Below are 57,671 nucleotides of genomic sequence, written 5' to 3'. Positions count from 1 at the left end.
CCCAAGCTACTTCTTGAAAACATAACAAACTAAATTGCAAATACTTACCACATTTTTCGTATCTTAATTAACTAAAAAACTAAATATCATGGAAGAGCATATTTACAAAAAAATTGAAATTGTAGGAACTTCAGAAAAATCAAGTGATGATGCTGTTCAAAATGCATTGACAAAAGCTTCTCAATCGGTACACAATTTAAGGTGGTTTGAAGTTATTGATACCCGTGGAAGCATTAAAGACGGCAATGTAGATAGATGGCAAGTAACCATTAAAGTTGGTTTTACAATGCACAGCTAACCACATTTTACACTTAATAAAGTGATTTAAGGATTTCTAAAACCTTAAAACAAGAGCCTTATAAAAAACTAAAAGGCATCGCTTGTAATTTGGTTCCCAATTTTATATGCTCTTTTTTACCTTAAGCTAAATCATTTTAAAGCACAACATCATAAATTTATGTAGCTTTGTGCTCCATGCAAAAGACCATTAACATACAAAACAAAAAGGCCCGCTTTCTATACGAAATATTAGATAAGTACACTGCGGGTATTGTATTAACAGGAACCGAAATAAAATCCATTCGAAACAGTAAGGCTTCTATTGCCGAAAGCTTTTGTGAATTTAATGACAGGGGTGAACTTTTTGTTATTAATATGACCATAGAGGAATACCTTTATGGTAACTATTACAACCATAAACCTAAAGCTGAACGCAAACTTCTTTTAAATAAAAAAGAGCTTAAAAAATTACAGAAAGAAGTGCAAAATACTGGAATTACCATTATACCCCTACGCTTGTTTATAAATGAAAAAGGTTATGCCAAACTAGATATTGCCTTGGCAAAAGGAAAAAAACTTTACGATAAACGGGAAACTATAAAGGACAGGGATAACAAGCGTAACCTGGATAGGATCAAGAAAATATACAAATAATTTAAGAAACTCTTAACACGTAAATCCTAAGTAAATTTAGACCTTGGTGGCTTATTTTTTGATTAATCACGTATGGCTAACAGACACATGCTACATGTGATGATTATAAAAAACAACAAATACAAACACATGAGACAATTAGTGACTATTCTGGCTATTGCTTTAATTTCAACAACGGTAAAGGCACAAGACATTCCTAAAACTCCAAAAACAGATACTGTTAAGGTACAGGTTATAGACAGTTCTAAAGTACTCACGCTTAACGGCACAATAAAAGCCTTATACAAAACCATTTCGGGAGAAAAAGAAGAAGAGCGCAACTGGGAATTCTTTAAATACCTATTTCATCCAGATGCCAAACTTATAGCTTTTGGAAAAGATGTAGAGGGAACCCAAAAAGTGAGATATATGTCTCCCAACAACTATATTAATAATGCTGGTAAATGGATGGTTGAAAATGGCTTTATTGAAAAAGAGATTCACAAAAAAGTGGAAGTTTTTGGCAATATCGCGCATGTATTCAGTACTTATGAAGCCTACATGAGCAAAGCTGACACAGAACCTTTTATGCGAGGTATTAACAGCATTCAACTATTAAACGATGGCGAACGCTGGTGGATCGTAAACGTGTTTTGGGCTCAAGAAACTTGGCGTACTCCAATACCCAAAAGATACCTACCAAACTAACTACCCTTTTTAACTCTAATACGAATCCCATAATATGAATACAACATACAAAATAAAGACTCCAATAGTAATTGTAATTATAGTATTACTAATACAGGTTTCTAGTTATTTACAAGCACAAATAAAGACGACACCAATCTTTAAAGATGGGGAAGCACAAATTGTTGAAGCATTTAGTGATCCCGAAAAGTGGATACGTCACGACTTATGGGTCGAAACGACTTTCGATACCGACGGTGATGGTAAATTAGACCGTATGCATGTTGATGTAACTAGACCATACCAAACAGATACCGAAGGTCTAAAACTTCCTGTCGTTTATGAATCCAGCCCCTATTATGCTGGTGTAGCTCCTAATGTTGATGGCTTATTTTGGGATGTTAATCACGAATTGGGAGAAACAGCCAAACCACGAACCCAAGTAGAAGTAACCCGTAAAGGAGAACGTCCCATTATATCGAACTCCCAAATTAGAACCTGGGTTCCCAGAGGATATATAGTTGTACATTCATCTTCACCAGGCACAGGACTTTCGCAAGGCTCTCCTACCGTTGGTGGTGATAATGAGTCTTTAGCTCCAAAAGCTGTTATCGACTGGCTATGCGGACGTGCCAAAGGCTATACCACTCCCGATGGAAATGAAACAGTAGAAGCTTTTTGGTCTACAGGAAAAGTTGGTATGACAGGAACATCGTATAATGGCACCATACCTTTGGCTGCTGCGACAACTGGTGTCGAGGGATTAAAGGCTATCATTCCGGTTGCTCCCAACACATCGTATTACCATTATTATAGATCTAATGGTTTGGTAAGATCCCCTGGCGGTTATTTAGGTGAAGATATTGATGTTCTATATGATTTTATACATAGTGGCGATGAATCTAAACGTGCCTACAGTAACAAAGTGGTTAGAGATACCGAAATGAAAAATGGCATGGACAGGATTACTGGTGATTATAACGATTTCTGGGCTGGTCGGGATTATTTAAACGACATGAAACCCATGAAAGCCGCCCTATTAATGTCTCACGGTTTTAACGACTGGAACGTAATGCCAGAACACAGTTATAGGATATATAAAAAAGCAACCGAAATGGGACTCCCAACCCAAATATACTACCATCAAAATGGCCATGGTGGACCGCCACCAATCACCATGATGAACCGATGGTTTACACGGTATCTCCACGGTATTGACAACGGTGTTGAAAACGATCCCAAAGCATGGATTGTCCGTGAGCATGACCCAAAAGACAAACCAACTCCCTATAAAGCGTATCCCAATCCTGATGCAAAAGACGTTACACTACACCTTACAGCAGGCGCACCAAATATTGGAGGTTTAACCACTCTCAAAAGCAAGACTTCCGTAAAAGAGTCGCTAATTGATAATTACAATTTTTCTGGTGCATCATTGGCAAAATCACCAAGTTCTGAGCACCGTCTTTTATATGTAACTCCCAAGCTTACAGAAGCGCTTCATATTTCGGGAACAGCAAAAGTTACTGTAAAACTGGCAAGTAGTAAACCGGCAGCGAACTTATCAGTTTGGTTAGTGTCGCTACCTTGGAACGAAGAAAAGAAAGCTAAAATAACCGATAATATTATTACGCGTGGCTGGGCCGATCCTCAAAACCATAAATCACTTACTAAAAGTAGCCCCTTAAAGCCTGGTAAATTTTATAAGTTAACTTTTGATCTAATGCCAGATGACCAGATCATTCCAAAAGAGCAACAAATTGGATTGATGATTTTTTCCAGCGATAAGGATTTTACCCTACACCCAAAACCAGGAACAGAACTAACTGTTGATCTAAACGGTACAACTTTAACCTTACCCGTGGTTGGTGGTAAAGAAAAATTTAATAACGCTTTAAAATAATATAGAAGTTAAAAACAAGTTACAATCTGCAAATCCGAAAGCATGGGAAAACAGTTTTCTGAAATAAACGACGATCTTCAGGACTTTGTAAAAAGGCAAAAAATCTTTTTTGTTGGTACGGCGGCAAAGGATGGACGTGTAAACATCTCACCTAAAGGGCATGACACGCTTCGGATTTTAAGTCCCAACAAACTCCTTTGGTTAAACCTTACTGGAAGCGGTAATGAAACGGCTGCCCATCTATTAAAAAATGACAGAATGACTATTATGTTCTGTGCTTTTGAAGGAAAACCATTAATACTAAGGCTTTACGGGAAAGCTAAAATATACCACGAAAGAGATACTGAGTTTCAAGAGTATATCAATATGTTTTCTAACAATGTGGGCTCCAGACAAATTATAGAAATGCACATAGATTTAGTACAGACTTCTTGTGGTTTTGCTGTTCCCTTTATGGATTTTAAAGAAGAGCGCGGCATGCTAAATGCATGGTCGGAAAAGCAAGGCAAAAAACGTATCAAAATGTATTGGCAAGAAAAAAACACGATGAGTATTGATGGATTTGAAACGCATATCCTACCAAAAAATAAATGACATTTTAATTTTTATCTTCTAACAAAGGCACAAAACGGAATTCACCAAACTCATGCTGCTCGAACTCCTTTGGACCTTTTCTAATAAAAAGTGTCATAACCTGAACATCATTACCAACAGGGATAACCAAACGTCCACCAATTGCCAACTGGGCCAACAAGGGCTTTGGCACAAAAGGCGCACCCGCTGTAACAATAACACCATCGAAAGGCGCTTCCTCTGGCAACCCCTTATAACCATCTCCAAAAATGAGCTTTTTAGCTCTATATCCCAACTTAGGTAAAAACTTACTGGTCTTTTTAAATAATTCTTGCTGACGTTCTATACTGTACACTTTGGCTCCCAACGCGCACAGTACCGCTGTTTGATAACCACTACCAGTACCAATTTCAAGGATTTTACTCCCTTTCTTCACTTGTAATAATTCGGTTTGAAACGCTACAGTATAGGGCTGTGAAATAGTTTGATCGGCAGCAATAGGAAATGCCTTGTCCTGATAGGCGTGATCCAAAAAGCCAGAATCCATAAACAAATGCCTGGGTATATCCCCTATAGCATTTAAAACAGCCGAATCGGCTATGCCTTTGTTTTTTAAAACATTAACCAATTGTTGTCGTAAGCCCTTATGTCTAAATGTATCGTTCAATTCTATTGTGGTTTTTCAAGGATAAAATTAGGTAATCCTTTCTAAGCTTGAAACATTTTTTTTAGAATTTTCACCATTGGTTTTTAACTAAAATTTAGTTGAAAATAGCGTATTCATATTTTAAATATCTTATTTTTGTTGAAAACGTAAAATTTATGCTAAAAGCTGGTGTACTTGGTGCCGGACACCTTGGAAAAATTCATTTAAGACTTCTTAATCAATCTGAAAAATATGAGCTTGTTGGTTTTTATGATGCCGATCAAGCAAATGGTAAAAAAGTAGAAGCAGAATTTGGTTATAAATTCTTCGACTCAATAGATGCACTTATTGATGCTGTAGACATGGTGGATATTGTTACGCCTACACTTTCACATTACGATTGTGCCAAACAGGCCATTGCAAAAGGGAAACATATTTTTATTGAAAAGCCTATTACCAATACGGTTGAAGAGGCCGAACATATAAGGGAACTCCTAGCTAAACATAGCTTACGTGGACAGGTAGGACATGTCGAGCGGTTTAACCCTGCTTTTATGGCTGTAAAAGACGACATTAAGTCGCCTATGTTTATCGAGTCGCATCGTTTAGCAGAATTCAATCCAAGAGGTACCGATGTTCCTGTGGTTTTAGACTTAATGATTCATGATATAGACATTGTTCTTAGCATTGTAAAATCTACAGTAAAAAACATTTCTGCCAGTGGCGTCTCCGTTATAAGTGACACACCAGATATTGCCAATGCCCGTATAGAATTTGAAAATGGTTGTGTAGCAAACTTAACAGCTAGTAGAATTTCATTAAAGAAAATGCGAAAAGCCCGTTTCTTTCAAAAAGACGCCTATATCTCGGTCGATTTCTTAGACAAAAAATGTGAAGTAGTAAAAATGAAAGACGCTCCAGAACATCCAGGAGATTTCGATATGGTACTTCAAAATGCCGAGGGGATTAAAAAACAAATTTATTTTGATAATCCACACATAGCCAATACCAACTCTATACTGGATGAATTAGAAACGTTTGCCGATGCTATTAATAATAACACAACACCAATTGTAACCTTACAAGACGGCACTGAAGCGCTCCGTGTTGCCAATCAAATAATAAACTGTTTTAACAAATAGGTATTAATCGTTGTACCTAATAAGTAAACTCATAAAACTAAACGAATGAAACATGTTGCAGTAATTGGAGCCGGTACAATGGGCAATGGTATCGCACATACCTTTGCTCAAAATGGTTTTAAAGTACAGCTTATCGATATAAGCGAAACTGCTTTAAAAAAAGGATTGGAAACCATTTCTAAAAACCTGGATCGAATGGTAACCAAAAATACGATTTCCGAACATACTAAAAGCGAAACCTTAACAAATATAAATACCTTTACATCCATTCCCGAAGGTGTTAAAAACGCCAACTTGGTTGTTGAAGCTGCCACAGAAAACATAAGTTTAAAACTGGATATTTTTAAACAACTTGACAAAGCTTGTGATAAAGATACCATTTTAGCAACCAATACATCTTCCATTTCAATAACTCAAATTGCAGCTGCTACCACCAGACCCGATAAGGTTATAGGCATGCATTTTATGAATCCGGTACCCATCATGCAATTGGTGGAGATCATTAGAGGTTACAATACCAGCGATGCCGTGACCCAAGCCATTATGGATGTATCGATAACCCTAGGTAAAACACCTGTGGAGGTAAATGATTATCCTGGCTTTGTTGCTAACCGTATTTTAATGCCCATGATTAACGAATCAATCGAAACATTATACAATGGTGTAGCTGGTGTTAAAGAAATTGACACCGTAATGAAATTGGGTATGGCACATCCCATGGGTCCACTACAACTAGCCGACTTTATTGGCTTAGACGTTTGCTTATCCATTTTGAATGTCATGTACGAAGGTTTTAAAAACCCAAAATACGCCCCATGTCCTTTGCTGGTAAACATGGTTAGAGCAGGTAAATTAGGCATTAAATCGGGAGAAGGCTTTTATGATTATACTGCGAATAGAAAAGCTGAAAATGTATCTAAGCAGTTTTCAAGGTGAGAAGTGATCAGTAAACAGTAACAGCGAGTAATGAATGGCAAGAACTGAAAACAAAATTTATAACTTAGCATGAAGCAAACACCAATTGATAATTACTAAATTTTAAGCCTGTGAAGTTTCAAGATTTATTAGCTTACAGTAAATCATTTGATTTAGCAATGAGAATTTTTTATCTCAGCAAAAAGTTTCCTAAAGAAGAAACATATTCCCTAACAGATCAAATAAGGAGATCTTCCAGAAGTGTTTCTACCAATATTTCTGAAGCGTACAGAAAAAGACTTTATCCTAAACATTTTATTAGCAAATTAACTGATAGCGATGCTGAAAATTCAGAGACACAAACTTGGTTGGAATTCGCTCTACATTGCGAGTACATTTCCAAAGAAACTTTTAATGAAATGATAACACAAAGCAATGAGGTAGGAAAACTTATTAATTACATGATTAAAAATCCAAGCAAGTTCGGATCAAACCCCACTGAATACTGAACACCGAATACTGAATACTGAATACTGAACAACATGGCAAAAGTTATCCCATTTAAAGCAGTTCGACCAACACGCGACAAAGTTAGTTTGGTAGCATCGCGATCCTATCAAAGTTACACACAAAAAGAACTGGAGTTTCGATTAACATACAATCCGTTTTCATTTTTACACATTGTAAATCCGGGCTACAAATACCATCAGGACATTACAGGACAAGAACGCTATCATCTAGTTAGAAACAGGTATTTGGAGTTTAAAGAGGATGGCATTTTTGAACAAGATGACACGCCTTGTTACTACGTATACAAAATCGTAAACCGAGAAGGCCGCTCTTTTTCCGGTATTATTGCTGCTGCAAGTGCCGAAGATTATAAGAATGATACCATTAAAAAACATGAAGACACCATTGAATACCGCGAAAATGTATTTAAGGATTATTTAAAAACTGTTGGATTTAATGCAGAACCTGTACTTCTCACCTACCCAGATAATAATACAATAGCAACCATTATATCGGAAACACAAAAAGAACGTGCCGAATTTGAGTTTACAACAACTTACAGGGATACGCATTACTTATGGAGACTAAATGATGAGAAAGTAATTGATCGCATACGGCGTGAATTTGAAACTATAACCCCTATTTACATAGCAGATGGCCACCATCGATCGGCATCTTCTTACCTGCTTTCGGAAGATCTAAAAGCTGCAAACAATGCGCATACAGGAAACGAGCCCTATAATTATTTTATGAGCTTCTTAATTCCAGAATCCAATTTGAAAATTTTTGAGTTCAATAGACTTGTTAAGGATCTAAATGGTCTTTCAAAAGAAGCGTTTCTAATTCAGCTAGACACCATGTTCCGTATTGAAAATAGAGGTAACGAATTATATACGCCTAACAAAAAACACCATTTTAGTATGTATTTGGATGGCAATTTTTACTCCTTATACCTTAGGAAAAACAACACTAAATTCTCTACGCCGTTAGATGCATTGGACACCCAAATTCTTTATAAAACCATATTACAGCCCATACTTGGAATTACCGACCTGCGTAATGACACACGTATTCAATATTCGCACGGTAAAAATGATCTGGTAACCATAAAAACAAAAGTTGACAATGGTGAGTTTGCAGTTGGTTTTGGACTGATGCCCATTTGTATTGACGAAATGAAAGCCATTGCCAATGCAGGTTTAACCATGCCACCGAAAAGCACCTTTATTGAGCCCAAATTACGAAGTGGTGTTACTATTTACGAATTTTAAAGGTACTTATTTGCTTAGTTGACATGTCGTTTGGATATTTGCAACTGAACCAATATTACAACGCAAAAACAATGTCTATAAAACAGAACCTTCAGGATATTAAAGCCTCATTACCAGAGCATGTTACCTTAGTCGCTGTCTCAAAAACCAAACCCATAAACGATTTAATGGAAGCTTATGAAGCAGGACAACGTGTTTTTGGTGAAAATAAAATTCAGGAGATGGCTCAAAAATACGACGTCATGCCAAAAGATGTTGAATGGCATATGATTGGACATGTGCAGCGTAATAAAGTAAAATACATAGCTTCATTTGTTAGCTTGATACACGGTGTTGATAACCTGAAACTGCTTCAAGAAATAAACAAACAGGCGCAAAAACACGATCGGGTAATAGATTGTTTACTTCAAATTAAGATAGCCTCTGAAGATTCTAAATTTGGGATGTCCCCTGAAGATGCCTCAACCCTCCTACAATCTGAACGTTTACAGGAACTAAAAAACATTAGGGTTACAGGGCTTATGGGTATGGCAACCTTTACAGATGATATGAACCAAATAGAAAATGAATTCTCGTATTTAAAAGAAACATTCGACACCTTGCAACAATTTTCAACATTCAACTGTCAGCTTTCAACTCTAAGCATGGGCATGAGTGGCGATTATCAATTGGCAATTGACTGTGGAAGTACCATGGTTCGCGTGGGAAGTAGTATCTTTGGGGCCAGAAACTACAATTAATCGAATAAACTCTAAACAACTAAACACATAAACACCATATTGTACGCAATATTAGACATAGAAACCACGGGAGGCAAGTATAACGAAGAAGGCATTACCGAAATTGCAATTTACAAATATGACGGGCATCAAGTTGTAGACCAGTTTATTAGTCTGATTAATCCAGAACGTGAAATACAACCTTTTGTTGTTAACCTTACGGGTATAAACAGTAACATGCTTCGCAATGCCCCTAAGTTTTATGAAGTAGCCAAACGTATTGTTGAAATAACCGATGACTGCATTATAGTTGCTCACAACGCCCAGTTTGACTACCGTATTTTAGGCACCGAATTTAAACGATTGGGGTACGATTATAAGCGTCAATCCCTTTGTACGGTCGAGTTATCCAAAAACCTTATCCCCAACCAACCGTCCTATAGCCTAGGCAAATTAGTACGCTCATTAGGGATTCCTGTAGCCGATAGACATCGTGCCGCTGGTGATGCCCAAGCAACGGTTAAGCTCTTTAAAATGTTACTGGAAAAGGATTCTTCCAAAAACATAATTCAGCAATCCATCCGATTAAACCCCAAGCACCAATTAGAGCCCCGACATTTGGACATTATTAACGAATTACCCGCAACAACAGGGGTTTACTATATTCATAAAGCCAATGGCGACATCATTTACATCGGTAAAAGCAATAATATAAAAAAACGCATCAATCAGCATTTTACAAGTACCAGTCAAAAGTCAAAAAAAATACAAGCGCAAGTTGCTGCCGTCACCTATGAAGCAACAGGTAGTGAATTAGTAGCGCTTTTAAAAGAAAGTGAAGAAATAAAGCGTACTAAGCCCGTATACAATAGAGCTTTGAGGCGTACATCCTTTACCCATGCGCTATATAGCTTTACAGATGAAAAAGGGTATATAAACCTTAAACTGGATATAGCGGACGGACGCAAAAAAGCCATAACCACATTTAGTAACAAACAAAGCGGCAAAAGCTTTATTACCAATGCTATAGAAGAGTATAAACTATGCCAAAAATTAACAGGTTTATACCCAACCAAAACAAGCTGTTTCAATTTCGACATTAAAGCATGTGCAGGTGCCTGTATTGAAAAAGAGCCTATAGAGCTATACAATAAACGTGTAGATACCCTTATTACTAAAAACAGTTATGCTAATAAAAACATGGTCATTATTGACAAAGGCCGCGAGGTGGACGAACGCAGTGCCGTTCTTATTAAAAATGGCGTATACCAAGGGTACGGTTTCTTCAATTTAAATTACCAGATAAATAATCTTGACATTTTGGAGTCTATTATTACCCACATGAAAAATAATAGAGACACCCAGCATATTATCCAAAATTATTTAAGAAAAAATAAGCGCTTAAAAATAATAGCTTTTAATTAAGCACTTGTCGTAATAAAATGCTATTTTGTGAGTTAAATAACACGTTAACTACATGCTTTAATGAAAAAAAACTACCTATTCTTATTCTTATTCTTATTATTCGCTTCATTATCTACATTCTCACAACCTAAAGCCAAAGAAGTAGTATCCTATAGAGTTAACCTTGACGAACTAAAAATGACGGTTTATGAAAAAGATTCTACCGCCAACGCCTTAGTTTTATATGAATATGGCAACAGTTATGTCGATCAACGTGATTATGACCTAACAACCGAAAAAAAATTCAAAGTAAAACTCTTGAACCGTGAGGGTTTTGATAATGCGACAATTACTATCCACTTATACAACAACGATAGAAGCTCGGAAAAAATAGAAGCTATAACAGCAACTACCTATTCTTTGGTTGATGGTAATGTTGAAACAACAAAACTTACCAAGGAAAACATCTTCAAAGAAAGGTATAATGAAAACTACACGCTAGTAAAATTCACTTTACCAAATATTAAAGAAGGCTCCGTTATAACATATAGCTATAAACTTATTTCCCCCTTTATGTATAAATACCATGGTTGGGAGTTCCAGGGCCAAATCCCCAAATTATATAGTGAATATAACACTAGTATTCCAGCCAACTGGACTTATAACATTAAGCTGGTAGGAGGCAAAAAACTGGCGACAAACACATCAGACATTAAAAAAAATTGCCTATCGGTATCTGGAGGAGGCCATGCCGATTGTGCCATTAGCAAATATGTTATGAAAGATATTCCAGCCTTTATTGAAGAGGACTATATGACAAGTGAATCTAACTATTTATCCAGAATTGATTATGAACTTATGACATTTAAAGGTTTTGACGGTAGCATACATAACTATACCAAAACATGGGAAACGGTTGATAAAGAATTAAGAACAGACCCCAATATTGGAAAACAGCTCAATAAATCGGTCCCTATTGAAGATCTATTAACTACCAACATTACCGACGAGCAAGATGAATTAAAAAAGGCCAATGCCATTTATAAATATGTTCAAGAAGAATACACATGGAATGAGGAGTACAAAATTTTTAAAGATGTTTCTGTAAAAAATCTTATTAAAAATAAATCAGGCAATATTTCTTCTATCAATATTCTACTCCATAACCTATTAAAATCCTGTAAAATAAACGTCAAACCTATTTTGCTATCTACACGTGAAAATGGGCTTCCAACCAAGATTTTTCCTGTTATTTCAGATTTCAACTATTTAATTGTTCAAGCAACCATCAATGACAAAACATACTTGCTGGATGCTACCGACAAGTTCCTAAGTTTTGGACAAATACCCTTTAAGTGCTTAAATCAATACGGACGTCTTTTAGACTTAAAAAATGGCAGTAAATGGATAGATATAAAACCAGAAAAATCATCGGCTGTACAATATAAAGCAACTTTAAACTTAAACGAAAATGGAAACATCACTGGAAAAGTGACATCCAAAAGAACAAACTATCACGCCTTAAAATGCAAAAAGGCTTATAAAAGTAAAGAAAATTACCTAAAAACCCTTGAGGACAACAACCCCAATATCGAAATAACCAATCACAATGTTACAAGAAATGAATCGCACCCGGATTTTCTAGAAAATTACGATATAAAATACCCCTATGATAACACAGGTGGAAACATATACTTAAGCCCTTTTTTTATTAAACTGTTTAAAGAAAACCCCTTTAAGCTTCAGGAAAGGACATATCCTATCGATTTTGGCTATATAAACACCTACTACTATATACTGCGATTAAATTTTGGTAAGGAGTACTCTATTTTAGAAAAACCCAAAGATTTAAATATTGCTTTGCCAAATAATACGGGCCAGTTTATTTTCTCCTGTGCAGTAAACAACAATTCTATGAACATTCTAATGAGGATAAACATAAAAGAAGCGTTGTACCCATCAGAGTACTATCCCTATTTAAAAGCGTTTTTTAATAAAATAATTGACTCACAAAACAATTCACTTATAGTTCTACAAAAGAATAAGTAATCTTTTCTTATTTTTACTTTATGAACACCCCTACTAAAAAGCACTGGAAAAAAGCCCTTCATGAAATTATTTATGAAGCAGACACACAAGCTGGAAAGCTGTTCGACATTATTTTATTTATTACCATTATAGCCAGTGTTGTTTTAGTAATGCTTGAAAGTGTTAAAAGCATAGACATGCGTTACCACCGTATTATCAATACGGCTGAATGGTTTATTACCATCTTGTTTAGTTTAGAGTATATAGCACGAATAATAGTTGTAAAAAAGCCCCTAAAATACATCACCAGTTTTTTTGGTATTGTAGACCTGCTTTCAACAGCCCCTAAATACATCTCACTTTTATTTGGCGGCGTGCATGCCCTTGCTGCCTTACGCGCACTGCGACTCCTCAGAATTTTTAGAATCCTGAAATTAGTACGCTACCTAGGAGCTTCGCATACAATAATAAGGGCATTAAGAGCTAGCCGTGTAAAGATTTCGGTATTCCTCTTTACGGTCATAATTATTTCTATTATTTTAGGTACCATTATGTATCTTGTTGAAGGGGATGATGCCGGATTTACCAGTATACCCGCAAGTGTGTATTGGTGTATTGTTACCTTAACTACTGTTGGTTATGGCGATATCTCTCCAACTACGCCTTTAGGCCAGTTTATTGCATCTATAGTCATGATATTAGGGTATGGTATTATTGCTGTGCCAACAGGTATCGTATCTGCGGAATACGCAACGCAACGTAAGGCTAATAAAAGTAAATCCCCTAACATCCCCTTAAATTCACAGTCTTGTGCTAATTGTATGGCCGAAAAGCATAAAGATGGTGCAGAATTTTGTTATAATTGCGGACACAAACTACACTAGTTTATTAGGTAGCTTTGCACATACATTAAATTGATTAATCATAGAAACAACATCTAAATACCTTATTTCAATAGTAGGCCCTACAGCCATAGGCAAAACATCCTTAAGCATTACATTGGCCCAGCATTATAATACCGAAATACTATCGGCCGACTCACGACAGTTCTTCAAAGAAATGCAAATAGGAACGGCTGCCCCTACCAAGGAAGAGTTAGCTGCTGCTAAGCACCACTGTATCCATCATAAATCAATACATGACGACTACAATGTTGGTGCTTTCGAGCTTGACGCCTTAAAATGCCTTGACACACTTTTTAAAACACATAATACCGTTATAATGGTTGGAGGGTCTGGCTTATATGTAGATGCAGTAACCAAAGGTTTGGATAATTTCCCTAAAATCGATCCGCAAGTAAGAGCTACTTTAAACAAAACCCTTGAAACAGAAGGACTTTTACAATTACAGGAACAGCTAAAGCAGTTGGACCCCGTTTCTTATAACACTATTGCAGTAGACAATCCGCACCGTGTTATTCGGGCCTTAGAGGTATGCATAGGTTCTGGGCAGCCCTATTCTTCATTTTTAAATAAAGATAAAACAACACGTAATTTTAAAACCATCACCATTGGGTTAACGGCCGACAGAGCGATCATTTACGAACGCATCAACCAACGTGTCGACATGATGGTACAGCAAGGGCAACTAGATGAAGTTAAAGGTTTAATGCACTACCAAAATTTAAATGCACTCAATACCGTTGGGTATAAAGAACTCTTCAATTATCTTAACGGAGCTTGGTCTTTGGAATTTGCCATTTCCGAAATGAAAAAGAACACACGCCGCTTTGCAAAACGACAACTCACTTGGTTTAAAAAGAATGAAGACACGATTTGGTTCGATTATTTATCCGACCCTAAAATCATTATAGAAAGCATAGAAAAATATAAAGCATCTATTGGATAAGGGTAAAAGCTGTTTTCCTTGACTTCTTGGAAATTGTCTTTAGGTTAAAGGCAATGGCTAAACAAACACATAACAAAAATTATAAAAAATATCATATCTTAACCATTCATAAATAACCTTTCAAATTCGTTTGCTTTGATTGATTTTCTATTTACAGCCGATGCATTAATGGCCTTGGTAACACTTACCTTCTTGGAAATTATTCTAGGTATCGACAACATTGTATTCATCTCGATAGCTGCCAATAAACTACCAGAGCACCAACAAACTAAAGCAACAAATATAGGCCTACTGTTGGCCATGGTACAACGCATTGTATTGTTATTTTTCGTTTCCTTTCTTATTGGTTTAAAAGAGCCGTTTTTCCATATCGAAACCAGTTGGCTACACCTGGAAATAAGTTGGCAAGCCCTTATATTATTTACAGGCGGTCTCTTCTTAATTTATAAAAGTACTTCGGAGATCCATGAAAAAGTGGAATTACCCAAACACGGTGAAAACGAATTAAAAGGCAAAAAAATTAAAAGTTTATCACAAGCCATTGTTCAAATACTACTTATCGATTTCATTTTTTCCGTAGATTCAATCTTAACAGCAGTAGGTATGACAAATGGCATTCATCCCAATCACAATTACACGCTTGTACTTATGATAATAGCTGTAGTTATATCCATTGTTGTGATGATTGGGTTTGCTAACCCTATAAGAAAGTTTATAAATACACATCCCAGCATGCAATTACTTGGATTGGCGTTCTTAATACTTATTGGCTTTATGCTCATTACAGAAGCAGCACATTTGTCGCACACCAAACTATTTGGCAATACGGTGGGCGCCATTCCCAAAGGCTATTTATACTTTGCCATTGCCTTTTCACTATTTGTTGAATTTTTAAATTTTAAAATGCAGAAAAAACAAAAATAGCAAACAACTAACTGAACCATTATGGATTTAAAAACCCAACAACCATTAACCAACAACCAATAACCAGCAACCAATAAACACTAAACCTACTTTAGTAAATGCTTTAGAGCAGGTCTTAAGTGATGGTATTTAAAATAAAATCCTTTATCCTCTATTTTTTTGGAGCTAACGCGCTGACTTAAAAACAGTAGCACATGCATCTCTCCTAAAATAAACTGCATAACCGACTTAGGAATGTTTGGCAATATTAACGGTTTACCCAATACCCTTGCCACTGTTCTTGTAAGCTCATGATTGTTAACAGGGTTCGGTGCAACGCCATTATACACCCCAAACAATTGATGTTCCAATATGTACAAAAACATACGGGCCAAATCTTTAATATGAATCCAAGATTGCCAATGATTACCAGAACCAAAAGACGCTCCCATCCAATATCGCATTGGCTTAACAATTTCTGGAAGAGCTCCCCCTTTATTCGATAACACCAAACCAATACGTATTTTAGAAACAGGAATATTTAAACTTGAAAAATTATCGACTGCTCGTTCCCATGTTTTTGTTACCTCACTTAAAAAAGTAGTATCAAACTCTGTAAATTTTTCGTCATAATAATTAATGCGAGAGTCTGGATAAATACCAATAGCACTCGCCGAAACAACTTGTTTTATAGTATGCGATTCACCTTTCAATGCATTAATTAACAATTGTGTGCTCTGGACTCTGCTAGATATTATTACTTTTTTATAAGCCCGGGTCCATCGTTTGGCAATTGCAGCTCCTGCCAAATGAATGATAGCATCAACCCCCTTAAAACATTTGGCATCTATATCCTGGGTCTTAACATTCCAATAAAACCCCTTATAGTTTTCCCTCTGCTCTAATTTAGACCGTTTCGTAGTTAAGTAATTAACCGCAACACCTTCTTTATGGCAACGTTTTACAATTGCCTGTCCAATTAGTCCTGTTGCCCCTGTAATTAAAACCCGCATAGTCAATTTTTACATAAAGTTACAAAATGAAAATACGATCTCCCTTACATTTATGCAAGCTTTAACACTATAAGGTAACAAGAAAACTAACCTAAAAGCTTAGTAGCCCGAAGCATTTCTCTTTTTCCAGGAGGTCCCGGTAAACGTTCTACTATAAAACCAACTGCTTCCATAGCACGGCGCACACTACCTTTTGCCGAATACGTAACCAAAATACCATTGGGCTTTAGTGCTTCATACATGCTTTTAAAGATGGTTTCCGTCCATAATTCGGGTTGTACCCTTGCCCCAAAAGCATCAAAATAAATAACGTCACAAATGTCTTTCTCCTGAATATCAGAAAAAAAACGTTGCTGTTTTGTTAATGAAAAATTAGCTGTGAGCTTATGAGACGTTTCCCAAGAAACTTCATGAAGTGTATTAAAAACAGTTTGCCCTCCCTGTTCTATAAGTTTTGGATAATTTAACTTATTAATTTCTTCAATAGAAACCGGATACCCTTCTACCCCACAATAATTCACGGACACCTGTAAACTATCGGCCTCCAATAACGTAATAAAAGCATTCAACCCCGTACCAAAGCCAATTTCCAAAATAGAAATTTCTGTGGACTGTCTAGAACTAAAAAAATATTCTAAGCCATGTTTTATAAATACATGATAGGCCTCTTGTATTGCGCCATGCTTAGAATGGTATTGCTCATTCCAATCTGGCAAGTGGATGGTTGACGAACCATCACCCGTAATAATTATCTCTCGCTCCATATATAAAAGGACTCTCCTAAATTATCTTCTTCTCTTAAAAGAAGCTTTATCTTTCCAAAGATTACTGCCAGATCATATCATTATCTATAAGACTAGTGATAGACAAAAACACAAAGAATGCACTGAACAAATCCATATAAAAATCAAAAAATTAAATTTTAATGATTTGTTGTAAAGATACCGCTTTTTTAAAAACGTTTTTACTTAAATTTGCACTACAAAACGACTAGACTTATGGATGCTTTAATCAATGATATAGAGATTATAAAAGCAAAGACTACAAAAATTAATGATGTAGATTTTGACAACTTAACATTTGGAAAAATACTAACAGACCACATGTTAGAGTGTGATTTTAAAGATGGTAAATGGCAAGCCCCAAAAGTGGTACCTTACCAACCCATTACTTTAGATCCGTCTGCTAAAATTTTTCATTATGGACAATCTGTCTTTGAAGGTATGAAAGCCTACAAAGATGCCGATGGCACTGTTTGGTTATTTCGTCCTCTAGACAATTTTAAACGCCTAAACATTTCTTCAAAACGGTTAGCTATTCCCGAACTTCCTGAAGATTATTTTATGAATGGCCTAAAAGCCCTATTAAAAGTTGATAGCGACTGGATTCCTAGAAATGAAGGTAGTTCTTTATACATTAGGCCGTTTATCTTTGCTTCGGGAAAAGGCTTTCATGCTTCACCTGCCGATGAATACAAGTTTATTATTGCTTGTGCGCCTTCAGGGTCTTATTTCTCTGGTGAAGTAAAAGTTTTAATCGAAGAAAAATATTCCCGGTCTGCTAATGGCGGTGTTGGTTTTGCTAAAGCTGGAGGTAACTATGCAGGGCAATTTTACCCTACACAATTAGCTGTTGATAAAGGATACCAACAGGTAATATGGACCGATGACAATACGCATGAGTATATTGAAGAAGCTGGCGCTATGAATATTTTTGTTCGAATTAATGATACACTTATAACGGGACCGACTAGTGATAGAATTTTGGACGGTATTACACGTAAGAGCATCATAGAATTAGCACAATCTAAAGGTATCCCTGTAGAAGTTAGAAAAATAACTGTAAGTGAAGTCGTTGAAGCAGCCAAAAACGGATCGCTTAAAGAAATGTTTGGTGCAGGTACAGCTGCTGTTATTTCTCCTATTTCTGGTTTTGGCTATAAAAATGAAGATTACGACATTCCAGAAATGGAAGACGCCTATGCCAGTTTCTTAAAAAAGCACATCACCGATATACAAACTAATAAATCTGAAGATCCATTTGGATGGCGCTATAAAGTAGAATAAGCTTTATTAGTTGTCAAGATTTTTTCCCCTTTAAAAAAAGACATCCCGTTTGTGGATGTCTTTATTTTTTGCAATATACTGTATATATTCAAAATACATTTAATCAACACTACCATTCCAATTCCCCTCTTTACCACATAGATATCATTTGCTATTTATTATTCAAAACAACACCATAAAGCAAACATAGAGGATGTTATAGCTAATACAAAGCAGTCAAACCCATTATTTTAGAGTTAATTTTGTGTTACTCATGCAAGTATTATTCTATTATTGATGTAATCAATGCATTAAACTCATCTTGACTTTTTGTTTTTAACCGAAAATGAGACAAAATTTATTCAGATTAGGCACTTTTAGAAAGGCATAGCATTGCTACGGATGAAAAAAGTAACGAAATATGAAGGAATTTAGACCATTTTTTAGGAAATAGAAAAAGTCAAGATGAGTTCATTAAAAGAAATACTTAAACCATACACAAAATGAACAAATTTTGGAATACAGATGATCAACTTTTTACTGCTGCTAGAAAAGAACTCTTTACAGCTGTTATAGGAGACGCTATGGACAAAATGAACTTATTACATCAGTTCTTACCACCAAAAATACACCCCCTAAAAGCAGATATGTTTTTAATTGGTAGAGCCATGCCAGTTTTAGAAGCTGACACTTTCGAAGAATTAAGTATTGGTAGTAACAACAAACTTATGGCCAAACCCTTCGGACTAATGTTAGAAGCTTTAGATGATTTAAAAAAGAATGAAGTCTATATCTGTTCTGGAGCCTCTCCAAACTATGCGTTGGTAGGAGAATTAATGATGACTAGAGCCAAACACCTGGGTGCTGCTGGTGCTGTTGCAAATGGATACTCTAGAGATACTTTTGGTTTGTTAGACTTAGATTTTCCCGTCTTCTCCTATGGTAATTATGCACAAGACCAAGCTCCCCGTGGTAAAGTGATCGATTTTAGAGTACCTATTGAAATGGATGGCGTTCGTATTAATCCCGGCGATATTGTGGTTGGAGATATAGATGGTGTATGCATTGTTCCAAAAGTACACGAAGAAGAAGTGTTTTTACGTGCATTTGAAAAAGCTAGAGGTGAAAAAACCGTTTTAAAAGCAATTCAAAATGGTATGAGTGCTGTTGATGCCTGGAATAAATATCAAATAATGTAAACTATGAAAAATACAAACACCACGTTTTGTCGACTGACAATTTTCACCTATCTGCTTTTATTAGCAATTCCCATTTGGGCACAACAAAAAAGCAAAACCATCTTATCTGAAGCAAAGGTAACAATACCTAGAATTTCACCACTACCAATAAAAGTTAATAACGTTGCCTCTCCCGTTTTGTCACTCGATGGAGAATGGCAAGTTGCTATTGAAAAAGATAACAACGCACCAATACAAGTACCCGGTGAACTGGAAATGCAAGGATTTAACCTGAATATTGGAGAAACGGCCTATTACACAAAGCACATTGAAATTCCCGAAGATTGGAAAAACAAAAAAATATTTGTTCGCTTTGATGGTGTTAGTTCTCATGCTGTTGTAAAATTAAATGGCAAAAAAATTACCGAACATGAAGGAAGTTTTGTGCCTTTTGAAGCAAATATTACCAAGGCTGTAAACACAAGTGACAATATATTAGAGGTAGAGATCAAAGCAAACACAATCAGCGATATACTGGCATGCACCTCGCAATATGCTGCCCATACAGTAGCAGGCATTTTACGTAAAGTTACACTTTTTGTCCTTCCCGAATCAAACATTGAAGATATTACCACAAATACTACGTTCGATAAAAACTTTAAAAGTGCAAATCTGTCGATAGAAACTAAAATTGATCAACCATCACCAGGTTTACAACTTAGATATACTTTATACAATGCGGACAACAAAAAAGTATTTCAAAAAAATATAGACATAAATGATAATACATCTAAAGCGAACATTCTTGTAAAAAAACCAAATAAATGGAATTCTGAAAGCCCCTATTTGTATGTTTTAACTACCGAATTACTTCAAAACCAAAAAGTACTTCAAAAAAACGAACAAAAGGTAGGATTCAGACAAATTCAAGTTATTGGTAGTGAACTTTATGTCAATGGAAAACCTGTGAAATTACGCGGCGTAAACAGACATTCAGTGCACCCAATAACAGGTAGGTCCTTAAGCCCGGAAATGGAACGATTGGATGCTGAATTGTTCAAAAAAGCGAACTGTAATTACATAAGGACATCGCATTATCCCCCTTCCGAAGAATTCTTAAATGCAGCCGATGAACTGGGCCTTTTTGTTGAAAGCGAAGCTTCCTTAACTTGGATACAACATGGTGCTTCACCTATATGGGGGCATTGGGACTATCAAAACCAACGCTTTTTACCATACCTATTGAAAGCTAATATTGACAATGTGCTTGCAAATAAAAAGCACCCCTCCATAATTATGTGGTCTTTAGGTAACGAGTCTCGATGGAGTCCACTTTGGGAAAAAGTAAATCAAGTAGTAAAACAGTTGGATTTAACTCGCCCCACCAGTTTTCATGATCAATGTTGGGGTGGATTTAATAATGCCGGCAGTACAGCCGATATAGCAAATTACCATTATCCCGGTATTGATGGGCCAGCGGCAACAGACGCAATGACTCGTCCTACACTATTTGGTGAATATGCACATTTATCTACATACAATAGAAGGGAGCTTCTTACCGATCCGGGCGTAAGAGATGCCTATAATATACCCTTAGTAAGGTTTTATGATTCAATTTATGCTCACAAAAATAATTTAGGGGGTGCCATCTGGAGTGGAATTGATGATACCTTTCATTTGCCTGATGGAAGAATAGTTGGCTATGGACCTTGGGGACCTATAGACGGTTGGAGAAGACCCAAACCTGAATATTATGGTATGAAAAAGGCGTATTCTCCAGTACGGATTAATACTGTACAGAACCTAAAAAGTAAATTGCTTATAAACGTGGAAAACCGTTATGATTTCACACCCTTTTCAAAACTCAAAATATTAGTAGAGATAAACGGACATAATAGCACTATTAAAAGTAACATTCAACCAAGACACAAAGGAACAATAACAATTCCTGTTAAAGATAAAGTTGATAGTTTGAAACTAACCTTCTACAATGCCAATAACCATATAGTTGAAGAAGAATTTTATAGCTTTAATGAAGAGAACAATGTTAGCCCTAAACAAGATTTACAACTTTCTTGTTCAGAAAATAAGGATTCATACCTAATCAAACAAGGGACAACAAGTTATAGAATTGATAAATTAAAAGGAAAAATAGTGTCCATTTCTAAAGCAAATAAGCCCATAGTTTTACAAGGACCAGAATTTACAATTGTAGAGATGAATAGTGAAAATGGAGGTAAAAACAATATTGCAGGAGAAACCTATCAGCGTATTATACATCCGTTACAAAGTTTTCCTTGGTACATGAAATATGCATCCGATATTAAGGTGCAAGAAAAAGAAAATGCTATCGAAATGAAATTAACTGTGACCTACAAAGAAGGTAAAGGGAAATTATGGTACATTTTCAAATCGGATGGTAAGTTTACTACTAAGTATGAGATTGAACAGATCAATGGAGAAACCAAACCTTATCAATATGGCCTGCTACTACAAGTTCCTAAAACCTATCAAACATTAGAATGGAAACGTAAGGGGGATTTTAGTATATATCCCAGCGATCATATAGGCAGAAATAAAGGAAAAACGAAATTGAATACTAAAATCACCGATGGCGTAGAACCCTGGCGAATTAAACCAACCCATTCATGGAAAGATGACGCTAATGAGTTAGGCAGTAATGATTTCCGTTCAACAAAAAGGAACATAATAAAGGCATCATTATCTGACGGAAAAACAAAAATAAGTGTTTTATCGAATACCCATCAAGCCTCCAGATCTTGGTTACAGGAAGAAAATATTCACTGGTTAATAGCCGATTATTGGAATAACGGATCAGAACGGTTCTATGGAACCCCACATAATGAAGGAAGAATATCTACAAAAGATAGGGTCTTAAAAGGAGAATTAACATTACTTATCGAATAATTCAGCAATATTAAATATGGATCTTTCAATTTTCTATATAGAACAATAAAACATATAAATAAAAAGAGTAACTGAACAACTTCTATTAAAGGCAAAATATTTTAAATTTATAATTGGTACCTTTTAAACTTTAATACTTAACTAGACCTTACTATAGCTAACAAGATAACGACTAACAAATATAAACACATGAAAATAACAGACGTAAAAATATGGCTTGTTGAAGGCGTCAAATATAATTGGACATTCCTTAAGATTTATACAGACAAAGGCATTACAGGTGTAGGTGAAGCCACCAACTGGCCAGGTAGTCAAATTGTTGAAAGTGCCGTTAAAGAACTAGGCCAAAGAATAATTGGTTTAGACCCTATGAAAACTGATTTCATTTGGACTAAACTATATAGGGACCTTAACTGGGTAGGGCCTTATGGAGCCAGTATGTGTGCTATTTCTGGTATCGATATGGCACTTTTGGATTTAAAAGGAAAAGCATTGAATGTACCCGTTTACGATCTTTTAGGAGGTTCTTTCCGTACAAAAATCCCCTTATATGCCAACTATTGGTTTACTGGTGGTGGTCATAATGAAGAAGACTATGCTAAACAAGCAAAAGAAGTGAAGGCTGCTGGCTTTACAGGGTTAAAATTTGATCCTTTTGCACATACAAATTACTTTTATGGCGAAGATTTAGATACTACATTGTCGCTAACAAAATCGCAACAGAACAGGGCTTTTGGGGTTAGTAAAGCTGTTAGGGATGCTGTTGGTGAAGACATGGATATTATGATAGAAACCCATGCCATGCTTAATTTTAAAGTGGCTATTGCGATGGCAAAGCGCCTTGCAAAGCTCGATATTACCTGGTACGAAGAACCTGCTGGCCCTGAAAACCCAAATACGCTCAGAGCTTTCAGGGAACGCCTTCCTGCAGAAGTTTCCATTTGTGTAGGAGAAAGACACTATACAAGACATGGTATACGTCCTATTTTAGAACGCCATATATGCGATATCATTATGCCTGACATTACTAGATGTGGTGGGCCATCAGAAATGAAACGCATGGCTACCATGGCTGAAGCATACAATGTGCTAATAGCCCCTCATAACCCCAATGGTCCACTGTCTACACTAGCATCAGGACATGTTTGCGCATCTATTCCAAATTTCTTTAGACAAGAGTTTATTTTTAAAGACGTACCTTGGAGAGATACTGTTATCGATCATCCAATAGAAGTGGAAAACGGACAGCTAATATTAAGCGACAGACCTGGGTTAGGAGTTGATCTCATTGAAGACGAAATGGAAAAACATCCTGGCATAAGAAATCATAGAGACGGATATTACATATAATTTAAATAACAAATCAATGTTATCTATCAACCTTAAAGGAAAAACAGCTCTTGTTACTGGGGTTAGTAATGGTATAGGATTAGGCATTGCTAAAATGCTCGCTAAAGCGGGCTGTGACATTTCTGGATGTGGTCTCTCTGCAATAGACTCAGAAGCTGCACAAACTTACATAACCTCAATACAGGCTGAAAACCGCAAAGCTTTATATACAAGTTTAGATATAACTTCTAACAAAGATCGAGAGGCTTTGGTTAATAAAACCATAACCGCCTTTAAGAAGATAGACATTTTGATATCCAACGCAGGTGCTAATATTTTTGAAGGTGCTGAAAAATGCACAGATAAAAAATGGCAATTCAACATGGAATTGAATTTAAAATCACATTGGGCTTTAAGTAAACTGTGTAAACCTTATTTGGAATCAAGTAACAATGGTGTGATACTATTAATGACCTCAAATCATGCTTACCATACCATACCAGGCTGTTTTCCTTATAATGTAACTAAAACAGCACTTAAAGCACTCGTGCAGTCCTTGGCAATAGAATGGGGTCCAAAAATAAGGACCATTGGAATAGCTCCTGGGTTTATTGACACACCCGGTAATCAAAAATGGTTTGATAGTTTTCCTGATGCCAAAGCCGAAAGACATCGTACCATCAATATGCACCCCGTTAAAAAAATTGGAACTACAGAAGATGTCGGGATGCTTTGCGCTTTTTTAGCATCAGATATGGCCAGCTTTATTTCGGGAACGACCTACTTAATTGATGGAGGTCGCTCTGCATTAATGCAAGATTAATTGTTACAAATTATTAGTTATTATACGTGACAAATCAAAGAAGCATAACAAACATCTTTATAGACGCTAAAGCCATTCTGGGAGAAGGCCCCATATGGATAAATAGTTCCCAAGAACTTTTATGGGTAGACATTAGTAAAGGGGAAGTACATGCCACCAATATCACTACCAAAAAAGATAAAATAATATACCAAGGAGATAAAGCATCAGCCATTATACCTATTTCAGATAAAGAATTCCTGATTTCAGATACCAACAAATTAATTTTAGTGAATACTGCCACGGGAGCAGCAAACGAATATACCTCCATTCTATTTGAAACAAAAAATATTCGCTTTAATGATGGAAAAGCCGATCCAAATGGGAACTTGTGGATAGGAACAATGGAAATGGACATAAAACCCAATAAGGGAGCATTATATCGGGTAGATTCTAATAAAGAAATGAAAAAGTGTGTTTCCAAGGTTACCATATCTAATGGTATAACATGGTCCCTTGATAAAAAAACAATGTATTACATAGACACTGTAAAGCAGGGAGTTTATGCATTTAACTTTGACGAAAACAGCAATATCTCTAACCAACGAATGGTAATAACAATTCCTTTAGAACTAGGTGCTCCAGATGGCATGACTATCGACAATCAAGGTAATTTATGGATTGCCTTGTGGGGAGGAGCTTGCGTAACCTGTTGGAACCCTAAGTCTGGACAACTACTCAAAAAAATTAATGTAGATGCCCCACTTGTAACTTCATGTACTTTTGGAGGAAAAAACATGAACACACTTTTTATAACCACCGCTAAAGAAGGATTATCGGCATCAGACCTAGAAAAATACCCCAATAGCGGAAGCATCTTTACCATAAAAACAGAAGTAAACGGATTTAAACCTAATTATTACACGCCTTTGCATTAAACCAGTTCTTCTATATTCTCCTTTGTACTATTCGCAAACTCTGAAGGGGATACTTTTTTAATAAGTCGAAATTGCTTATTAAAATGAGAAGGACTATTATAACCGCTTAAATACGCTGCTTCAGATATACTATATTTCTCTTCATGAATGAGCTTACAGGCATAGCCTATTCTAATTTCATTTAAAAAAGACGTAAATGTTTTATTGGTCCTATTCTTAAAATACCTACAAAAGGCCGTTTTATTCATCGAAGCAACCTCTGCGACCTCATCTAAAGTAATGGGGTTGGAAAAATTATCCATCACAAACTCAAAAACACGATTAATCTTTATATCACTCTTAAAAATAGTTTCTTTAAAAAGAGGTGTAGCCAATAGCCTATAATCATTTGCTTGAGAGGCTAGATTCAATATGTTAAGGAACAGCAACAAGCGCTCCATCCCTTCTACTTTTAACAAGCGCTTTATTTTTTTTATCATTTTCTTTGCTGTTACCCTAGCAAAGGACATCCCCATTTCTGCTCTTGTAAAAAGCTCCTTTATTTTCTTAGATTCACCCAAACTTAAAAAACCATCCCCTAGAAAATTAGGAGAAAATTGTATAATAATAGATGCGCAGCTTTCCTTTGACTGATCAAGGTTTTCAGGAGGTTTGCTACGCCACACATGGGGCAATTTCTCTCCTACCAAAATAACATCACCTTCAGAAAACGTCTCAATGGAATCGCCTATAAAACGCTTTCCTTCCCCCTTAAGAATAACAACCAATTCAAGAATATCATGAAAATGCCAATGATCGTTAAAGTGGGTACGTGTATCCTTTCTAATATGAAAAGCCTGTTCTATAGGGCTCTTTAATTTTCTAAAATTCGCTTTCATTTGTCCTTAAACATATACAACTGCAAATATAGAGAACGTAATTGATAATCGAGTGCAAGACAAGCTTGAAATGCCTAAGTAATTTTGTGACATTCCAATTTTAAATCAACTTAAGTATGAAAACAAAATTATGTAATCTATTTACGTTACTAGTGATTTTCTGTGTTAATTTGGGTTTTTCCCAAAATCAAAAAATTACTGGTACAGTAACATCTGCAAGCGATGGCATGCCACTTACAGGTGTAAATGTTGTCGTTAAAGGCACTCAAGCTGGTGCCGTTACCGATTTTGACGGGAACTTCTCCTTAAACAATGTGGCTGCAAATAGCACTCTAACATTTAGTTATGTTGGCTTCAAAACACTAGAAGTAGCAATTAACAGCAAAACGTCCCTGTCCATTACCTTGGAAGAGGACACATCTCAACTTGAAGAGATAGTAATTGTAGGGTATGGCACCCAAAAGAAAGAAAACTTAACAGGTTCCATTTCCACGGTAAAACTGGATAATGAGCAAAATCGTCCAATTGCAAGTGCCTCTCAAGCCTTAGCAGGTCAAGCAGCTGGTGTAACTGTAACACAAAATTCTGGTAACCCTGGGGGCGATGGTGCGACAATACGAATTAGAGGTATAGGTACTTTAGGAAATAGTGCTCCATTAGTACTTATTGATGGGATTAGAGGAAACCTTAATAACGTTAATGTAGCCGACATCGAGACTATAACCGTTTTAAAAGATGCAGCCTCCGCTGCCATATATGGAGCCAGAGCTGCAAATGGTGTTATATTGGTTACCACAAAAACCGGAGAAAAAGGAAAATTAACCGTTAATTATGATGGTTATACTGGTATTCAAAAGCCAACAAGACTAACAGAATATGTTACTAATTCTGTTGAATTTATGGAATTACATAACCTAGCTAAATTTAATGAAGATCCAGCTTCAACACCTGAATTTTCAACCGATGTAATCAATGAATTTAGAAATGGTTCAGATCCATACTTATACCCTAACACAAACTGGCAGGATGTAATGTATAGAGATGCACAGATAACTGCACATAACTTGAGCGTAAGGGGAGGGAATGATAAGACCACCTATTCTTTTTCTTTAGGCTATTTAGACCAAGAAGGAATTATACTAGGAACAAATACTAAACAGTATACGGTACGTTTAAATTTAGACACACAAGTATCCGATAAATTTAACTATTCCGTAAAGTTATCAGGTAGACGTGACGACGTACGCCAACCTATTGCAGGAGCTGGAACGGTTATTGGCTGGATTGAGCGCGCTACACCTATGCAAAGTCCTCGCTTAGAGGATGGAAGCTATGCCTTTCCTTGGGTTGGTTTTCCAAATGCTACACATGCACTTGCAGGAGCTTTAGAAGGTAAAAACAATAATGCTTGGGACAACCTATTGGCTAACCTATCTGGAGAATATGAACTTTTTGATGGATTAAAAATAAAAGGAACAGTAGGTGTAAATACACTACATAATCTTCATAAAGTGTTTAGACCTCAAATTGATCTTGTTAATCCAAAAACAGGTGCTGTCACAGATTTAGGTGTCTCTGGAAACCCTTTATCTGCTTGGAATGGTTATAATACAGAAAGAACCATAACGTTCTTAACAACTTTAAACTATAATAAAACCATTGCTGAAAGTCACAATATTACTGCTTTAGCAGGTTTCAGTCAGGAAAAATTTAAAAGACATTATCTAGCTGCTTCTAAAGATGGTTTACCTAGTAATGCTTTACAAGAAATTAGTGCTGGAGCAGACGACCCTACAGCTTCAGGTTTTAGTGTTGATTATGGTCTTCAATCCTTTTTTGGGAGAATAAATTATGATTATAAAGGAAAATATCTTTTAGAAGCTAACGTGAGGTATGATGGATCTTCAAACTTTGGCCCAGGTAACAAATGGGGGGTTTTCCCATCATTTTCTGCTGGTTGGAATATTTCAAACGAAGCTTTTATGGACAATGTTGACTTTATCAATCGACTAAAATTAAGAGCATCGTATGGTGAATTAGGAAATCAAGATATTGCCCCTAACCAGTATAGTTCAATTTACAGTTTAGGGAGAACCTATTCGTATGGAGGTAGTCTTGTTGGAGGTGCTGCACAAACCAGCTTACCAAATCCAGATGTTACTTGGGAAACTTCTGCTCAAACCAACTTTGGATTGGATGCTACTCTATTAAATGGTAAACTAGATTTAGTAGTTGATTATTACTTAAAAGATACTGAAGACATTTTAAGACCTATAAATATATCGAGCGTTGTAGGAGGTCTAGCCCCCCCAACGGTAAACCTAGCTTCTGTTAGAAATAAAGGTTTTGAGTTTTTAGCTAATTATGATGACACTATCGGAGACGAGTTTGAATATGGTATAAGCTTTAACTTTACAACTATTGATAATGAAGTTACTAAATTACCAACCCCTCAGATTGGAGGTATTAGTAGAATAATTGAAGGGAGCCCGATAAATGAATTCTATACTATTAAAATGTTAGGCATTTTCCAAAACCAGGCAGAAATAGATGCACATGGCGCACAGCCTGATGCTAGACCAGGAGATATAAAATTTGAAGATTTAGACAACAGTGGAGATATTGGTGATGGTGACAGACAGGCAGCTGGAAGCTCTATACCTGATTTCACTTATGGATTTAGCCTTGGGGCATCTTATAAAGGATTTGATTTTTCAATGCTTTGGCAAGGTGTAGAAGGAGTGAAAGCAATAACAGAACACGAAAACAAACCTTTCTTTAATGGTGCTGGAATACCTAAATTCTGGGCTGAAAACTCTTGGACTCCAGAAAACCCTAGTACACAATACCCAAGATTGGTGAGGTCTAGCAATTATGTAAATAATATTTGGAGAAATTCTACATTTTTACTTCAAGATGCATCCTTTTTAAGATTAAAAAATGTGCAGTTAGGCTATTCTTTACCTAGCAAGGTGTTAGAAAAAATGAAAATATCACAATTACGAGTTTACGTTAATGCCAGCAACCCCATAACAATTACCAAATATAGAGGTTTGGATCCTGAAAAAGATCTTTTTGGCGGAAGAGGGTCTTATTCTAATGTTCAAGTATATTCATTAGGTTTAAACATTTCACTATAACAAAAAAATTGTTTAATTATGAAAACATATATAAAATTAATTTTAGGATTGTCCCTCATTTTAACGTCTTGTACAAAAGACGTCATTGAGGTAGCATCCACAACAAATATTTCTTCTGAAACATTTTGGAAGACAGAATCTGATGTCCGTTTAGCTCTTAACGGTATCTATAATTCGTTACAAAGCTTAGAACAAAGCTATATCTATTATGATGTTTTATCCGACAATGCTTATAACAACTATCCATGGGAAGGCTTTAAAGCCATCGCAGACGGTACCCACGACGCCCGTGGCCCTGGTGCTATTAGCTGGATATGGAGTGATTGCTTTAGGGGTATTGGTAGAGCAAATGTTGTTTTAGACAATATTGAAACAGTTGAAGGTCTTGACGAGAATTTCAAACAATCTACTAAAGGCGAAGCCCTGTTTTTAAGAGCCTACTTTTATTTCAGATTAACAGACTTTTATAGTGGCGTGCCTATCATTTTAGAAAGTCCAAAAATAGAGCACTCACAATTGCCTAGAGATAGTAAAGAAGCGGTAGTAAATCAAATCATATCCGATCTGGATCAAGCAGCAACACTATTACCTTCCAGTCAATCGGAAGTTGGTAAAGCAACAGAAGGTGCTGCCAAAGCATTAAAGGCCAGAGTCCTTTTATATAACGACCGTTGGGCTGAAGCCGCAAGCACGGCCCAAGAAGTAATGGGTATGGGATATGACCTATTCCCCAATTACAGAGATCTTTTCCGTGAAGCCAACGAAAATAATGAAGAGGTAATATTCGATGTTCAATATAAGTCCCCAGAACAAGGGAACTTTTTCGAACTATATTTAGGTAGTTATACCGTTGGTGGTTGGTCGTCTATTGTGCCTTTACAAAATATGGTAGATGAATATGAAATGACAGACGGAATGTCCATAGAGGATTCTCCCATGTACGATGAAAACAATCCATATGAAAATAGAGATCCCCGTTTAAAACAAACCATCTCCGTTCCCGGAGCTACCATAAATGGCATTGCAGACCATGTTGGAGAATTTGGTGGTTACTGCTTTAAGAAGTATACCGAGTATGATGAGGAAGGCGTCGTAGCACCAACACCTTACCCAACAAGAACAGGTCTAAATGCTATTATATTTAGATATGCCGAAATATTATTAACCTATGCCGAAGCTAAAAATGAAGCTTCGGGACCAGACAGCTCTGTATATGAAGCTATAAATACCATTAGGGCAAGACCTAGTGTAAATATGCCTCCTTTACCAGATGGTTTATCTAAAGAACAAATGCGCGAGGCCATAAGGCACGAACGCCGTGTGGAACTACTTCTTGAAGGAATCAGGTACTCCGATATTCGTAGATGGGGAATAGCTGAACAGGTTATGGATGGATTGGTCGACCCAGGAGGAACAAGACAATTTAATCCAAATAGAGATTACTTATGGCCAATACCTGCTAGTGAGTTTGACATAGAGGGAACAGCTCTAGAACAAAACCCAAATTACTAAAATTAGTAATTTAAGTTAAATTAAGTTATTTTAGAAGTGAGGCCGTATTATATATACAAGCCTCACTTTTGCTTTTTATTATTAAAAAATAATTCATTCAATATGCGTCCTTTTTGTTCTTATTTACAGTTTTACTGCCTTATAGTACTACTCTCATGTAATAAAAATGAAGAGGGTATAACCACTAATAATCAAGTGTCTGCTCCACCTCTATTTACCATAGTTAATTCAGAAATCACCAATATACATTTCAACAACCAACTAACAGAGTCCATGACCATGAATGGCTTGTTTTATGAATATTTCTACAACGGTGGTGGTGTTGCTACTGGAGACTTAAACGGAGATGGTCTATCGGATATTTATTTTGTTTCCAATTTAAAATCCAATAAACTCTACTTGAATCAAGGCAAAATGAAATTTTCAGATATAACTGATATTTCAAAAACCAAAGGAAAATATGGGTTTCCTACAGGAGTTACCCTAGTCGATATTAATGACGACAGTAAATTAGATATCTACATTTGTAAATCCGGAAAATTCAATGATCCGAACAAACGACGCAATGAACTTTACATAAATCAAGGGAATAATGCACAAGGCATTCCAACTTTTAAAGAAGAAGGCAAAAAATACGGACTGGATCTCCCTCATTTCTCTACACAATCTACTTTTTTTGATTATGATAACGATGGGGATTTGGATATGTTCCTTCTTAATCATGGTATTATGCAGTATCCCGATAACGCCATAGAAAAATTAATGGCTACCAAATCACAATTTCAAGGAGAACGTTTATTTAAAAACGACGACGGCTTTTATAAGGATGTTACAGAGCAAAGTGGTATAATCAATAATTTATTAGGCTATGGCTTAGGAGTTGCTATCGGTGATTTAAACAACGATGGATGGCCAGACATTCTAGTTGGCCATGACTATTCCGAAAAAGACCATTTGTACATCAATCAAAAAAATGGAACTTTTAAAGAGGTTAGTAAAGAAATAACAAACCATGGATCTAATTTTTCTATGGGTAACGACATAGCCGATTTCAACAATGACGGCCTTTTGGACTTTATTACCTTAGACATGATGTCTGAGCACAACTACGATATTAAGACCAGTATGAGCGGTATGAATCCCGAAAGGTTTTATAAACATGTTAATTTAGGGTTGCACCATCAATACATGTATAATACACTACAAATTAATAACGGTAATCATGATGGCTTACCCAGATTTTCGGATATCGCACAATTATCAGGTGTATCCAGTACCGATTGGAGTTGGGGCCCGTTGTTCTTAGATATGGATAATGACGGACTAAAAGACTTATTTGTTTCAAATGGTATAAAAGGTGATTTTAGAAACAATGATTTTATAAACTACCGTAAAGAGCGACAAAAACAAATTATTGAATTAAAAAAACAAGGGAAAAGTTTTGACCAAAAGGCCTATGTTAAAGACATTTTGGCTCACATGCCTAAACGAAAAAAAGAAAACTATTTTTACAGGAACAACGGCAACCTAACATTTAGCAAGCTCGAATTAAACCCAGAAGACAAGAAATTAACGAGTTCCAACGGTGCAGCCTACGCCGATCTCGACAACGACGGTGACCTGGATATAATAGTTAATAATGCTGATGATCTTGCCTTTATTTATAAAAACAATAGTATAGAACAAAGTCAAGGCAACTATTTAAAGGTAAAATTAAAAGGATCTAAAGAGAATACCATTGGTATCGGTTCAAGAGTTAGTGTGACAACTAAAGACAACCAACAAATTATAGAACAGTATTTAACAAGAGGTTTTCAATCATCAGTTAGTGAGACATTACATTTTGGCGTAGGACAAAACAAAGCAATTGATGAACTTAAAATTACATGGCCCGATGGTAAAATTCAAACCATAAACAATGTTAAAGCCAATCAATTAATTACACTAAACCATAAGGAGGCAAAAAGCATCACTAATGATCAAGTTCCTTATAACAAGCCTTTATTTACAGATGCAACATCCCTTTATAATATTAACTACAAACATCTAGAAAATGACTATAACGACTTTAACAAGGAAAGTCTATTGCCACACAAAATGTCCAATTTTGGACCTGCCTTGACTGTTGGGGATATTAATAATGATGGACTGGATGATTTCTTTATTGGAGGTGCCAAAGGGTTTAGTGGAGCATTACATGTACAAACAAAAAACCAAACATTTCAAAAAGTAAACAGCAATGCTTGGATTACAGATAAAAACAGTGAAGACATTGGAGCAACATTCTTTGATGCTGACAACGACGGAGACTTAGATTTGTATGTTGTAAGTGGAGGCAACGAATTTGAAGTAAATGACACCGCATTACAAGACCGCCTTTATTTAAATGATGGTCTTGGTAATTTTACTAAAACCAGTACAGCATTACCAAAAATGTTAACCAGCGGATCGGTAGTAAAACCATGCGACTATGATGACGATGGGGATCTGGATTTGTTTGTTGGCGGCAGGCTCATCCCCGGAAAATACCCTTTTCCTGCTAAAAGTTATATTTTAAAAAATGAAACTGAAAACGACAAAGTAATTTTTAAAGATGTTACTAACTCTATAGCTCCTGAATTTAGTAATCTGGGGATGATCACGGATGCCGAATGGACAGATATAACAGGTGACAATAAAAAGGATTTAGTGGTTGTGGGTGAATGGACATCTGTTCTCATATTTAAAAACGAAGCAAATGAATTCACCAACCAAACTCAAAACTTTGGGTTGGACAATCTTACCGGTTGGTGGTATAGCATTGCATCGGCCGATATGGATAACGATGGCGATATGGATTTAATAGTTGGCAATTTAGGAAAGAATTATAAGTACAAAGCCAATGTTGGAGAGCCCTTTGGTGTTCATACCACGGATTTTGACAATAATGGGACGCTTGATATTGTTCTTAGCTATTACGATCTGGGTAAAAACTACCCTTTAAGGGGACGCTCATGTAGCTCGGCACAAATGCCTTTCATTAAAAAGAAATTCCCAACCTATAATGATTTTGGACAAGCAACATTAAAAGAAGTATACGGCAATGTCCTTGAAGAATCCCTTGCATATTCTGCCAATACGTTTGCATCTTCTTACCTTGAAAACTTAGGAAACGGTTCTTTTAATGTAACTGAACTTCGCAACCAAGCGCAATTCTCATCTGTTAATGACATCTTATTAAAAGATATTGACAACGATGGTAATAAAGATATAATATTGGTTGGAAACTTATATGCTTCCGAAATTGAAACACCCAGAAACGATGCCGGCTATGGCTTACTCTTAAAAGGAAAGGGACAAGGAGCCTTCTCTCCTATACAATCAAATCAAAGTGGTATTTATATTAACGGAGATACTAAAGCCATGAAACCTATTCTCTTGAGTAACAAAAAGGATTTCGGATTAATCTTTGGCAAGAATAGTGACTCAATACAACTTATAAAAATAAACAAATAAAAGCGCCATATTATCAAAACAAAGGCTTAAAAATACTGTAAAATGTGCCTCCTTAAAGTGACTTAGGGAGACAGAACGTTTTCTTAAGCCTTTCTTTGTTATTTATCCAAAATGGATTCTATATTCGGTTTAAAGTAATTGGGACCTTTTAGCACTTTCCCATCTTCACGGTAAATGGGTTGACCGTCGTCTCCCAATTTACTCATGTTACTACGCTGTATTTCATCAAATACTTCTTCAATTTTATGTTGCATACCGTGCTCTATTATGGTACCACATAAAATATAAAGCATATCCCCTAATGCGTCGGCTACTTCAACCAAATCGTTATTATTAGCAGCTTCTAGGTATTCTTCATTTTCTTCCTTCATTAAATTAAATCGCAACAAATTCTTCTCATTGCCCAAATCGGCTATAGGAGTTTCACGATGTCCAATTTTAAAGGCAGTATGAAATGCTTTTACAGCTTCAATCTTATTCTTCATTTATTTTAATATTAGTTTTTATAAGTATAGTTGCATTCCATTCATTGGAACTTCTTTTAATTTTTTATTTTTGCCTAAAAATAACCATATGTTCAGTAAAGGTCAAATCATTTTCGGTATTTTGTTTGCCATTATATTCGCAATCGTTATAGGCTACACCTATCGAAAAGATCTAAAACTCCACAAACGCTTTTATAAAGGTAGTATCTGGATGCTTGTTGCCTTTATATCTTTTATTTTATGCATTGTAGCCATTAAAGTTTTTTTAAAAAACTAAAATAAAACCCAATATTAAGGTAGGAATTTTTGGTCTAAAATTGTTTTATTAAAAATAATGTATGTAACGACGCAACCAAAAGTAGTCTAATGCATCTAAAACATAACTAAGACCAATCTCAAATCATGAAAATCCTTATAATTATTGCGATACTAATAGCCATTAATGGTATTCTTTTAGCATTTAGCGTAAACAAAAAAACAGAACCTTAAAATTTTTAAGATTCTGTTTTCTAATTTCTTTTAGCATTTATTTGTTTTAATTAACTTCTGGAAGGAAGCTATAATGCTTACTATAGGCCAACATTTGTTCAGCAAACGTTTTTGGTTGCGTAACTTTAACCGCAATGATTTTGCCTTCACTATCTATTTCTGGTACCAATACAGGATTTACATACCCCTTATAAGGTGCAGATTTAAACTGTTTATTACGTTTCAATATTTCTTTATGAAGCGCTTGATCTACTTTTACACCATAACCTTCAACCAAGGCTTCGACTGCAGCAAAATCCCCTTCAGACTTAATACGTTGGGTTTCGCGTAGCAATTGTCCGAAAAGTGTATGTAGCTTTCCATAATCGGTGATGTTAAAATAAGTTTTTCCATCTCGGATAACTTTCTCAATGACGTTATCGGCCTTCCCTTTTTCATAAACCCAGGCAGAGATCCACTGTCTGTTACGCATATGGGCCTCCTCAACATCATCACCTAGCTTTAAACGAATCAACTGGGTCATGAGCCCATTTCTAATATAACCATCGTAAGCTGCTTTACCAACACTCTGCCAATCGTCGACCAACCCTAATTCCTGCAGTTTGTCATCGTACAAAAAGTATAAGGCTACTAAATCAGCGCGTCCCTCCTCTAATGTAGATGCATAGGTTTTTAGTGTTTCTTTGGTCTCTCCCACTCCTGGATTCAATTGTCCTGAAGCATGTCCCACAACTTCATGTAAAGCGGTATGCAACTTATCGGCTAATTGCCCGTATTTTTCTTCAAGTGCCAACTCCTCTTCATCATGAACAAATTCTTTTAACCGTTGGGAGCTCCCTGCATTATTAGCTGCATGTATAATATTCCCCAAGGATACCGATTTACTTCCCACGGCAGCCCGAATCCAGTTTGCATTGGGTAAATTAACACCTATTGGCGTACTAGGCGATGCACCGCCAGATTCTCCAGCGACATTAACAGTTTTATATGAAACTCCAACCACATTTTTCTTTTTATGAGCTTCCATTAAGGGCGAATGATCTTCAAACCATTGTGCATTCTCAGATAATACAGCCATTTTTTTAGACATCTCAAAATCTTTGATCTGTACAATTGATTCGTAATACCCGCGATAGCCCAACGGATCGTAATACACCTCAATAAAGCTGTTAATATAATCTATGTTACCTTCGGTGGCAGCCGTCCAAGCCACATTATAATCGTCCCATGTTTGCAAATCCCCAGTTTTATAATACGCTATCAACAAGCCCAAAGCTTCGGCCTGCGCTTCATTTTCAGCAACACCTTTTGCTAATTCCAACCATTTTATAACCTCATCGATGGCAGAACCATATAATCCCCCCGATTTGTAAACGCGCTCTTTTAAAACACCATTTTCTTTAACCATTTGAGAGTTTAAGCCAAAAGACAATGGTTTTTCAGGGTTTGGCGACTTTTTGGTGCTATAAAAACGCTCTACATCTGCATTGGTCACACCATCTCCATAAAAATTAACAGCAGAGACAGCCACATTATCAACCCCTTTCGACTTGTTTACTTTTTTAGAATCGAGATCGTTAAAAATGACATCAAAAGCTGCTCCTTTTAGTTCTGTATTAGTTTCCGCTAATAGTTCTCTTAAATATTCGACCGAGAATCCAGCCTCTATTTTATCATTAGAATAATGATGGTGAATACCATTGCTAAACCATACACGCTTTAAATAGGTTTCAAAGGCTTTCCATTGTTCTGTGGTTTTATCGCCTGTATACTTGGTATATACAGATTCCAGAGCATTTCTAATCTTTAAGTTGTACTTATAATTTTGATCCCATACCATATCCCGGCCGGCCAATCCCGCTTGGGTTAAGTAATATACCAACGTTTGTTCTTTTAAAGTTAAGGCATCCCATCCTGGAATTTGATACCGTAACACTTGAATATCTGCAAAAGTATCTACTTTATAGTCAAAAACATCTTCTTTTACTTCAGGTTCTACTTTCTTGGTCTCCGTTTTAGCATCATTACCACAGGATAAGACAAAACTGATTAACAACACTAAACACAATTTTAATCGTAAGTTCATTCTCTTTTGTTTATTAATATTTTTTAGATTACTTCAAATCAATAATGTAGACACAAAAATTATTGATTAACACAAAACAAGCTAGTTTAATTATTAAATATTTATTTTTTACATGGCAAATGTAACAATTTATTAATATAAAGTTGAAAAATGAGTATCTTTGGTTCAGATTTTTAACTTAAAAAAATGAAAGCTTTTAAATACCTCTTATTTCTTCTATTAATTTTTGTAATAGGTCTTTCTGTTTACATTGCAGTACAACCAAACACGTTTGAAGTTAGCAGAACACGCACAATAAAAGCACCTGCTTCCGTAATTTACAATAATGTTATAGACCTAAAAAACTGGGAAGCTTGGTCGTCGTGGGTAGAGTCCGATCCAGATATAAGAATCACTTACCCAGAACAAACACTGGGTGTTAATGGAAGTTACACTTGGGAAGACAAAGATGGCATAGGTACTATGAAAACGCTTGAAACCGTTGCCAATAAATCCATTAAGCAAACCATGCAGTTCGCCGATTTCCCTGCTTCCGACATTAACTGGAAATTTGAGGCCAATGCCAATGGCTCTACAGATGTTACATGGTCTATTTCTGGAAATAATTTGCCTTTCGGTTTTAAAGCTTTTACTGTTTTTGCTGGTGGTATGGAAAAACAAATAGGCCCACATTACGAACGTAGTCTCGAAAAGTTAGATAGTATCGTCATTGCCAATATGAAAGCATATACTATTACCGTAAATGGCATAACACAACACAGTGGTGGCTATTACTTGTATAATACAACGTCTTGTAAAATAGATGATTTAAAAGATACTATGAGTACCATGCTGGCCAAAGTTATAAATTATGCCTCCAAGAATAAACTAACGCCATCAGGCCCTCCTTTTGTACTTTATCACAAATGGGATGAAACCAACAACGCAACTATATTTTCTTGCTGTATCCCCACAACCGAAAAAGTAATAACAACGAACGACGCTATTTTAACGGGGCAGCTTCAAGATTTCAAAGCCGTTAAAACTACGCTTAAAGGGCATTATGATAATCTTAAAGAAGCTTGGGGCACCACGATGACATATATTAAAGAACAAGAGTTAGAATTTAGTGAAAATGGTGCAATGTTGGAAAGCTATATAACAGATCCAACCCAAACACCCAATCCTGCCAATTGGGAAACTCAAATTTATATTGCTGTGAAATAGTATAATTCTAGATGTTTCCCTCACATTTTATTTACTATCTAAACTAAGCATTATGCTTAGTGCTTCTTAAACGCCTTTACACCTGCTTCAACACGTATTCTTAAATAGTTTTCCCGAGGCACAATAGGACAGGAATAACTAGGATTGTATGCACAATATGGATTATAAGCTTTATTGAAATCGATTTCCAAACTATCCCCTTCAGGAATCCGTAAATCGATATAACGTCCACCTCCATAACTTTCCTCGCCATTGGTTTCATCTAAAAACGGGAGAAACAAGTAATCTTCGTAACCAGCCTTTAACATGTTGTCTGCTCCTTGGTATATATTTAAACGATACTCTTTTCCTTGTAATAGAAAAGATAAAACGCCAAAAACACGCTCTTTAGACACCCGGTTTGTCGTGGTTTGCATGTTAAACCAATCTGTATCGGGGGTTTGCTTTAAATGCGCTTTTACTATAAACGTCGAATCGAATTTAAAAAAATCAAGCCCTTTAAATGCTTTTCTATCCTTGTCCGTTAATGGCGACACCGTTGCGTCCTTAAACTTGGCATTCAATTCTTTCTGAAAAGGTGTTTCTCCCTGTAATGGCTGCTTCTTTTCACCACAAGCAAAAGCAATAAGTACGATTAAAATAAATGGAAAAAGTCTGTTCATTTTATTTTTTTTCATTTCAAAAATACAACTTACAATTATTTTGTATAGCTTTGGTGGATCAAAAAAAAAGATAACATGTATTTAAACGTCACCATTTGTACAATGAAGCGTTCCATTTTTAAGCAATGGATAGGTTGGATTTGTTATATATTGTGATGATGTAGATATAGAATAATACAATATATAAAAGTCCAACTGAAAAGTTGGACTTTTTATTTTTAGGTAGTTCATATTTTACAAAGACAGTAACAATTAAAGTTTTAATTCGAAAGTACAAACACACGAATGAAACGAACATTAATAAATTTTAAGAATAGTTTTACAAAAGTGTAGAGACTGTTTAAAATTTTTAATGTGAGAGCGAAGCGGTTGCACACGTTCTCAATTTTATAATTAGTATATAATCAAATAATTAACTAAAATTTAAACGTGTGAAAACACTATTTACTAAGTACCTCAACACATTTAAAGGCCTTTCTAAAGAAGTTTGGTGGCTCGCCTTAATAACCCTTATTAATAGGGCTGGCACAATGGTTATCCCTTTTTTATCCTTATACCTAACCAAAGACCTCAATTTTACTTTAAATGATGTGGGCTGGATTATGAGTGCCTTTGGCTTAGGGTCTGTAATAGGGTCTTGGCTCGGTGGAAAACTAACCGATAAAATTGGTTTCTATAAAGTTATGGTATTTAGCTTACTAGCTACTGGCGTACTATTCGTTGCTTTACAGTTTTTAACCACATTCGTATCGTTTTGTATTGGTATTCTATTGGTTATGCTTATTGCCGACATGTTTAGGCCTGCCATGTTTGTTGCTTTAAGTGCCTACAGCAAACCAGAAAACAAAACAAGATCGGTTACATTAATACGATTGGCCATTAATTTAGGCTTCTCTGCAGGACCGGCCATTGGAGGCATCATTATAACAACACTAAGCTATGGTGGCCTGTTTTGGGTGGATGGCATAACGTGTATTTTAGCTGCTTTGGTATTGATAAATGTATTAAATCCTAAAACGACAAAAACATTGGACGATGTAAATACTTCCAACCCTAGATCGGCATATAGCGATACGGCTTTTTTAATATTTTTGGGAGCCATGGTACTTTTCGGAATAGTATTTTTACAATACTTCTCTACCATGCCCTTGTATTATAAAGATGCCCATTTGCTAACCGAACTTGAAATTGGCATGTTACTTGGAATGAACGGGTTTCTTATTTTTGTATTTGAAATGCCACTAATAAAATGGTTGGAAACTTCACGGTTTACCAAATCTGGACTTATGATATTTGGTGCGATCCTTACCGGTCTTAGCTTTATTATTTTAAACCTCACAACCTGGGTGGGTGTATTGGTTATTGGTATGTTGCTTGCTACTTTAGGCGAAATGATAGCTTTTCCTTTTTCCAATGCCTTTGCAATGGATCGGGCTAAAAAAGGAAACCAAGGTGAGTATATGGCCCTTTATTCCATATCGTTCTCTATAGCCCATATTTTTGGGCACAATGCAGGAATGCGCATGGTTGACGGTCTTGGATTTGATAACACTTGGTACCTTATAACGGTATTGGCCGCTTGCTGTATTCTACTATTGGTGATACTACAACAATTCCTAAAAGCAAAAAAACGTTTTATATGAACTTAAATCAAGTAACCATACCCTCTTTAGATCTTGAAAAAGCAACCGAATTTTACAAAACCTTGGGATTGCAACTCATTGTAGATGCGCTTCCAAGGTATGTAAGGTTTGAATGCCCGGATGGCGATTCGACACTATCCATTCATTTGGTAGAGACACTACCCAATGGCAACGGCATTACTATATATTTTGAAGATGATAATTTAGACACACTAGTAACACAACTAAAAAGTAAAGGGCTTGTTTTTATAAGTGCCCCAGAAGACAAACGTTGGTTATGGCGTGAAGCTCATTTATTAGATCCCGATGGCAATACCATCATTTTATATTACGCAGGAAAGAACAGGAAAAATCCACCTTGGCGCATCCCTAAATAATTTTAAATGGGCTTTAGTTCTTTTAGCTTTACCACACGTGACAAAACAATTTGTGTTTTAGTTTCTCCGTATATAATAAGCTGATCTATAAACACTTCCAAATGCTTTTGATTCTTTAAAACAACCTCCATAACGATGTTCTCATCGCCTGTAATCCGGTAACAATTAATAACCTCGTCGTAGGTTTTTACCTTTTCCAAAAAAGGTTTTAATTTCCCCATAAAAGCGCGCAATGTAATAATAGCCTTTAACTGATATCCTATTTCAAATGTCGAGACAATGGTTTTATACCCTTCAATAATACCCAGGTCTTCCATCTTTTTAATACGCTCTGAAACTGCTGGAGAACTAATCCCTACACGCCTTCCAATTTCGGCATTAGACAGCCTGGCATTCTCCTGTAAACACTTTAAAATCTTCTTATTAAGCACATCTAACCCCATTTAAAGTAATTTAGCTTCAAAATAATTAATTATTAAATCAAATATACACATTTACTTTAAATTTTAAAGTAAGATATAAATTCTTGTGACTAATTTTGATAAAAATTGCTTAGTTAAGATGTCTTACAACCATTCACCATACTTGTCTGACACGCCTTTATATAAAAAGGCCATGGAGATTTTTGCCTTGTCGCAAAGTATCTCTACATACCTAAATCACGATTTATCTGAACTAAAGGAAGATGGTTCTGAAGACCAGCACATTTATTTTTCGGGAGATATTGTACAACAATCTGTATCGTTAGCTCCGGAAATAGCCAATGCAGAAAGGGAACGTTATTCCGATAGAAAACATAAGCATATTGCCGCACTTAAACGTCTAACAAACAGACTTTACAAAAACGCTTACCGCTTAGAACATTCTAATAGTAACGGTAAGGACTTTCTACCTATTTTACGTAGTGAGTTACGTAAATTCAAAAAGTTACAGCGTACCTGGATGTTAAGCCTATAAGCTATAAACCCTATTACTTTTTTAAGTTGAACAGTTTAAAACACAAAGCGGTTATATTTCCTAATCCGGTAATGCTTTAATATAAAACCCATTTACCTTTACCAGATCGACAACATCCTCTTCCGATAGATTTGTTGTTGCTTCTATGCGAAGTACATTGTCAATATCTTCCAGATCAATGGACCACTTAATAATGTCTGGATGGGTATTAAATACAGGTTTTAGGGACTTAACTTTTTTCTTTGATTTGATATCTGTTTGAAATATTAGCAATTCCATAATGCTACTTTATTGTTATTCTGAATCTGATTTTGATTCATCGTTTTCTTGCGAAGGGTTTGTTTGTCGTTCGACGTATTCCTTATAATATGCATCGCCTTCCTCCCTCCAAAATTTATCATAGTATTTCCATTTTGAAAAATCGGTCTTTGAATCTTTTTTACATTTATGCTTTGAACTTTTTGAAGCATCTTTTCCTCCAGTACCACAACCGCCAAGAAGTATTTTTAGTAATATAAATAAGCCCACAGCTTGCCAATATGTAAGTGTTGTAAGTCCAAAAATATCGGGCATCAGCCAATTCCATAACCACATAATTACAAAACCAAATAAAATAACCAATCCAGCAATGGCAATGGCACCAAAAATGATCATTCCAACAATCTCTATTGGTGACTTTTTTCTAAATTTATGGGTGAAAAAATTTGTCATGATATACTAATTTTATGTTTGTTAATTTCCTGTTCTATTTTTTTATACAATATACCTATGGCCCTGTGCCTTCTGGACATGAGTGTTCCTAAAGAAATGCCTGTTTCTTCAGAAATCTCCTTATAGGAGTACCCTTCAAAGTCTACTGCTATGATAATATCCCGATATGCTGGTTTTAACTTATCGACACATTCTTTAAGTATCAAAATCATTTCGTCTGAAGTATAATTATTGGTGGATTGCTGTACAACATCTATCAACTCCAGCAAATCCTTATCAACAGTTACGGAATCCACTTTTTTATTGGTTCGCATAACATCAATGATTTTGTTTTTTATAGATCTATATACAAAACCAGCCACATTATTTATGGGCGCATATCTATCTGCTCCAGAAAACAACTTTAAGGCTACATCCTGAATAATGTCTTCTGCATCACGATTGACCGTATCACTTATTTTTGTGTTCACGTAAACCCTGAGAGACTCATATTCTCTTCCAAAAAAATCCTTAAGCTTTTTACTGTTTTCTGATTCCAAATTCACTAAAACCTTTTACGAAGGGTTCTTCATTAAATAAGACGATGCTTTTCTTATTTATTGCATTTTTTTGTGTTTTTATTTGGAATAAATGATAAGTTTAATGCCAGACAGCTTTTAAGCTATGGTATAACAAACCGTTTTTATTCAATTGGTATACAAAAGTCAACGATAGCCTTTTTTTCTGGGTGGTCATTAAAATTATTATAATACATCTCTAAAGGTTCCCTATCTGCTTTTTTATACCCATTTTCATTCATCCAAACAAACAATCCTGTCCAAGATTTTTCGAATTCATCCAACCCAATTTCAAAACTACCTACTATGTATTTTCCCTTTTCAATAGTGGTTAATCCAACTTCCCCCTTTGTTTCAATCGTCTTGTCAAGCAAAATCGAAGCACTCATTCTTACTTTACTAGCTTCGGTAACTTTAAAACTGTCGTGATAAATCGTTATCATTTTTGTTTGGTCGCTCATTAACCCTTTTGGTATTGCCCATTGCATTAGTTCTCCATAAGCACTTTCAAGGTTTTGAGGGCCAATGCTTAATACATAAGCCAAATCCATTTTGGACATTTCTTTAATTTCAATTTTTGCATTCATTTTTATCCAATTTTTAAGATTATTAATGATGCAAATGTATTTTTCGTAGTCAGGATATGCTTGTCCGTTCTTGCTTTTAAGTTGACGAATCTTGCTATGTCTATTAGGGTTTTGTTTTTTAAATTCAGTTGGGCTTACTCCAAAATACTTTTTGAATACTCTTGAATAAGAAGTATTATCACTAAACCCGTATTTGTGTGCTATTTCTGTTGCCGTGATATTTTTATGAAGTAAATCGGATGCTGATTTTTCAATTCTCCTTCTGGTCACGTATTCCTTTAGGGTTTCGCCTGTAATGAATTTAAAAACCCTATGAAAGTGAAATGCTGAGAAAAACGCGATTTCAGAAATCGTGCTTAAAGACAGGTCCGAATCCAAATTTTCGTCAATATATTTAAAAACCCGATTAATTCTGTTTTTGTAATCTGCTTGTCTTTCTTTATCTATAATTGTCATTTTAAAATGCAACTCCTAAAATATAGAATTAGTTTAAACTTAATTTAAACACTAAATTTAGCAAATACAAACCGAATAGAAAATCCGTGAAGATATTCTAGATAAAAGATAGAAACAATGCACTAAATAACTTATTTACAATGGTTCGTTAATTTCTTTGTAATTCTGAAGTCGGTCAAGGTACAAATAGCTTTCTATAAACTTTCTGTGTTCCATACTTGTCATTTTCTCCAATAAATTCAATGCAGAAATGTAACTTGCTAAATTGCCATTCGAGGAACTGAATTTCCCATCTTCGACAAAGGTTACCAGACTGTCGTTTTGAACTTTTAAATTCGGGAAGTCCTTTTGTAATTGTTCACCCCCACCTATCCAGGTAACAATTTTGTGTCCGTCGGCAATACCCGATTTACCTATTAGCTGCGCCCCTGCACAATTACTAACAATATATTTTGTCTCAGTATTTTTCTCTTTTATAAAATCTACAATTTTGTTATTATGTACTTGTGCATACATATCATAAGCACTAGGCACAAACAAAGCTGTTAGTTTTGGACAATTTTCAAAAGTGTAATCAGGAACAAAGTGCATCCCTTCTTCTGTGGTAATCGGGCTTTTCGTCTCTGCAATAGCTATGACGTTAAAAAGCTGTTTGCCATTTTTGTCCGGTTTCCCAAAAACATCAGAAGTCGCTATAACCTCTCCCTGTAAAACACCGTTAAACATAAGAAGGCCTATTGTTGGCAATTCTAACTTGAAAGGCTTTAGGTGTTTAGTTAGTGTATCAGATTGCGACGTAACTTGATTAACATCCTCAACTTTAGCATTGTTTTTTGATCTCTCGGTATTACAACTAGTAACCATGGTTAGAAAAACCATTACTGTTATTAATTTAACTTTTTTCACACGTTTAAATTTTAGTAATTAATTGATTTTATTGCAATTATAAAATTAAGAACGTGTGCAACCACTCCTTACACTCGTTCTCTCATTAAAAATTTTAAACATTTCCTTTTGTGAAAAAATGCTTAAATTTTGTTAATGTTCGTTTCATAGTCTTCTTTATTTATTAGTTCTTTCTGTTGGTTTAATTATCATTCTAAAATATTGGTCTTTGTATATATAGTACCCCAGCCAGTTGTACAATGTCCTTACTTTGTTTTTAAAATTGACCAGTCCCATGATATGTACAAAAATCCAAATTAACCAAGCCCCAAAACCTTTTACAGAATGGGTTTGTTTCGGAAAGTCCAATACAGCCTTGTTTCTTCCTATTATGGCCAAAGAACCTTTATCGTTATACAGAAATGGTTTCCAGTTATTGTTTTTCCTATTTAGGTTATCAGCCAGGTTCTTTGCCTGTTGCAGTGCTGGTTGTGCTAATTGCGGATGGCCATTGGGGTAATTTGTATCACCAAGAACCAAAGCACAATCTCCCAACGCATAGATATTGTTATAGGTATGGACTTGATTAAACTGATTTGTTTTTAATCTTTTACCCGCTCCAAAACTATCTTTTGAAAATCCCGAAAATGTTTTTGCCGAAACACCTGCAGCCCAAATAAGGTTTTTAGATTGAATTTTAATACCATTGGATAAATACACCGTTTCACCATCAAAATCCTTAACCAATGTATCCATCATTAAAGTAACGCCCAGCTCTATTAATTTTTTTGACGTATAATCTTGAGCACTTTTGGACATAGCTGCCAAAACGGAAGATTGACCATCAATTAAATGAATTTCTCCAAGGTCTTTTTCTTTTAACTCAGGATAATCTTTCATTATAATTGAAGCCTTCATTTCTGCCAAAATACCCGAAAGCTCAACGCCAGTAGGGCCTGCTCCTGCAATAACAAAGCTTAGGTATTTTTTTCTTTCTTCGGCATTTTGAATTCTAGTAGCACGGTCTAACCGGGTTAGAATAACATTGCGAAGCGACAAGGCATCACTTATCGTTTTCATTGGCAAACTTTTTTCTGCAATGTTTTGGTTACCAAAAAAATTTGTCTCCGTCCCCGTAGCCATCACTAAAATGTCGTATTCCAATTCTCCGTTACTTAATAGTATTTTATTTTCTTCAGGAACAACGGCTTGAAGAGAACCAAGCCTAAAACGAACGTTCTTTAATTTTCGTAGAATCTTCCGAAACGGATAACTTATTGCTGAGGGTTCCATAAAGCCTGTGGATACCTGATAAATTAATGGCGGGAAAAAATTGTAATTATTACTGTCAACTAAAACAATTTCATAGTCCCCTGAATTCCCTAATCTTTTTACAAGTTCCAAACCTGCAAAACCACCTCCTACAACAACAAGTTTTTTAGTGTTTTTCATAGCCGCCTTTTACTACTTTTAACATAAAACAAAGGTAGCCAAATCAAATACAGCAAAAATTAAACTGGTTTAAGAAAGTTATTTTCTTTTAATTTCACTCAAATATTCTGGAGTTAAACCAAGGAAACTTGCTAAAAGGTATTGTGGTACACGCTGTACAAACTCTGGGAAATCATCTCGAAACCTAAAAAACATGTCTTCTTTAGAAAAGCTGTTTATATATTTTAAGCGCATTAATGCAGCGCCATAAGCGATTTCGTAAATGGTTCTAAAATACGTTTCCATTTTTGGAAATTTACATAACAGCTCCTGGTATTTTGAAAAGGATATTGCCAATACTTCTGAATGCTCGACTGCTTCAATATAGAAATTAGACGGTTTTTGATTTTGAAATGCTAAAAAATCTGTTAACCACCAATTTTCTATGGCAAACTGTATTGTTTTTTGGTTGCCCGAACCATCAATAAAATATAAACACAAACACCCCTTTACAACAAAGAATAGCTTATCACATCGCTTTCCGGCAGGCAATAAGGTTGCTTTTTTATTGTAAGAACAGGTATTGAAAAAGCCTACGATTTCCGATAATTCATTATCTGAAGAAGTTACATAGGCTTTTATATGGTCTATTAAAGTATGTTTTGTCATTTATGAGTAGGTTAAAATATACCTATTATTTTGTTGCGCGAAAATCCACAAGAATTTTACTATTAAGTAAACAAGACAGTCATTTATATGAATTTACTGCTATAAAATACAGCCGTTATTGGCAAACGTTATTTTATCCCTAAATTCCAACTCAATATTAGTTTTAAGGTATTGGTTTTTACGGTTCCATTCACTTGATTGGGAACGCCTCCTGTATCAATAAGTCCTAAATCATTTCTTAGTTCAACTACTAGTTCATTTTTTTTGTCAATACTAATATTTGCTCCAACTCCAGCGGATAAACCAAAATCAATTTTTTTCTGCTTTGTAACTAGGTTACTGTCATCATTAGGATACTTTTTATCAATTTTATTATCTATTAGATAATTAAAAAAAGGACCACCGTTTACGAAAAATTTAGAATTTTTAAACTCATGTTTCAACAAAATAGGGATATTTAAATGATCAAAGTTTTCATTATAATTTTCAGTTCCAGTTTCTTGAGCCTGATTATCATAGAAAGTTAATTCTAGTTTCTTAATTTTTCTCTCATAATTCAAATTTGCTCTTATAGACAAATTCTCCTTCAAATAATAATCCAAAGAAACACCAACTAGGTAACCAACTTTAAAATTATTGTATTTAGCATATTCATTTCCTCTAATATCTGGGTAATTTAATCCTGCATTAATTCCAATTTCTAATTTATTTTGAGCATTTAAATTGATTGAAAAAATAAATCCAATTACAATCAATAACAATTCTTTTTTGTTCATTTAACTTTAAAGTTTTGAGTAAGTTTTAATGTTTGCCAACTAGTTAGTAAACGCACTTTATTGCGTTTATTTTTCTTTCAAATATAGTTCTTTTTGTACAGCATTTCCAATACTGTGCAAAGTGCAGTGGCATACCGATAAAAATCTTAAAAATCAAGGTAGCAGGGCGAGCATATGGATGAAAATCTTGTTTGACTCCGAAGCAATGAGGGTGAGGTATTTTCATCCGTGGGTGTGAAAATTGTAGCATTTTCTTAGGGTTTTATCGTAATGGGATAGGCTACAATTTTAGGGAACAAGGGAATCTACACGGCAAAATAAAAGGGCTTGTGCAACGGGTTACCGTTAACTTACATTATTGCTTTTTATGTCCAAAATAGTACCCTATTATTACACCAATGATTCCAGTAAAAAGAGATGCAGCTTTGTCTAAATACTTAATCATAACATTGTCATTACCAGTCAACCCATCTAATTCCTTTTGATAAGGATAAATTATTAAAAATGAAATTATCCTTATAATCGTTTATTTCAAGGTATCTTTGACAAAGTATTATTTGTCTGTTGATATTAAATCTCTTCGTACTACTTCAGCGAATTCCAGAGGCTTTTTACTTTAAGTCTTTATTTTGATTAATGAACCCCTAGTGACCAACTTAATGCCTGATTGCTAGTAAGTAACTATCTAATAGTAATTTTAATATTACGCTTTGCTCATGTCATTACTGTGCAATTCGTGTTAATCTAACAACATATGACTTTTTTAAAAATGGGAGTAATTGGTACTTCAAAGAAAGAAGATGAAAGGCGAGTACCTATTCATCCAGCACATTTAAATAGACTTCCTGAACATATTCGAAGACAACTTATTTTTGAAGAAGGTTACGGAAAACCTTTCAACATAAAAGACAAAGATATCAGTGCCTTAACTGGAGGAGTTGCTTCAAGAGGTGAAATTTTAGCAGGCATAGGTTGTGCTATAATTGCCAAACCCATTTTATCAGATTTTAAAGAACTAAAAGATGGTGGTATTATTTGGGGTTATCCGCATTGTGCTCAAAATACACAAGTTACACAAACAGCTATAGATAAAAAATTAACTTTAATTGCTTTTGAAGATATGTATGTGTGGATTCCTAGCGGACAAATGGGAAGACATACATTTTATAAAAACAATGAAATGGCTGGATATAGCGCAGTTATACACGCATTGCAATTAAAGGGAATAGATGGTCATTATGGTAATCAGCGGAAGGTAATTATATTTAGTTTTGGTGCTGTAAGTAGAGGTGCTATTTACGCCTTAAAAGCGCATGGCTTTAGAGACATTACTATATGTATCCAAAGGCCAGATCATGAAGTAAGAGAAGAAGTCTTAAATGTACACTATGTTAGAGTTAGAAAAGGAAACGAAAACGAACCACGACTAATTGTTGTTGAACATGATGGTTCACAAAGACCATTATTAGATTTAATTAATGAATCTGAAATAATAATTAATGGTACATATCAGGATATAGACGATCCAATTGATTATGTAATAGAAGAAGAAAAATCGATGCTTAAACCTGGTTCACTTATTATTGATGTGAGTTGCGACGAAGGTATGGGTTTTTATTTCGCAAAACCTACCACTTTTAAAAAACCAATAATTGCTATAGATAATATTGATTACTACGCGGTAGATCATACACCAAGTTATTTTTGGGAAAGTGCTTCAAGATCTATTTCTGCAGCATTAATGGTACATGTACCATCTGTTATATCTGGTCGCGAGAGTTGGAATGAAAATAAGACCATAAAAAATGCTATAAATATTGATAAAGGTGTGATTGTAAAAGAACATATTCTACGATTCCAGAATCGTAACAAGAATTATCCACATAATGTGAAGGAATAACGAAACGATGTGTTTGGAAAAGAATTGTTGCGAATTTTAGGTTCTAAAAATTATTGCCAACGTTTGTGTGTATGATTTGCGGTTGAAAACCCGTAGGATTTTACACCAGCATATAGGTTTTTAAAATGTTTTGATTTTTAATTTTTGATTAGATATAGCATAAATGATACACATTGTGCCCGTTGCACAAGGTTTCAAATATATTTTAAAATTTCAATTATTGCACGAAACTTCTTATTTTTAAGAATGTAAGGTAAAAAACTATGCCAAGAGAAACTGTTCAACCAGTTCCAGTTTAAATTGCCGTGCCCCGGAATTAGGGCGCAAGAAATTTAAACAGCAAAATAAAAGCCCTTAAAAGGGCTTATTTGTATCTTATTTTTAGAACTTCAAGGACTTGTGCAACAGCTACCATTATTATGTAAGCCATTTTTATTCAGCGTTTAGTTTTTGATATTTATTGCCACAGCCCTCTATACATGCTGTATAATAAATTATTAAATTAGAATTTTCAATTAATACTCTATATTCAGCCGATGGATTGTCAGGGTCACATTCTTCTTCTGGAACTAATATATTATTATCAGAATAATTTGAATTGCGAACATTACCAGTAAAAGTTCCTCCAACTAAAGTTGATAATTGGCACAATGGTCCGTTGATAGTAAAAGTTCCATCGTTAGAAAACTCAATTGTCTTTTCACTTTCAATACTTTCATAAACGCCACTTCCGTCACCAGGGTCTTCAAAGGTTTCAATAAGTTTCCATTTTCCTATTAGTTCCGGATTAACAACATTTTTATTGGCATCGTCATTTGAACATGAGAAAATAACTCCCATAATCATTAAAATAATCAGTAAGTTTTTCATCTGTTTAAATTTTATTGTTTTAGAGGTCAGATGCGATGCCCAAATTATCATATTGGTTGGGTTTGCAACTTATTGTTAATGGGCATTTCATAATACTTTAGATTTGGTTAATAAATAGATACTGTTAAAGTTAAATGGTTGCGTAACTATTTTCAGCCCTTCGTTACTCTCGGCACACATATGAAAAGTAGGCGATTTCGAAACACGAAACTTTCGATTACCCACAAAGTTTGACACGAGATAAAACTTTAATTTTATTACCGTTTCGTCCATTTTTACATATATTGTTGTTTTTCGTTTTTATTTTTTTGAGGGTGTTATTGAAAACAATTCAATTCCTTTCTTATCAATTAATAATCTTATTATTCCGTGGTCATTTTTATACGGTAAGTTTATTTTTTTATAAGGATTTCTTAAGGCAATAAATTTTTTATCCACTTTGTATTCAAAAATTGAATCTCCAAAATATTCCATTCCAAATTTCGGGTCAATTTTCACAATTGAATCTTTTAAGGAAAAATCAAATTTATATTGGCCACTAGTTAGAATAGACATTAATTTTTTTCGTCCAATGGAATCTTTTTTGAATTCGGGAGTCATTCTAAAATCCGCAATTGAATATTTTCCGTTTAACTGTACTCCATTTTCTTTTTTAATCTGATTGCAAGAAAATATCAAAAAGGATAGGAAAATAAGAATAATTGTCTTCACAGTGTTTTTCGATAATTTATATGTCTTTTGTTTATTCAATGGTTTTTATAATAGGAGTGTCAGATCAACTTTTTCTATTCCGCATATTTTCATTAAAGTTTGAGTGAACAATTCTGACGTTACTTTTTCAATTCCATTTGCGCAATCGAGCCAAAAAGTCCAACGAATATGTTTTAAGTCTAACTAGTTTTATTCGTTGCTGATAATTTTTGCTTTCTTCCAATAATAAAATATAACAGAGCACCTAAAAAATTTCCAAGTAAGACAACTAATAGCCATACAATTTTATTGTTTCCAGAAAATTCATTTCTTAGAATGTCAATAAGAGCTATAGTAGTTGGCATAAAAACGAGTAATGCTAAAATTAGTTGAAAAGGTCCAATAGCTAAAAAATAGTTCATAATTTTTGTTTTAATTTATATCCGTAATTTTTGTCAGCATCAAAGCTAACGTTTATGGCTATGATTCCGTTGCAAGTGAAAATCCGAGGGATTATACGAGTAGGAATCATAGAATGATTAAAAGTAAGAAAAGTTTTTATTTAGGCAATAATTTAGCAATGGATTATAGCCTATGTTGCCATTTCGTTGTTTTTTCTGAGTTCAGATTACCCTATTAAATTTTGCTTTCCTTTTTCAACGTTTAATTGAGTTCGTTCAGCGTCTTATTCCGCAAACTAATTAAAAGTCAAAAGTCTTGTTTTAATCTTTTATTTGCATATTGTAACAAAAGCAGTTGGCATCCACCATAAATTCACTCCGAATGCTACAGATACGATTTCAAATCCTTGCGAAGTTTTTTCATTAAGTATTCTCTCAACGTCATTTTTTAATCCGTCTGTTGACCACATTGTACTTAGTTTAATTATTGAATAATTTTTCATTAAGTTCTGTATTTTTTGATTTTAGATATTAGTAGATAAAAACTGACATTTGTTACAGTTTTCTTATTCTTAATTTTGAGTTTTTCCGTCAATGAATGGCAGCTTGCTACATACGGCATCATTACCCTGTTTACCGTCTTTAGTTTCCGGATAAGGGGAACTTTTGTTCCTCATAATAACTTTCAGGATATAAATATAGATTAAAACTTACAACCGTTGTTTAGAGAAGCCTTCTTTCTATTAAAATGACATCTGGCAATTTTTTAAAACCTATAGTGTTGCTATAAATATGGTTTTCTTATAAATGCATCCAAAAGTGCATACCTGACACAGATTATCTTCAAAGACGAAAGGCAGGCATGACAAAGAGATTAAAGAGAATATGGGCGCGGCCTACCGATAAAACTCTTAAAAATCAAGGTAGCAGGGCTAGGCATAAGGATGAAAATCTTGTTTGACCCCGAAGCAATGAGGGGGAGGTATTTTCATCCGTGGGTGGAGGATACCGTAACATTTTCTTATATTTTTATCGTAAGCCTAGACTTTTTACTTGTTCATCCTGAGCTTGTCGAGATGCTCAGGACAGGTATGGTGTTCATGCTCGGCCGTACCGACCACACGAATCTTAGTTATTGGCAACAGTTTTTTAGGGTCTGTAACACTAATTCAGTTATAATTTTTCATTCAAATCTTGTCTCCCAACAATTGCCATTATTTCCACAATATTTTCATTTATTTTATAGTAAATACTATCAACTCCGCACACGCAACGTCTATATCCTTTTTTTATGTAATCTACCAATTCAAAGGAAAAAGGTCGTTCAGTAATAATGTCGAAATATTCAAAAAACGATTCGAAATATCTGTCCGCCTGAGTCATTCCAAATCTTTCAACTCCATAATGGTGAATCCGAATCAAGTCATTTTTTGCTTCGTTGGTTAATTTATATTTAACCATTTAACAAAGACTTTGATTGCTCTAAAATACTTTCTTTACTATCATTTGTAAATCCACTATTTTCAGCTTTTTCCAGCTTAGCTCGAATCCAGTCAATTTGAACTTGTTGATTTCTGGCTTGTCTAATCAAGTCGTTAACTAACTCACTTTTACTTGAATATTCTTTATTATCCACTTGGGCTTTTAACCATTCATCATTTGGTTTAGTAAATGATATACTTTGTCTTGACATAACTTTATTGTTTTTGATGTAAATATACACCAAAAACGAATCATTTGCAAATTATTTCCAACGTGTTTGTGTCGAGTAGACAAGGGGAGTTTCACCCCGAGCCTCTCACAGAACCGTACGTGATAGTCTCCCATCATACGGCGCATCTAATTTTATTTACAAATATAAGCTCATCCTTTTACAAGTTGGCAAAACGTAAATATAATTAACCCATCCCTTTGCTCCAGTTTCATTACAAAACCTTCATCGCTACTATAGTCTGGTCCGTCCCTGTACCAAGCATCTCTATTGTGCCTTTCACTTTGCATCTTAGCACAGGTTCCCGAGTTCCGTAAATAAGCCCGAATAAAGGTCATGCCTCCTAAATGACGCCTGCCGCTTAGCCAGTAAACAGGTAACCGCTAAACTTATCATGTTTGTCATACTTCAAACACTTTTGACAGAATGTTGCACTTTCTCGACACTTCTTCAGAGGTTCATTTGCATTCATCTCCTTTATCCATACCTGACCAAACTCTTGGATTGGTCGTTTCCATAACGCTCAATACCTTGACTCTTTACCAAAGCACCTTATGGGGTTTGATGCTCTCCCCTGTAAGACAACAATGGTGGGTCGGCTCCACCATCTTATTTACAGTTCACAATGAATTAATGTTGCCGCTCATTGCTTGCTCGACACACAATGAAACGTAGCGTGCAAAAAGGCACAACTTTTCGGGTTAACGCAGAGCCGAATTTTTATATTTTGTTTTTAATTTTTCTATTATAAAGCCCAAATTTAAAAATTTGGGGGGGTCATTGCAAATAAACACAACCTTTCGATTAAGCACTTATTAGCTTTGTTTTATACACCATGCTACCACTCATTTTGCTTTATTATAGTCAATTAATTTATTTTCTGTTTCAGGTTTTTGATATTTTCGTTAATAGTATATTACTTGTCTATAACCCCAAAATAATGAAACAAAATTTATAGTATATTAAAAATAACGTCTTCTAGTTAGCTTAATAAATATTGATTAGCGAGTTTTGTAAAACGAAGAATTTCTTTCTGTTTCCATTCATCACTAAGATTTAATTCTTGCTTAAAAATTTCGGCAACAATATTTGCAGATTGTAAACTAGCTTTTGCATCTAAAAACAAAAGTCGTGTGCGTCTGGCTAAAAAATCTTCAATTGTTTTTGCATCTTCATTTTGAATAGACCAAACTACTTGTCCCTTAATAATTTGATGCTCTGGATGTATTTTTTCTTTTAATTCAGGTCTTTTTTCAACTAAATCTAAAATTAAATCGGCATCTGTTCCGTAAACACCTAAAAAATCATTTGGTTTTATATTGGTTTTATGACCATGTATGTTTAAATACTCGGTACGTGATTTTACATGAGGTAAGCTAGCAATCATTGCAGCTTTATCAATGGTATCTTCGGCCATTTTACGATACGTTGTCCACTTTCCTCCGGCAATTGTTACCAAACCATTATTACTAACCTCTATAACATGTTCTCTAGAAATTGATTTTGTATCTTCTACATTTCCATTTTTTACCAAAGGACGTAAACCTACAAAAACACTTTTAACATCATCTCTAGTAGGATTTTTGGTTAAATATTTAGCTGTATGTTTTAGTAAAAAATCAATTTCTTCTTTTTGGGGCATTGGTTCGTATAAATATTCCTTTACTATCGTGTCCGTGGTTCCTACAATAATTTTATCATGCCATGGCACAGCAAATAACACACGTCCATCATTTGTTTCAGGAATCATAATAGCGGTATCTCCGGGTAAAAAACTTTTATCTAATACAATATGTACCCCTTGGCTACCAGTTATTATTTTGGATACAGTGCTGTCGTCCATATTTCTAATAGTATCAGAAAACACACCTGTGGCATTTACTATTGCTTTGGCTTTAACGGTAAATTGTTTGTTATTTATAGTGTCATTAATTTCTCCACCATTAATAATACCGTCTTTCGTTTTAGTAAAATTTAAAAATTCATGATAATTTAAAATAGTTGCTCCTTGCTCTTTTGCCGTTTGCATCATATTTATTAACAAACGGGTGTCATCAAACTGTCCATCGTGATAGATAACTCCACCACGTAAATCTTTTTGGGTTATAGTTGGTAATAAACGAACCGTTTCTTTTTTAGAAAGTAATTTAGAATCTCCAAAACCTTCTTTACCAGCTAACCAATCGTACATTTTTAAACCAATTCCATAAAAAGGACTTTCCCACCAATCATAAGTTGGGACTACAAATTTTAAATCGTGAACAATATGTGGCGCATTGTTTTTAAGTAAAGCACGTTCTTTTAAAGCTTCTAAAACTAGAGATACATTTCCTTGTTGTAGGTATCTAACTCCCCCATGTATTAACTTGGTGCTTTTACTAGAAGTTCCTTTTCCATAATCTTCTTTTTCTATTAAAAGTGTTTTGTAACCTCTTGAAGCAGCATCAATAGCAGCACCCATTCCGGTGGCACCTCCACCAATAATTAAGATATCCCAATTTGTATTTTCTATATTATTTGTCATTTATCATGTTTAATTGCTCTTTCATCCATCTGGGTCTATCTGTTGTTAATCCGTCTGGTAAAAAAGGAAGATATCGTTTAGCATGTTCTACTTTGTTAATGGTCCATAAATAAATTTCAAAGTTTTCTTGATGCATTGTTTTAAAAAATGATTTATTAGCTATTTCTCCAGCAAAAACATCAATTCCGTCTAAATTGTGTTGCTTAACTTTATTAATTATCTCCTTATATGAGGGTATATTTTTAGTGGTTTCTGAGTCGTAATCTAAATCTAGCAACCAAAGGCATTTATTGTTCGGGAATATTTTTTTAGTCATACAAATGGTTTCATAATTAAAAGAAATGAATTCCAATTGCTTCCAAATTTTAGTATTCCTTTTCTCTAATTTAACCAAAGCATTTTCGATTTCAGGTCCATCCTTAAGTTCAACAACCAATGTGCCATTTATAGGGATGGTTTTTAAAACTTGTTCTAGAGTGGGAATGAATTCGTTTTTCCATTGTTCTCCTTTAAATATACCCACATCTATAGCTGATAATTCCTCAAAATTATATTGATTTAATAATGTATCTACTTGATTGTATCTAATAGTTGTCTCATCGTGAAATACAACTATAATATTATCTTTTGTTAATCTTACATCAACTTCAACATAATGAATGTTTTGTGCCCAGGCTAAATTTACACTTGCCAATGTGTTTTCTGGAGCATCAAACGATGCACCTCTATGTGCAATAATTTTAAGGTTCTTTAAATTAGTTAATTGACTTAGGCATTTAACTACTAATATTTTTGATAAAGCATGGTTCGGTATTCACCATTCTGTTCAAAAGGTTGTCAAAAATGTTTTCTTTCATGAAGCTTCTATTAAAGCGATAA

The 57,671-nt window shown here is 35.1% G+C and carries 52 protein-coding genes; 29 read left to right on the top strand and 23 right to left on the bottom strand.

Annotated features, from left to right (window positions below; genetic code table 11):
- The first annotated feature begins 88 nt into the window (after nucleotides 1–88).
- The 5 genes from JF259_RS03820 (at nucleotide 89) to JF259_RS03800 (ending at nucleotide 4,096) form a co-directional block, all read left to right on the top strand.
- Nucleotides 89–298 (top strand): dodecin, encoded by a 210-nt coding sequence (locus JF259_RS03820; protein ID WP_233164090.1) that lies wholly within the window; start codon nucleotides 89–91, stop codon nucleotides 296–298.
- A 176-nt stretch (nucleotides 299–474) separates the two neighbouring features.
- Nucleotides 475–933, top strand: coding sequence for an SsrA-binding protein SmpB (smpB, locus tag JF259_RS03815; protein WP_199113549.1), 459 nt, complete (start codon nucleotides 475–477; stop codon nucleotides 931–933).
- A 129-nt stretch (nucleotides 934–1,062) separates the two neighbouring features.
- Nucleotides 1,063–1,620, top strand: coding sequence for a hypothetical protein (locus tag JF259_RS03810; protein ID WP_199113541.1), 558 nt, complete (start codon nucleotides 1,063–1,065; stop codon nucleotides 1,618–1,620).
- 34 nt (nucleotides 1,621–1,654) lie between these two features.
- Nucleotides 1,655–3,502, top strand: a complete 1,848-nt coding sequence (locus tag JF259_RS03805; RefSeq protein WP_199113539.1) for a Xaa-Pro dipeptidyl-peptidase — start codon at nucleotides 1,655–1,657, stop codon at nucleotides 3,500–3,502.
- A gap of 42 nt (nucleotides 3,503–3,544) precedes the next feature.
- Nucleotides 3,545–4,096: a pyridoxamine 5'-phosphate oxidase family protein gene (locus JF259_RS03800; protein WP_199113537.1), complete on the top strand. Its 552-nt coding sequence runs from the start codon at nucleotides 3,545–3,547 to the stop codon at nucleotides 4,094–4,096.
- A 4-nt stretch (nucleotides 4,097–4,100) separates the two neighbouring features.
- Here JF259_RS03800 and JF259_RS03795 read toward each other — a convergent pair whose 3' ends face one another.
- Nucleotides 4,101–4,742 (bottom strand): protein-L-isoaspartate(D-aspartate) O-methyltransferase, encoded by a 642-nt coding sequence (locus JF259_RS03795; protein WP_199113535.1) that lies wholly within the window; start codon nucleotides 4,740–4,742, stop codon nucleotides 4,101–4,103.
- Between the two features lie 155 nt (nucleotides 4,743–4,897).
- Here JF259_RS03795 and JF259_RS03790 point away from each other — a divergent pair, with 155 nt between their 5' ends.
- The 10 genes from JF259_RS03790 (at nucleotide 4,898) to JF259_RS03745 (ending at nucleotide 15,482) form a co-directional block, all read left to right on the top strand.
- Entirely contained in the window at nucleotides 4,898–5,863 is a 966-nt protein-coding gene (locus JF259_RS03790) for a Gfo/Idh/MocA family protein (protein ID WP_199113533.1), read from the top strand.
- 45 nt (nucleotides 5,864–5,908) lie between these two features.
- A complete protein-coding gene (locus JF259_RS03785) occupies nucleotides 5,909–6,799 on the top strand; it encodes a 3-hydroxyacyl-CoA dehydrogenase family protein (RefSeq protein ID WP_199113531.1) in 891 nt (296 codons plus the stop codon).
- Nucleotides 6,800–6,909: 110 nt separating this feature from the next.
- On the top strand, nucleotides 6,910–7,287 hold the full coding sequence (locus JF259_RS03780; protein WP_199113529.1) for a four helix bundle protein: 378 nt from the start codon (nucleotides 6,910–6,912) through the stop codon (nucleotides 7,285–7,287).
- A 33-nt stretch (nucleotides 7,288–7,320) separates the two neighbouring features.
- On the top strand, nucleotides 7,321–8,559 hold the full coding sequence (locus JF259_RS03775) for a DUF1015 domain-containing protein (RefSeq protein ID WP_199113527.1): 1,239 nt from the start codon (nucleotides 7,321–7,323) through the stop codon (nucleotides 8,557–8,559).
- A gap of 71 nt (nucleotides 8,560–8,630) precedes the next feature.
- Nucleotides 8,631–9,299 (top strand): YggS family pyridoxal phosphate-dependent enzyme, encoded by a 669-nt coding sequence (locus JF259_RS03770; RefSeq protein WP_199113525.1) that lies wholly within the window; start codon nucleotides 8,631–8,633, stop codon nucleotides 9,297–9,299.
- Nucleotides 9,300–9,338: 39 nt separating this feature from the next.
- Complete coding sequence (locus JF259_RS03765; RefSeq protein WP_199113523.1) at nucleotides 9,339–10,703, top strand: exonuclease domain-containing protein; 1,365 nt, start codon at nucleotides 9,339–9,341, stop codon at nucleotides 10,701–10,703.
- 60 nt (nucleotides 10,704–10,763) lie between these two features.
- Nucleotides 10,764–12,731, top strand: coding sequence for a DUF3857 domain-containing protein (locus JF259_RS03760; protein ID WP_199113521.1), 1,968 nt, complete (start codon nucleotides 10,764–10,766; stop codon nucleotides 12,729–12,731).
- 20 nt (nucleotides 12,732–12,751) lie between these two features.
- Entirely contained in the window at nucleotides 12,752–13,594 is an 843-nt protein-coding gene (locus JF259_RS03755; RefSeq protein ID WP_199113518.1) for an ion transporter, read from the top strand.
- 40 nt (nucleotides 13,595–13,634) lie between these two features.
- Nucleotides 13,635–14,558: a tRNA (adenosine(37)-N6)-dimethylallyltransferase MiaA gene (miaA, locus tag JF259_RS03750; protein WP_199113822.1), complete on the top strand. Its 924-nt coding sequence runs from the start codon at nucleotides 13,635–13,637 to the stop codon at nucleotides 14,556–14,558.
- A gap of 135 nt (nucleotides 14,559–14,693) precedes the next feature.
- A complete protein-coding gene (locus JF259_RS03745; RefSeq protein ID WP_199113516.1) occupies nucleotides 14,694–15,482 on the top strand; it encodes a TerC family protein in 789 nt (262 codons plus the stop codon).
- An 86-nt stretch (nucleotides 15,483–15,568) separates the two neighbouring features.
- Here the strand turns inward: JF259_RS03745 and JF259_RS03740 are convergent, their stop codons facing one another.
- Together JF259_RS03740 and mnmD are read right to left on the bottom strand one after the other, a co-directional pair.
- Nucleotides 15,569–16,474, bottom strand: coding sequence for a TIGR01777 family oxidoreductase (locus JF259_RS03740; RefSeq protein WP_199113514.1), 906 nt, complete (start codon nucleotides 16,472–16,474; stop codon nucleotides 15,569–15,571).
- Between the two features lie 86 nt (nucleotides 16,475–16,560).
- Nucleotides 16,561–17,238 (bottom strand): tRNA (5-methylaminomethyl-2-thiouridine)(34)-methyltransferase MnmD, encoded by a 678-nt coding sequence (gene mnmD / locus JF259_RS03735; protein WP_199113512.1) that lies wholly within the window; start codon nucleotides 17,236–17,238, stop codon nucleotides 16,561–16,563.
- Between the two features lie 234 nt (nucleotides 17,239–17,472).
- On the opposite strand from mnmD, the gene JF259_RS03730 reads away from it, so the two are divergent.
- From JF259_RS03730 to JF259_RS03705, 6 genes are all read left to right on the top strand, one after another.
- Nucleotides 17,473–18,540, top strand: coding sequence for a branched-chain amino acid aminotransferase (locus tag JF259_RS03730; RefSeq protein WP_199113503.1), 1,068 nt, complete (start codon nucleotides 17,473–17,475; stop codon nucleotides 18,538–18,540).
- Nucleotides 18,541–19,022: 482 nt separating this feature from the next.
- Nucleotides 19,023–19,718, top strand: coding sequence for an RraA family protein (locus JF259_RS03725; protein ID WP_199113501.1), 696 nt, complete (start codon nucleotides 19,023–19,025; stop codon nucleotides 19,716–19,718).
- A gap of 3 nt (nucleotides 19,719–19,721) precedes the next feature.
- Entirely contained in the window at nucleotides 19,722–22,625 is a 2,904-nt protein-coding gene (locus tag JF259_RS03720) for a glycoside hydrolase family 2 protein (RefSeq protein ID WP_199113499.1), read from the top strand.
- Between the two features lie 189 nt (nucleotides 22,626–22,814).
- Nucleotides 22,815–23,975 carry a mandelate racemase/muconate lactonizing enzyme family protein gene (locus JF259_RS03715; RefSeq protein WP_199113497.1) on the top strand — a complete coding sequence of 387 codons (1,161 nt, stop codon included), beginning with the start codon at nucleotides 22,815–22,817 and terminating at the stop codon, nucleotides 23,973–23,975.
- A gap of 16 nt (nucleotides 23,976–23,991) precedes the next feature.
- Entirely contained in the window at nucleotides 23,992–24,777 is a 786-nt protein-coding gene (locus JF259_RS03710; protein WP_199113495.1) for an SDR family NAD(P)-dependent oxidoreductase, read from the top strand.
- Nucleotides 24,778–24,803: 26 nt separating this feature from the next.
- Nucleotides 24,804–25,694, top strand: coding sequence for an SMP-30/gluconolactonase/LRE family protein (locus JF259_RS03705; protein ID WP_199113493.1), 891 nt, complete (start codon nucleotides 24,804–24,806; stop codon nucleotides 25,692–25,694).
- On the opposite strand, the gene JF259_RS03700 is transcribed toward JF259_RS03705, so the two are convergent.
- Complete coding sequence (locus JF259_RS03700; RefSeq protein WP_199113491.1) at nucleotides 25,691–26,572, bottom strand: AraC family transcriptional regulator; 882 nt, start codon at nucleotides 26,570–26,572, stop codon at nucleotides 25,691–25,693. The genes JF259_RS03705 and JF259_RS03700 overlap by 4 nt on opposite strands.
- A 116-nt stretch (nucleotides 26,573–26,688) precedes the next feature.
- Here JF259_RS03700 and JF259_RS03695 point away from each other — a divergent pair, with 116 nt between their 5' ends.
- The 3 genes from JF259_RS03695 (at nucleotide 26,689) to JF259_RS03685 (ending at nucleotide 34,719) form a co-directional block, all read left to right on the top strand.
- The gene (locus tag JF259_RS03695; RefSeq protein WP_199113489.1) at nucleotides 26,689–29,712 is read left to right on the top strand and encodes a SusC/RagA family TonB-linked outer membrane protein; all 3,024 of its coding nucleotides are present in this window, start codon (nucleotides 26,689–26,691) and stop codon (nucleotides 29,710–29,712) included.
- Between the two features lie 18 nt (nucleotides 29,713–29,730).
- Entirely contained in the window at nucleotides 29,731–31,224 is a 1,494-nt protein-coding gene (locus tag JF259_RS03690) for a RagB/SusD family nutrient uptake outer membrane protein (protein WP_199113487.1), read from the top strand.
- A gap of 102 nt (nucleotides 31,225–31,326) precedes the next feature.
- On the top strand, nucleotides 31,327–34,719 hold the full coding sequence (locus JF259_RS03685; RefSeq protein ID WP_199113485.1) for a VCBS repeat-containing protein: 3,393 nt from the start codon (nucleotides 31,327–31,329) through the stop codon (nucleotides 34,717–34,719).
- A 98-nt stretch (nucleotides 34,720–34,817) separates the two neighbouring features.
- Here the strand turns inward: JF259_RS03685 and JF259_RS03680 are convergent, their stop codons facing one another.
- Together JF259_RS03680 and JF259_RS03675 are read right to left on the bottom strand one after the other, a co-directional pair.
- Entirely contained in the window at nucleotides 34,818–35,204 is a 387-nt protein-coding gene (locus JF259_RS03680) for a pyrophosphohydrolase domain-containing protein (protein ID WP_199113483.1), read from the bottom strand.
- Nucleotides 35,205–35,739: 535 nt separating this feature from the next.
- Nucleotides 35,740–37,779 (bottom strand): dipeptidyl-peptidase 3 family protein, encoded by a 2,040-nt coding sequence (locus JF259_RS03675; protein ID WP_199113481.1) that lies wholly within the window; start codon nucleotides 37,777–37,779, stop codon nucleotides 35,740–35,742.
- Between the two features lie 186 nt (nucleotides 37,780–37,965).
- Between JF259_RS03675 and JF259_RS03670 the strand changes: the two genes are divergently transcribed.
- Entirely contained in the window at nucleotides 37,966–38,985 is a 1,020-nt protein-coding gene (locus JF259_RS03670) for an SRPBCC family protein (RefSeq protein WP_199113479.1), read from the top strand.
- 56 nt (nucleotides 38,986–39,041) lie between these two features.
- On the opposite strand, the gene JF259_RS03665 is transcribed toward JF259_RS03670, so the two are convergent.
- Nucleotides 39,042–39,647 carry a DUF1684 domain-containing protein gene (locus JF259_RS03665; RefSeq protein WP_199113477.1) on the bottom strand — a complete coding sequence of 202 codons (606 nt, stop codon included), beginning with the start codon at nucleotides 39,645–39,647 and terminating at the stop codon, nucleotides 39,042–39,044.
- A 431-nt stretch (nucleotides 39,648–40,078) separates the two neighbouring features.
- Here JF259_RS03665 and JF259_RS03660 point away from each other — a divergent pair, with 431 nt between their 5' ends.
- Both JF259_RS03660 and JF259_RS03655 read left to right on the top strand, forming a co-directional pair.
- Nucleotides 40,079–41,290, top strand: a complete 1,212-nt coding sequence (locus JF259_RS03660; RefSeq protein WP_199113475.1) for an MDR family MFS transporter — start codon at nucleotides 40,079–40,081, stop codon at nucleotides 41,288–41,290.
- Nucleotides 41,287–41,667, top strand: coding sequence for a VOC family protein (locus JF259_RS03655; RefSeq protein WP_199113473.1), 381 nt, complete (start codon nucleotides 41,287–41,289; stop codon nucleotides 41,665–41,667). The genes JF259_RS03660 and JF259_RS03655 overlap by 4 nt, the downstream gene beginning before the upstream one ends.
- Before the next feature lie 2 nt (nucleotides 41,668–41,669).
- Here the strand turns inward: JF259_RS03655 and JF259_RS03650 are convergent, their stop codons facing one another.
- Complete coding sequence (locus JF259_RS03650; RefSeq protein ID WP_199113471.1) at nucleotides 41,670–42,110, bottom strand: Lrp/AsnC family transcriptional regulator; 441 nt, start codon at nucleotides 42,108–42,110, stop codon at nucleotides 41,670–41,672.
- A gap of 118 nt (nucleotides 42,111–42,228) precedes the next feature.
- Here JF259_RS03650 and JF259_RS03645 point away from each other — a divergent pair, with 118 nt between their 5' ends.
- Entirely contained in the window at nucleotides 42,229–42,624 is a 396-nt protein-coding gene (locus JF259_RS03645; protein WP_199113469.1) for a hypothetical protein, read from the top strand.
- A 60-nt stretch (nucleotides 42,625–42,684) separates the two neighbouring features.
- Here JF259_RS03645 and JF259_RS03640 read toward each other — a convergent pair whose 3' ends face one another.
- From JF259_RS03640 to JF259_RS03605, 8 genes are all read right to left on the bottom strand, one after another.
- Nucleotides 42,685–42,903: a hypothetical protein gene (locus JF259_RS03640; RefSeq protein ID WP_199113467.1), complete on the bottom strand. Its 219-nt coding sequence runs from the start codon at nucleotides 42,901–42,903 to the stop codon at nucleotides 42,685–42,687.
- A gap of 15 nt (nucleotides 42,904–42,918) precedes the next feature.
- Nucleotides 42,919–43,335: a hypothetical protein gene (locus JF259_RS03635; RefSeq protein WP_199113465.1), complete on the bottom strand. Its 417-nt coding sequence runs from the start codon at nucleotides 43,333–43,335 to the stop codon at nucleotides 42,919–42,921.
- Entirely contained in the window at nucleotides 43,332–43,880 is a 549-nt protein-coding gene (locus JF259_RS03630; protein ID WP_317192060.1) for an RNA polymerase sigma factor, read from the bottom strand. Before JF259_RS03630 ends, JF259_RS03635 begins: the two co-directional genes overlap by 4 nt.
- A gap of 137 nt (nucleotides 43,881–44,017) precedes the next feature.
- Nucleotides 44,018–44,935 carry an AraC family transcriptional regulator gene (locus tag JF259_RS03625; RefSeq protein WP_233164088.1) on the bottom strand — a complete coding sequence of 306 codons (918 nt, stop codon included), beginning with the start codon at nucleotides 44,933–44,935 and terminating at the stop codon, nucleotides 44,018–44,020.
- Nucleotides 44,936–45,070: 135 nt separating this feature from the next.
- Nucleotides 45,071–45,814: a DJ-1/PfpI family protein gene (locus JF259_RS03620; protein WP_199113816.1), complete on the bottom strand. Its 744-nt coding sequence runs from the start codon at nucleotides 45,812–45,814 to the stop codon at nucleotides 45,071–45,073.
- Nucleotides 45,815–45,997: 183 nt separating this feature from the next.
- Nucleotides 45,998–47,272: an NAD(P)/FAD-dependent oxidoreductase gene (locus JF259_RS03615; protein WP_199113463.1), complete on the bottom strand. Its 1,275-nt coding sequence runs from the start codon at nucleotides 47,270–47,272 to the stop codon at nucleotides 45,998–46,000.
- Between the two features lie 78 nt (nucleotides 47,273–47,350).
- Nucleotides 47,351–47,920 carry a Crp/Fnr family transcriptional regulator gene (locus tag JF259_RS03610; protein ID WP_199113461.1) on the bottom strand — a complete coding sequence of 190 codons (570 nt, stop codon included), beginning with the start codon at nucleotides 47,918–47,920 and terminating at the stop codon, nucleotides 47,351–47,353.
- Between the two features lie 128 nt (nucleotides 47,921–48,048).
- Entirely contained in the window at nucleotides 48,049–48,696 is a 648-nt protein-coding gene (locus JF259_RS03605) for a porin family protein (RefSeq protein WP_199113459.1), read from the bottom strand.
- A gap of 769 nt (nucleotides 48,697–49,465) precedes the next feature.
- Between JF259_RS03605 and JF259_RS03600 the strand changes: the two genes are divergently transcribed.
- Nucleotides 49,466–50,596 carry a N(5)-(carboxyethyl)ornithine synthase gene (locus tag JF259_RS03600; protein ID WP_233164087.1) on the top strand — a complete coding sequence of 377 codons (1,131 nt, stop codon included), beginning with the start codon at nucleotides 49,466–49,468 and terminating at the stop codon, nucleotides 50,594–50,596.
- Nucleotides 50,597–51,028: 432 nt separating this feature from the next.
- On the opposite strand, the gene JF259_RS03595 is transcribed toward JF259_RS03600, so the two are convergent.
- The 7 genes from JF259_RS03595 to JF259_RS03565 all read right to left on the bottom strand — a co-directional run bounded on the left by JF259_RS03595 (nucleotide 51,029) and on the right by JF259_RS03565 (nucleotide 57,528).
- The gene (locus JF259_RS03595; protein ID WP_199113455.1) at nucleotides 51,029–51,466 is read right to left on the bottom strand and encodes a hypothetical protein; all 438 of its coding nucleotides are present in this window, start codon (nucleotides 51,464–51,466) and stop codon (nucleotides 51,029–51,031) included.
- Between the two features lie 300 nt (nucleotides 51,467–51,766).
- Complete coding sequence (locus JF259_RS03590) at nucleotides 51,767–52,177, bottom strand: hypothetical protein (RefSeq protein WP_199113453.1); 411 nt, start codon at nucleotides 52,175–52,177, stop codon at nucleotides 51,767–51,769.
- Nucleotides 52,178–52,356: 179 nt separating this feature from the next.
- Nucleotides 52,357–52,578: a PLD nuclease N-terminal domain-containing protein gene (locus JF259_RS03585; protein ID WP_199113451.1), complete on the bottom strand. Its 222-nt coding sequence runs from the start codon at nucleotides 52,576–52,578 to the stop codon at nucleotides 52,357–52,359.
- Nucleotides 52,579–53,730: 1,152 nt separating this feature from the next.
- Nucleotides 53,731–54,018, bottom strand: a complete 288-nt coding sequence (locus tag JF259_RS03580; protein WP_199113449.1) for a type II toxin-antitoxin system RelE/ParE family toxin — start codon at nucleotides 54,016–54,018, stop codon at nucleotides 53,731–53,733.
- Nucleotides 54,011–54,250, bottom strand: a complete 240-nt coding sequence (locus tag JF259_RS03575; protein WP_199113447.1) for a ribbon-helix-helix domain-containing protein — start codon at nucleotides 54,248–54,250, stop codon at nucleotides 54,011–54,013. The genes JF259_RS03580 and JF259_RS03575 overlap by 8 nt, the downstream gene beginning before the upstream one ends.
- Nucleotides 54,251–55,250: 1,000 nt before the next feature.
- Complete coding sequence (locus tag JF259_RS03570) at nucleotides 55,251–56,792, bottom strand: glycerol-3-phosphate dehydrogenase/oxidase (protein WP_199113445.1); 1,542 nt, start codon at nucleotides 56,790–56,792, stop codon at nucleotides 55,251–55,253.
- On the bottom strand, nucleotides 56,782–57,528 hold the full coding sequence (locus JF259_RS03565) for a glycerophosphodiester phosphodiesterase family protein (RefSeq protein WP_317192061.1): 747 nt from the start codon (nucleotides 57,526–57,528) through the stop codon (nucleotides 56,782–56,784). Before JF259_RS03565 ends, JF259_RS03570 begins: the two co-directional genes overlap by 11 nt.
- Nucleotides 57,529–57,671: the final 143 nt, after the last annotated feature.

Origin of the sequence: Snuella sedimenti (assembly GCF_016428595.1) — a bacterium.
GTDB classification, from domain to species: domain Bacteria; phylum Bacteroidota; class Bacteroidia; order Flavobacteriales; family Flavobacteriaceae; genus Snuella; species Snuella sedimenti.
This window is presented reverse-complemented; position numbering and strand designations above follow the sequence as displayed.

Bases quoted from the DNA above. Each gene is read 5' to 3' on its own strand.
- JF259_RS03680 (WP_199113483.1), bottom strand. From the start codon at position 35,204: ATGAAGAATAAGATTGAAGCTGTAAAAGCATTTCATACTGCCTTTAAA.
- JF259_RS03580 (WP_199113449.1), bottom strand. From the start codon at position 54,018: ATGGTTAAATATAAATTAACCAACGAAGCAAAAAATGACTTGATTCGG.
- JF259_RS03575 (WP_199113447.1), bottom strand. From the start codon at position 54,250: ATGTCAAGACAAAGTATATCATTTACTAAACCAAATGATGAATGGTTA.
- JF259_RS03755 (WP_199113518.1), top strand. From the start codon at position 12,752: ATGAACACCCCTACTAAAAAGCACTGGAAAAAAGCCCTTCATGAAATT.
- JF259_RS03775 (WP_199113527.1), top strand. From the start codon at position 7,321: ATGGCAAAAGTTATCCCATTTAAAGCAGTTCGACCAACACGCGACAAA.
- JF259_RS03620 (WP_199113816.1), bottom strand. From the start codon at position 45,814: ATGGTTTTTCTAACCATGGTTACTAGTTGTAATACCGAGAGATCAAAA.
- JF259_RS03760 (WP_199113521.1), top strand. From the start codon at position 10,764: ATGAAAAAAAACTACCTATTCTTATTCTTATTCTTATTATTCGCTTCA.
- mnmD (WP_199113512.1), bottom strand. From the start codon at position 17,238: ATGGAGCGAGAGATAATTATTACGGGTGATGGTTCGTCAACCATCCAC.
- JF259_RS03805 (WP_199113539.1), top strand. From the start codon at position 1,655: ATGAATACAACATACAAAATAAAGACTCCAATAGTAATTGTAATTATA.
- JF259_RS03585 (WP_199113451.1), bottom strand. From the start codon at position 52,578: ATGAACTATTTTTTAGCTATTGGACCTTTTCAACTAATTTTAGCATTA.
- JF259_RS03685 (WP_199113485.1), top strand. From the start codon at position 31,327: ATGCGTCCTTTTTGTTCTTATTTACAGTTTTACTGCCTTATAGTACTA.
- JF259_RS03800 (WP_199113537.1), top strand. From the start codon at position 3,545: ATGGGAAAACAGTTTTCTGAAATAAACGACGATCTTCAGGACTTTGTA.
- JF259_RS03820 (WP_233164090.1), top strand. From the start codon at position 89: ATGGAAGAGCATATTTACAAAAAAATTGAAATTGTAGGAACTTCAGAA.
- JF259_RS03655 (WP_199113473.1), top strand. From the start codon at position 41,287: ATGAACTTAAATCAAGTAACCATACCCTCTTTAGATCTTGAAAAAGCA.
- JF259_RS03700 (WP_199113491.1), bottom strand. From the start codon at position 26,572: ATGAAAGCGAATTTTAGAAAATTAAAGAGCCCTATAGAACAGGCTTTT.
- JF259_RS03740 (WP_199113514.1), bottom strand. From the start codon at position 16,474: ATGCGGGTTTTAATTACAGGGGCAACAGGACTAATTGGACAGGCAATT.
- JF259_RS03720 (WP_199113499.1), top strand. From the start codon at position 19,722: ATGAAAAATACAAACACCACGTTTTGTCGACTGACAATTTTCACCTAT.
- JF259_RS03570 (WP_199113445.1), bottom strand. From the start codon at position 56,792: ATGACAAATAATATAGAAAATACAAATTGGGATATCTTAATTATTGGT.
- JF259_RS03615 (WP_199113463.1), bottom strand. From the start codon at position 47,272: ATGAAAAACACTAAAAAACTTGTTGTTGTAGGAGGTGGTTTTGCAGGT.
- JF259_RS03610 (WP_199113461.1), bottom strand. From the start codon at position 47,920: ATGACAAAACATACTTTAATAGACCATATAAAAGCCTATGTAACTTCT.
- JF259_RS03670 (WP_199113479.1), top strand. From the start codon at position 37,966: ATGAAAGCTTTTAAATACCTCTTATTTCTTCTATTAATTTTTGTAATA.
- JF259_RS03625 (WP_233164088.1), bottom strand. From the start codon at position 44,935: ATGACAATTATAGATAAAGAAAGACAAGCAGATTACAAAAACAGAATT.
- JF259_RS03810 (WP_199113541.1), top strand. From the start codon at position 1,063: ATGAGACAATTAGTGACTATTCTGGCTATTGCTTTAATTTCAACAACG.
- JF259_RS03605 (WP_199113459.1), bottom strand. From the start codon at position 48,696: ATGAACAAAAAAGAATTGTTATTGATTGTAATTGGATTTATTTTTTCA.
- JF259_RS03710 (WP_199113495.1), top strand. From the start codon at position 23,992: ATGTTATCTATCAACCTTAAAGGAAAAACAGCTCTTGTTACTGGGGTT.
- JF259_RS03730 (WP_199113503.1), top strand. From the start codon at position 17,473: ATGGATGCTTTAATCAATGATATAGAGATTATAAAAGCAAAGACTACA.
- JF259_RS03770 (WP_199113525.1), top strand. From the start codon at position 8,631: ATGTCTATAAAACAGAACCTTCAGGATATTAAAGCCTCATTACCAGAG.
- JF259_RS03650 (WP_199113471.1), bottom strand. From the start codon at position 42,110: ATGGGGTTAGATGTGCTTAATAAGAAGATTTTAAAGTGTTTACAGGAG.
- JF259_RS03725 (WP_199113501.1), top strand. From the start codon at position 19,023: ATGAACAAATTTTGGAATACAGATGATCAACTTTTTACTGCTGCTAGA.
- JF259_RS03785 (WP_199113531.1), top strand. From the start codon at position 5,909: ATGAAACATGTTGCAGTAATTGGAGCCGGTACAATGGGCAATGGTATC.
- JF259_RS03640 (WP_199113467.1), bottom strand. From the start codon at position 42,903: ATGGAATTGCTAATATTTCAAACAGATATCAAATCAAAGAAAAAAGTT.
- smpB (WP_199113549.1), top strand. From the start codon at position 475: ATGCAAAAGACCATTAACATACAAAACAAAAAGGCCCGCTTTCTATAC.
- JF259_RS03675 (WP_199113481.1), bottom strand. From the start codon at position 37,779: ATGAACTTACGATTAAAATTGTGTTTAGTGTTGTTAATCAGTTTTGTC.
- JF259_RS03635 (WP_199113465.1), bottom strand. From the start codon at position 43,335: ATGACAAATTTTTTCACCCATAAATTTAGAAAAAAGTCACCAATAGAG.
- JF259_RS03600 (WP_233164087.1), top strand. From the start codon at position 49,466: ATGGGAGTAATTGGTACTTCAAAGAAAGAAGATGAAAGGCGAGTACCT.
- JF259_RS03595 (WP_199113455.1), bottom strand. From the start codon at position 51,466: ATGAAAAACTTACTGATTATTTTAATGATTATGGGAGTTATTTTCTCA.
- JF259_RS03690 (WP_199113487.1), top strand. From the start codon at position 29,731: ATGAAAACATATATAAAATTAATTTTAGGATTGTCCCTCATTTTAACG.
- JF259_RS03695 (WP_199113489.1), top strand. From the start codon at position 26,689: ATGAAAACAAAATTATGTAATCTATTTACGTTACTAGTGATTTTCTGT.
- JF259_RS03665 (WP_199113477.1), bottom strand. From the start codon at position 39,647: ATGAACAGACTTTTTCCATTTATTTTAATCGTACTTATTGCTTTTGCT.
- JF259_RS03790 (WP_199113533.1), top strand. From the start codon at position 4,898: ATGCTAAAAGCTGGTGTACTTGGTGCCGGACACCTTGGAAAAATTCAT.
- JF259_RS03715 (WP_199113497.1), top strand. From the start codon at position 22,815: ATGAAAATAACAGACGTAAAAATATGGCTTGTTGAAGGCGTCAAATAT.
- JF259_RS03645 (WP_199113469.1), top strand. From the start codon at position 42,229: ATGTCTTACAACCATTCACCATACTTGTCTGACACGCCTTTATATAAA.